57 protein-coding genes and 1 pseudogene (2 of these 58 cut by a window edge) are annotated in these 56,334 nt (G+C 60.2%); 28 read left to right on the top strand and 30 right to left on the bottom strand.

From position 1 onward, the window contains the following. Positions 1-1,007, bottom strand: partial view of a beta-galactosidase BglA gene (gene bglA / locus BN77_RS16615; RefSeq protein ID WP_007533961.1) — the 5' portion only. It extends 643 nt beyond the left edge of the window; 1,007 of the gene's 1,650 nt are visible here — the first part of the coding sequence; the start codon lies at positions 1,005-1,007; its stop codon lies off the left edge, out of view. A 66-nt stretch (positions 1,008-1,073) separates the two neighbouring features. Next, a complete protein-coding gene (locus tag BN77_RS16610; protein WP_007533959.1) occupies positions 1,074-1,307 on the bottom strand; it encodes a hypothetical protein in 234 nt (77 codons plus the stop codon). 158 nt (positions 1,308-1,465) lie between these two features. On the opposite strand from BN77_RS16610, the gene BN77_RS16605 reads away from it, so the two are divergent. Both BN77_RS16605 and BN77_RS16600 read left to right on the top strand, forming a co-directional pair. Beyond that, on the top strand, positions 1,466-2,386 hold the full coding sequence (locus BN77_RS16605; protein ID WP_040677856.1) for a sugar kinase: 921 nt from the start codon (positions 1,466-1,468) through the stop codon (positions 2,384-2,386). 155 nt (positions 2,387-2,541) lie between these two features. Beyond that, positions 2,542-3,708: a glycosyltransferase family 4 protein gene (locus BN77_RS16600; RefSeq protein WP_085989839.1), complete on the top strand. Its 1,167-nt coding sequence runs from the start codon at positions 2,542-2,544 to the stop codon at positions 3,706-3,708. Positions 3,709-3,827: 119 nt separating this feature from the next. On the opposite strand, the gene der is transcribed toward BN77_RS16600, so the two are convergent. The 3 genes from der to BN77_RS16585 all read right to left on the bottom strand — a co-directional run bounded on the left by der (position 3,828) and on the right by BN77_RS16585 (position 6,640). Beyond that, positions 3,828-5,252, bottom strand: a complete 1,425-nt coding sequence (gene der / locus BN77_RS16595; RefSeq protein ID WP_007533952.1) for a ribosome biogenesis GTPase Der — start codon at positions 5,250-5,252, stop codon at positions 3,828-3,830. Between the two features lie 15 nt (positions 5,253-5,267). Further along, entirely contained in the window at positions 5,268-5,951 is a 684-nt protein-coding gene (locus BN77_RS16590; RefSeq protein ID WP_007533949.1) for a tetratricopeptide repeat protein, read from the bottom strand. Positions 5,952-6,055: 104 nt separating this feature from the next. Continuing rightward, positions 6,056-6,640, bottom strand: coding sequence for an NnrU family protein (locus BN77_RS16585; RefSeq protein WP_007533947.1), 585 nt, complete (start codon positions 6,638-6,640; stop codon positions 6,056-6,058). A gap of 117 nt (positions 6,641-6,757) precedes the next feature. Between BN77_RS16585 and BN77_RS16580 the strand changes: the two genes are divergently transcribed. Together BN77_RS16580 and BN77_RS16575 are read left to right on the top strand one after the other, a co-directional pair. After that, positions 6,758-7,756, top strand: a complete 999-nt coding sequence (locus tag BN77_RS16580) for a polysaccharide deacetylase family protein (protein ID WP_007533946.1) — start codon at positions 6,758-6,760, stop codon at positions 7,754-7,756. Between the two features lie 354 nt (positions 7,757-8,110). Further along, entirely contained in the window at positions 8,111-8,677 is a 567-nt protein-coding gene (locus BN77_RS16575) for a DUF1062 domain-containing protein (RefSeq protein ID WP_007533944.1), read from the top strand. A gap of 222 nt (positions 8,678-8,899) precedes the next feature. On the opposite strand, the gene bacA is transcribed toward BN77_RS16575, so the two are convergent. Together bacA and BN77_RS16565 are read right to left on the bottom strand one after the other, a co-directional pair. Next, positions 8,900-10,165 carry a bacteroid development protein BacA gene (gene bacA, locus BN77_RS16570; RefSeq protein ID WP_007533942.1) on the bottom strand — a complete coding sequence of 422 codons (1,266 nt, stop codon included), beginning with the start codon at positions 10,163-10,165 and terminating at the stop codon, positions 8,900-8,902. A gap of 126 nt (positions 10,166-10,291) precedes the next feature. After that, positions 10,292-11,497 carry a YbfB/YjiJ family MFS transporter gene (locus BN77_RS16565; protein ID WP_007533941.1) on the bottom strand — a complete coding sequence of 402 codons (1,206 nt, stop codon included), beginning with the start codon at positions 11,495-11,497 and terminating at the stop codon, positions 10,292-10,294. A 128-nt stretch (positions 11,498-11,625) separates the two neighbouring features. Here BN77_RS16565 and BN77_RS16560 point away from each other — a divergent pair, with 128 nt between their 5' ends. After that, a complete protein-coding gene (locus BN77_RS16560; RefSeq protein WP_040677298.1) occupies positions 11,626-12,195 on the top strand; it encodes a PadR family transcriptional regulator in 570 nt (189 codons plus the stop codon). A gap of 4 nt (positions 12,196-12,199) precedes the next feature. Here the strand turns inward: BN77_RS16560 and map are convergent, their stop codons facing one another. From map to glpK, 8 genes are all read right to left on the bottom strand, one after another. Then, positions 12,200-12,958, bottom strand: coding sequence for a type I methionyl aminopeptidase (map, locus tag BN77_RS16555; RefSeq protein WP_007533937.1), 759 nt, complete (start codon positions 12,956-12,958; stop codon positions 12,200-12,202). Positions 12,959-13,043: 85 nt separating this feature from the next. Then, on the bottom strand, positions 13,044-14,126 hold the full coding sequence (locus BN77_RS16550) for an LLM class flavin-dependent oxidoreductase (RefSeq protein WP_007533935.1): 1,083 nt from the start codon (positions 14,124-14,126) through the stop codon (positions 13,044-13,046). A gap of 151 nt (positions 14,127-14,277) precedes the next feature. After that, entirely contained in the window at positions 14,278-14,694 is a 417-nt protein-coding gene (locus BN77_RS16545; RefSeq protein ID WP_007533933.1) for a DoxX family protein, read from the bottom strand. Positions 14,695-14,723: 29 nt separating this feature from the next. Then, positions 14,724-15,191 (bottom strand): SRPBCC family protein, encoded by a 468-nt coding sequence (locus BN77_RS16540; protein ID WP_007533931.1) that lies wholly within the window; start codon positions 15,189-15,191, stop codon positions 14,724-14,726. Between the two features lie 102 nt (positions 15,192-15,293). Then, positions 15,294-16,553, bottom strand: coding sequence for an RNA polymerase sigma factor (locus BN77_RS16535; protein WP_007533929.1), 1,260 nt, complete (start codon positions 16,551-16,553; stop codon positions 15,294-15,296). Continuing rightward, entirely contained in the window at positions 16,550-16,924 is a 375-nt protein-coding gene (locus BN77_RS16530) for a YciI family protein (protein ID WP_007533926.1), read from the bottom strand. The genes BN77_RS16535 and BN77_RS16530 overlap by 4 nt, the downstream gene beginning before the upstream one ends. A 181-nt stretch (positions 16,925-17,105) precedes the next feature. Further along, positions 17,106-18,047 carry an MYG1 family protein gene (locus BN77_RS16525; RefSeq protein ID WP_040677851.1) on the bottom strand — a complete coding sequence of 314 codons (942 nt, stop codon included), beginning with the start codon at positions 18,045-18,047 and terminating at the stop codon, positions 17,106-17,108. A gap of 164 nt (positions 18,048-18,211) precedes the next feature. After that, complete coding sequence (glpK, locus tag BN77_RS16520) at positions 18,212-19,705, bottom strand: glycerol kinase GlpK (protein ID WP_007533922.1); 1,494 nt, start codon at positions 19,703-19,705, stop codon at positions 18,212-18,214. A gap of 176 nt (positions 19,706-19,881) precedes the next feature. Here glpK and BN77_RS16515 point away from each other — a divergent pair, with 176 nt between their 5' ends. From BN77_RS16515 to xdhB, 3 genes are read left to right on the top strand one after another with little or no spacing between them, the layout of a single operon-like run. Then, positions 19,882-20,658: a 3-hydroxybutyrate dehydrogenase gene (locus tag BN77_RS16515; protein ID WP_007533920.1), complete on the top strand. Its 777-nt coding sequence runs from the start codon at positions 19,882-19,884 to the stop codon at positions 20,656-20,658. A 34-nt stretch (positions 20,659-20,692) separates the two neighbouring features. Further along, complete coding sequence (gene xdhA, locus BN77_RS16510) at positions 20,693-22,159, top strand: xanthine dehydrogenase small subunit (RefSeq protein WP_007533918.1); 1,467 nt, start codon at positions 20,693-20,695, stop codon at positions 22,157-22,159. Next, a complete protein-coding gene (gene xdhB, locus BN77_RS16505; protein ID WP_007533917.1) occupies positions 22,159-24,498 on the top strand; it encodes a xanthine dehydrogenase molybdopterin binding subunit in 2,340 nt (779 codons plus the stop codon). Before xdhA ends, xdhB begins: the two co-directional genes overlap by 1 nt. A gap of 45 nt (positions 24,499-24,543) precedes the next feature. Here xdhB and BN77_RS16500 read toward each other — a convergent pair whose 3' ends face one another. Further along, complete coding sequence (locus tag BN77_RS16500; protein WP_007533915.1) at positions 24,544-24,747, bottom strand: hypothetical protein; 204 nt, start codon at positions 24,745-24,747, stop codon at positions 24,544-24,546. A 101-nt stretch (positions 24,748-24,848) separates the two neighbouring features. Between BN77_RS16500 and BN77_RS16495 the strand changes: the two genes are divergently transcribed. Beyond that, a complete protein-coding gene (locus tag BN77_RS16495; RefSeq protein WP_007533913.1) occupies positions 24,849-25,754 on the top strand; it encodes a LysR substrate-binding domain-containing protein in 906 nt (301 codons plus the stop codon). Here BN77_RS16495 and BN77_RS16490 read toward each other — a convergent pair. Next, a complete protein-coding gene (locus BN77_RS16490; RefSeq protein ID WP_007533911.1) occupies positions 25,751-26,083 on the bottom strand; it encodes a hypothetical protein in 333 nt (110 codons plus the stop codon). The genes BN77_RS16495 and BN77_RS16490 overlap by 4 nt on opposite strands. 789 nt (positions 26,084-26,872) lie before the next feature. Between BN77_RS16490 and BN77_RS16475 the strand changes: the two genes are divergently transcribed. From BN77_RS16475 to BN77_RS35870, 4 genes and pseudogenes are all read left to right on the top strand, one after another. Continuing rightward, complete coding sequence (locus BN77_RS16475; RefSeq protein ID WP_007533907.1) at positions 26,873-28,111, top strand: urate hydroxylase PuuD; 1,239 nt, start codon at positions 26,873-26,875, stop codon at positions 28,109-28,111. Further along, positions 28,108-28,539: a COG3650 family protein gene (locus tag BN77_RS16470; protein ID WP_007533905.1), complete on the top strand. Its 432-nt coding sequence runs from the start codon at positions 28,108-28,110 to the stop codon at positions 28,537-28,539. The genes BN77_RS16475 and BN77_RS16470 overlap by 4 nt, the downstream gene beginning before the upstream one ends. Positions 28,540-28,575: 36 nt before the next feature. After that, entirely contained in the window at positions 28,576-29,883 is a 1,308-nt protein-coding gene (gene guaD, locus BN77_RS16465) for a guanine deaminase (protein ID WP_007533902.1), read from the top strand. A gap of 170 nt (positions 29,884-30,053) precedes the next feature. Beyond that, positions 30,054-30,122, top strand: a pseudogene (locus tag BN77_RS35870) (hypothetical protein); the annotation flags it as partial. A 104-nt stretch (positions 30,123-30,226) separates the two neighbouring features. Here BN77_RS35870 and BN77_RS16460 read toward each other — a convergent pair. Further along, complete coding sequence (locus BN77_RS16460) at positions 30,227-31,111, bottom strand: LysR family transcriptional regulator (protein WP_007533900.1); 885 nt, start codon at positions 31,109-31,111, stop codon at positions 30,227-30,229. 94 nt (positions 31,112-31,205) lie between these two features. On the opposite strand from BN77_RS16460, the gene BN77_RS16455 reads away from it, so the two are divergent. Both BN77_RS16455 and BN77_RS16450 read left to right on the top strand, forming a co-directional pair. Next, positions 31,206-32,174, top strand: coding sequence for a quinone oxidoreductase family protein (locus tag BN77_RS16455; RefSeq protein ID WP_007533898.1), 969 nt, complete (start codon positions 31,206-31,208; stop codon positions 32,172-32,174). 76 nt (positions 32,175-32,250) lie between these two features. Then, positions 32,251-33,393, top strand: coding sequence for an alpha-hydroxy acid oxidase (locus tag BN77_RS16450; protein ID WP_007533896.1), 1,143 nt, complete (start codon positions 32,251-32,253; stop codon positions 33,391-33,393). A 162-nt stretch (positions 33,394-33,555) separates the two neighbouring features. Here the strand turns inward: BN77_RS16450 and BN77_RS16445 are convergent, their stop codons facing one another. Next, positions 33,556-33,888, bottom strand: coding sequence for a hypothetical protein (locus BN77_RS16445; RefSeq protein ID WP_007533894.1), 333 nt, complete (start codon positions 33,886-33,888; stop codon positions 33,556-33,558). 58 nt (positions 33,889-33,946) lie between these two features. Next, positions 33,947-34,459, bottom strand: a complete 513-nt coding sequence (locus BN77_RS16440; RefSeq protein WP_007533892.1) for a DUF992 domain-containing protein — start codon at positions 34,457-34,459, stop codon at positions 33,947-33,949. Positions 34,460-34,940: 481 nt separating this feature from the next. Here BN77_RS16440 and BN77_RS16435 point away from each other — a divergent pair, with 481 nt between their 5' ends. Genes BN77_RS16435 through BN77_RS34840 form a run of 9 tightly spaced genes read left to right on the top strand, consistent with a single transcriptional unit; the run spans position 34,941 to position 43,369 of the window. After that, positions 34,941-35,237 carry a helix-turn-helix domain-containing protein gene (locus BN77_RS16435; RefSeq protein ID WP_007533888.1) on the top strand — a complete coding sequence of 99 codons (297 nt, stop codon included), beginning with the start codon at positions 34,941-34,943 and terminating at the stop codon, positions 35,235-35,237. Further along, the gene (gene hyfB, locus BN77_RS16430) at positions 35,234-37,249 is read left to right on the top strand and encodes a hydrogenase 4 subunit B (RefSeq protein WP_007533886.1); all 2,016 of its coding nucleotides are present in this window, start codon (positions 35,234-35,236) and stop codon (positions 37,247-37,249) included. The genes BN77_RS16435 and hyfB overlap by 4 nt, the downstream gene beginning before the upstream one ends. Continuing rightward, positions 37,240-38,196 (top strand): respiratory chain complex I subunit 1 family protein, encoded by a 957-nt coding sequence (locus BN77_RS16425; protein ID WP_040677297.1) that lies wholly within the window; start codon positions 37,240-37,242, stop codon positions 38,194-38,196. Before hyfB ends, BN77_RS16425 begins: the two co-directional genes overlap by 10 nt. Further along, positions 38,196-38,861, top strand: coding sequence for a hypothetical protein (locus BN77_RS16420; protein ID WP_007533882.1), 666 nt, complete (start codon positions 38,196-38,198; stop codon positions 38,859-38,861). The genes BN77_RS16425 and BN77_RS16420 overlap by 1 nt, the downstream gene beginning before the upstream one ends. Further along, complete coding sequence (locus BN77_RS16415) at positions 38,858-40,321, top strand: hydrogenase 4 subunit F (protein ID WP_007533880.1); 1,464 nt, start codon at positions 38,858-38,860, stop codon at positions 40,319-40,321. The genes BN77_RS16420 and BN77_RS16415 overlap by 4 nt, the downstream gene beginning before the upstream one ends. Positions 40,322-40,336: 15 nt before the next feature. Continuing rightward, positions 40,337-41,848: a hydrogenase large subunit gene (locus BN77_RS16410; RefSeq protein WP_040677296.1), complete on the top strand. Its 1,512-nt coding sequence runs from the start codon at positions 40,337-40,339 to the stop codon at positions 41,846-41,848. A gap of 12 nt (positions 41,849-41,860) precedes the next feature. Then, positions 41,861-42,394, top strand: a complete 534-nt coding sequence (locus BN77_RS16405; RefSeq protein ID WP_007533876.1) for an NADH-quinone oxidoreductase subunit B family protein — start codon at positions 41,861-41,863, stop codon at positions 42,392-42,394. 13 nt (positions 42,395-42,407) lie between these two features. Next, a complete protein-coding gene (locus tag BN77_RS16400; protein ID WP_007533874.1) occupies positions 42,408-43,181 on the top strand; it encodes a DUF4365 domain-containing protein in 774 nt (257 codons plus the stop codon). Further along, the gene (locus BN77_RS34840) at positions 43,178-43,369 is read left to right on the top strand and encodes a hypothetical protein (protein ID WP_007533872.1); all 192 of its coding nucleotides are present in this window, start codon (positions 43,178-43,180) and stop codon (positions 43,367-43,369) included. The genes BN77_RS16400 and BN77_RS34840 overlap by 4 nt, the downstream gene beginning before the upstream one ends. A 33-nt stretch (positions 43,370-43,402) precedes the next feature. Here BN77_RS34840 and uraH read toward each other — a convergent pair whose 3' ends face one another. From uraH to BN77_RS16360, 8 genes are all read right to left on the bottom strand, one after another. Beyond that, on the bottom strand, positions 43,403-43,759 hold the full coding sequence (gene uraH, locus BN77_RS16395) for a hydroxyisourate hydrolase (RefSeq protein WP_007533870.1): 357 nt from the start codon (positions 43,757-43,759) through the stop codon (positions 43,403-43,405). Then, complete coding sequence (locus BN77_RS16390) at positions 43,756-44,253, bottom strand: ureidoglycolate lyase (RefSeq protein WP_007533868.1); 498 nt, start codon at positions 44,251-44,253, stop codon at positions 43,756-43,758. Before BN77_RS16390 ends, uraH begins: the two co-directional genes overlap by 4 nt. A gap of 4 nt (positions 44,254-44,257) precedes the next feature. Beyond that, a complete protein-coding gene (locus BN77_RS16385) occupies positions 44,258-44,584 on the bottom strand; it encodes a HepT-like ribonuclease domain-containing protein (protein ID WP_244426186.1) in 327 nt (108 codons plus the stop codon). Between the two features lie 32 nt (positions 44,585-44,616). After that, positions 44,617-44,907: a nucleotidyltransferase family protein gene (locus BN77_RS16380; protein WP_040677295.1), complete on the bottom strand. Its 291-nt coding sequence runs from the start codon at positions 44,905-44,907 to the stop codon at positions 44,617-44,619. A 55-nt stretch (positions 44,908-44,962) separates the two neighbouring features. After that, positions 44,963-45,460: a 2-oxo-4-hydroxy-4-carboxy-5-ureidoimidazoline decarboxylase gene (gene uraD / locus BN77_RS16375; protein ID WP_040677294.1), complete on the bottom strand. Its 498-nt coding sequence runs from the start codon at positions 45,458-45,460 to the stop codon at positions 44,963-44,965. Continuing rightward, a complete protein-coding gene (gene puuE, locus BN77_RS16370; RefSeq protein WP_040677293.1) occupies positions 45,460-46,383 on the bottom strand; it encodes an allantoinase PuuE in 924 nt (307 codons plus the stop codon). Before puuE ends, uraD begins: the two co-directional genes overlap by 1 nt. A 99-nt stretch (positions 46,384-46,482) precedes the next feature. Beyond that, the gene (locus BN77_RS16365; RefSeq protein ID WP_007533862.1) at positions 46,483-47,205 is read right to left on the bottom strand and encodes a DUF1045 domain-containing protein; all 723 of its coding nucleotides are present in this window, start codon (positions 47,203-47,205) and stop codon (positions 46,483-46,485) included. 107 nt (positions 47,206-47,312) lie between these two features. Continuing rightward, positions 47,313-48,497: an NAD(P)/FAD-dependent oxidoreductase gene (locus BN77_RS16360; protein WP_040677292.1), complete on the bottom strand. Its 1,185-nt coding sequence runs from the start codon at positions 48,495-48,497 to the stop codon at positions 47,313-47,315. Between BN77_RS16360 and mnmC2 the strand changes: the two genes are divergently transcribed. Continuing rightward, a complete protein-coding gene (gene mnmC2, locus BN77_RS16355; protein ID WP_040677291.1) occupies positions 48,496-49,212 on the top strand; it encodes a tRNA (5-methylaminomethyl-2-thiouridine)(34)-methyltransferase MnmC2 in 717 nt (238 codons plus the stop codon). The genes BN77_RS16360 and mnmC2 overlap by 2 nt on opposite strands. Here the strand turns inward: mnmC2 and BN77_RS16350 are convergent. After that, positions 49,209-52,043, bottom strand: a complete 2,835-nt coding sequence (locus BN77_RS16350) for a PAS domain-containing hybrid sensor histidine kinase/response regulator (RefSeq protein WP_007533855.1) — start codon at positions 52,041-52,043, stop codon at positions 49,209-49,211. The genes mnmC2 and BN77_RS16350 overlap by 4 nt on opposite strands. 257 nt (positions 52,044-52,300) lie before the next feature. Here BN77_RS16350 and BN77_RS35865 point away from each other — a divergent pair, with 257 nt between their 5' ends. Further along, complete coding sequence (locus tag BN77_RS35865; protein WP_007533852.1) at positions 52,301-52,762, top strand: hypothetical protein; 462 nt, start codon at positions 52,301-52,303, stop codon at positions 52,760-52,762. Between the two features lie 331 nt (positions 52,763-53,093). Next, positions 53,094-54,734, top strand: coding sequence for a DEAD/DEAH box helicase (locus tag BN77_RS16345; protein WP_007533850.1), 1,641 nt, complete (start codon positions 53,094-53,096; stop codon positions 54,732-54,734). Positions 54,735-54,779: 45 nt separating this feature from the next. Here the strand turns inward: BN77_RS16345 and BN77_RS16340 are convergent, their stop codons facing one another. Next, entirely contained in the window at positions 54,780-55,682 is a 903-nt protein-coding gene (locus BN77_RS16340) for a DMT family transporter (protein WP_007533848.1), read from the bottom strand. A 348-nt stretch (positions 55,683-56,030) separates the two neighbouring features. On the opposite strand from BN77_RS16340, the gene BN77_RS16335 reads away from it, so the two are divergent. Beyond that, on the top strand, positions 56,031-56,334 hold the beginning of the coding sequence (locus BN77_RS16335) for a circularly permuted type 2 ATP-grasp protein (protein ID WP_007533846.1). 1,106 nt of this gene lie beyond the right edge of the window; the window shows 304 of its 1,410 coding nt (coding positions 1-304); it begins with the start codon at positions 56,031-56,033; the stop codon falls past the right edge of the window.

Below are 56,334 nucleotides of genomic sequence, written 5' to 3'. Positions count from 1 at the left end.
TTCGAAAAAGCCCAGCAGACCCATCCGTCCGCGACCGATTTCTGGAATGCATCGACGCAGCTGCGGATATGCGCGGCGGTAAATTCGGGTCCGAGTAGATCGAAAGTGTAGCACATGTGCAGCTTGTCGCCGCCGCTTGTGTAGGCGGCAACGGTCTTCAGCGATCGTGCACCATCACCGACCTCGCCGACCGTCGTACGTGCCTCGTAGCGGTTGAGCAACGCACGGAACCGCTTTAGGAAACCGATATTCTCCGGCTGCGTCTTGTCATAGAGGTGGTTCTGCATGCCGTAGGGGTTCGTGTCCGGCGCATCGAGGCCGGCGTCGGTTTCGTCCGGGGCATGCGGCGGGTTGTCGCGAAGCAGCTTGTCGCAGAAGTAATAGTTGACGGTGTCGAGGCGGAAGCCGTCTACGCCCCGGTCCAGCCAGAACTTCACGGTGGAAAGCACTGCTTCCTGGACCTCCGGATTGTGGAAATTGAGATCAGGCTGCGAGCTGAGGAAATTGTGCTGGTAATATTGCCGACGCACGCCGTCCCATTCCCATCCCGGCCCACCGAAGATCGAGAGCCAGTTGTTGGGCGCGGTGCCGTCCGGCTTCGGATCCGCCCACACGTACCAGTCCGCCTTCGGATTGGTGCGGCTCGAACGGCTTTCGATAAACCAGGGATGGAGGTCGGAGGTATGGGAAATCACCTGATCGATGATGACCTTGATGCCGAGCCCGTGCGCCGCCGTCATCATCGCGTCGAAATCAGCGAGCGTGCCGAAAATCGGATCGACGTCGCAGTAATCCAAGACGTCGTAGCCCATATCGGCCATCGGTGATTTGAAGAAGGGTGACAGCCAGATTGCGTCGACGCCGAGACTGGCGATATAGGGCAATCTCCGGGTAATGCCCTTCAGGTCTCCGAGGCCATCTGCGTTGGTGTCCTGAAAGGAGCGTGGATAGACCTGATATATGACAGCACCGCGCCACCAGTCCGCAGTCTTGTCCGCAAGCGCCATCAACCGTTCCTCTCCTGCATCGTCCGATAGTGCCCACACTAAAGCGGGAACGAGAAAAAACAACCTTCAGCCGCGATCTGCCACGCAGCCCTGCTTCTGCATCTTGCGCCTGATCTTTTCGCGTTTCTTCATGTCCTTGCTCGGCAGCTTGCCGCCCGTGGCATTGCGCTCCATAAGGGCAAGCGTAGCACAATCGATCTTGCGTCCCTTGCCGCCCCCGCCGTGTCCGTAAGCGGTGGTCGACAGGACGGACGATGCTCCAAGCAATGCGGCAATTAGAAAGCCTGCGATCTTCTGCATCGCCTTGCCCCTCCCATAGAGCGCGCAAGCACCAGTATGCGTCGCGACCCTGAGGCAAACAATCCGAACCTGTAGCCTGAGGCCCGATGTCGCTCGCCGCTTGTCAGGAAGGTGCTCTGCGCGTATCAGCGAAGCAGCAAAATTCAGGGAGGCTTTCTGTGAGCGGGCGTTTTCTATCGATTGGTGAATGCATGGTTGAGCTGTCGCAGGCAGGTGCTGGCTTGCTGCGCAAGGGCTTTGCCGGGGATACGCTGAACACTGCCTGGTACGCCCGTGCCTGCCTACCCGCGGATTGGTCTGTCGAGTATTTTACCGCGCTCGGCGACGAAGCGATGTCCGATGAGATGATCTCCTTCTTCAAGCAGGCGGGCATCGGCACCGAATTTGTCAGGCGCATCAAGGGCAAGGCGCCTGGTCTTTACATGATTAGTCTCAAGGACGGCGAACGCTCCTTCAGTTACTGGCGCGATAGCTCCGCTGCCCGCCAGCTTGCGGCCGACGCGGAGCTCTTGCGCGAGGCGATCGAAGCCTGCGACGTCATCTATTTCTCCGGCATCACGCTTGCGATCCTGTCGCGCAACGACGCTGATACCTTGCTCACCGAGGTCCGTCGCGCCAAGGCGGCCGGAAAGATCGTTGCCTTCGACCCCAACATCCGTCCGCGGCTCTGGTCGAGTTATGACGTGATGCATGCGACGATCAGCGAAGGCGCGCGCGCCTCTTCCCTGGTGCTGCCGAGTTTTGATGATGAGGCAACTCACTTCGGCGACATCTCGATAGAGGCAACCATCCAGCGGTATCGCACACTTGGTGCGGCCGACGTGGTGGTCAAGAACGGCGCAGAGGGGGCCACGCTGAGTTTCGACGGCGTCGAGAGCTTCGTTCCCGCCGAAAAGGTCAAGACGGTCGTCGATACAACCAGCGCCGGCGACAGCTTCAACGGCGCCTTCCTCGCACGCTATCTCGAGAACAAGGATGCCCCGGCTGCAGCGGCGTTTGCCGCCAAGGTCGCCGGACGCGTTGTCAGCGAACACGGCGCCCTCGTTGCATGGGAAAAGCTCGGCATCAAGAAGGCATAAGCAGCACTGACCCATCGCCGCAAAGCGACTGTAATATTTCCATCATCGACGACCGCCAGAATGCCAGACGCGGGAATCGAGTCTCCGGGTCCGCCCGGAGTTGGGCCGCCGCTTTCGCGGGCGCGGTATGATAAAATTGGGGCTTGCTGCAACAAATGACGGATGTTGGAGGCAACGAGAGCCGGGACGCATCGCGGCTTTGTGTGATGGAACGGCTGGTTATTATCAGCGATGCCTGGCATCCGCAGGTCAATGGCGTCGTCCGTTCGATCGAGAACACCAACCGTGAATTGGCGAAGATGGGCATTGAGGCGGCGATGGTGACGCCGCAGGGCTTCCACAGCATCCCTTGCCCCACCTACCCTGAAATTCGTCTCTCGATCGCCAACTATAGCCGCGTCGCGCGCGAGATTGAACGGCATATGCCTTCCTACGTTCACATCGCGACCGAAGGCCCTTTGGGGCTGACGGCGCGGCGCTGGTGCCTGAAGAACCGAATGCCCTTCTCCACCAGCTACCATACCCGCTTTCCGGAATACGTCTCGGCCCGCCTTCCCGTACCGAAGCGCTGGCTCTATGCCTTCGTTCGTTGGTTCCACAACTCAGGCGCCGGTTGCATGGTCGCGACCCCAAGCCTTGCACGCGAACTCTCCGACAAGGGCATTCGGAACCTGATGCCGTGGAGCCGCGGCATCGACGCCAATCATTTTCGTCCGATGCCTGTGGAAGATGCGCCATTCGGCCTCGCCCGTCCGATCTTCATGACGGTCGGCCGCGTGGCCCTGGAAAAGAACCTGCCCGCCTTCCTGGATCTGGACCTGCCTGGATCGAAAGTCGTGGTGGGTGATGGACCGGCGCGCGCCGAGCTCGAGAAGCGCTACAAAGATGTGCTCTTCACCGGTCTAAAAGTCGGCGAGGACCTCGCAAAGGCTTATGCGCAGGCGGATGTATTCGTCTTTCCGTCGCTGACAGATACATTCGGCAATACAATTTTGGAGGCGCTCGCCTCCGGTGTTCCGGTCGCCGCCTATCCGGTCACCGGCCCACTCGACATTATCGGTGAAGATAGCGAGGTCGGCGCCCTCGACGACGACCTCAAGGTCGCCTGCCTGGAAGCATTGTCTGCCTCGCGCGAGAAAGCCCGCGAACTCGCTCTGCAATACTCCTGGGAAGCGGCGACCACGCAGTTCATCAACAACATCCGCGCCGCCAACGGCGTGATTACGCCAAAATGGAAAAAGGCGTGGCAATTCGCCGCCAGGTCGCTACCAAGAACGAAAAAACCCGGCGAGCCCGCCGAGCCTATCTCATCAGGAACCTGATCCGCTATTTGTTGAACGCGTCAGGGTCCCGACTGGCAATGGTGACCGCGCTAGGCTCCTCTGGTGTCCCGGCAACGGCGTTCAGAGCCCGCAACCATGGATCGAGCCGCCTGGGCCGATCAGGTCCGCTTCTTCTTCGATTCGTACGGATTATCCGGCGAACGATAATGAATGCGGATCGGCACACTTGGCATATCGAAATCGTTGCGCAGGCCGTTGATCAGATAGCGGGTGTAGGACTCCGGCAGCGCGTCCGAACGCGTGCAGGATATCATGAAGGCCGGCGGGCGAGCCTTCACCTGCGTCATGTACTTGAGCTTGATGCGGCGGCCGGAGACTGCCGGTGGCGGATGCTGAACCTGCTGCTGTTCCAGCCAGCGATTGAGGCGCGCGGTCGAAATACGCTTGTTCCAGACCCTGTCCGTATCGATGATAGACTGCATCAGCTTGTCGAGCCCGCGGCCAGTCTGACCGGAGATCGGCACGGCGCGGATGCCGCGCGCCTGCGGCAGCAACCGGTCGGTCTTTTCGCGCAGATCGGCGAGAACAGCCTGTGGTTCTTCGATCATGTCCCATTTGTTGAACGCGAGCACGGCAGCCCGGCCCTCGCGAAGGACGAGATCGACGATGTGCAGGTCCTGCTTCTCGAACGGGATCGTCGCATCGAAGACGATGACCACAAGTTCGGCGAAGCGGATGGCGCGCAGCGTGTCGGCGACGGAGAGCTTTTCCAGCTTCTCGATCACCTTCGCCTTGCGGCGCATTCCCGCCGTATCGAACATCTTGATGGTGCGACCGCGCCAGTCCCATTCCACGGAGATCGAGTCACGCGTGATGCCGGCTTCCGGTCCGGTCAGCAACCGGTCTTCGCCGAGGAAGCGGTTGATCAGCGTCGACTTGCCGGCATTCGGGCGGCCGACGATCGCCACGCGCAGCGGCTTGGTGTCGTCATAGGCCAGCTCTTCCTCTTCCTCGCCTTCCTCACCGGTCGGCTGAGGGATATCGACGTCGGTGACGGCGACATCTTCCTTCGGCGGAAATGCGCGCTCTTCACCGAGGGCGGCAATAATTGCGTCTCGCAGGTCGAGCATCCCCTGCCCGTGCTCGGCCGAGATCGGCGTCGGCTCACCAAGGCCGAGCGAATAGGCATCATAGAAGCCGGCGTCCGATCCACGCGCTTCCGACTTGTTGGCCACGAGGACCACAGGCTTGCCGCGACGGCGCAGCATCTCGGCAAGCGCCGTATCAACAGGTGTCAGGCCGGTCTTCGCATCGACGACGAAGAGGGAAAGATCGGCTTCATCGATCGCCGCTTCGGTCTGCGCACGCATGCGGCCCTGCAGGCTCTCTTCGTGGGCCTCTTCAAGACCGGCGGTGTCGACGATGGTGAAACGCAGGTCGACCAGCCGGGCCTCGCCGGGGCGACGGTCGCGTGTGACGCCCGGCGTATCGTCAACAAGCGCCAGCTTCTTCCCAACCAGGCGATTGAAAAGTGTCGACTTGCCGACATTCGGGCGACCGACGATGGCGACCGTAAAGCTCATTGAAATTCCTTACATTCAGCCCTGTGCGGCGGGCGCCTTGCCGGATGCGGTGATGTTATCAAGCATCATCTGGGCACGATTGGCAACATTGCGCGGGCTCTGCGCATCGTCAGCGATCGCCTGAAACCACTGGCGCGCCTGCGTCATGTTGCCAGCCTTATAAGCGGCAAGGCCGAGTGCTTCGCGGGCGGAGTGGCGGAAGGCGTTGCCGGGAACTGCCATTTCCTCAACCTGAGCCGAAACCTGATCGTAGGTGCCCCCTTCAATCAGCAACCACCCAGCCCGCATCTTGGCGGCATCGCGCACGGCTGCCGGCGCGGCGCTGTCCTTGCCGATCACGTCGAAGGCGGCAACGGCCCCTGCCGTATCACCCTTCTGCGCCAGCACACTGGCCGCGCGCAACCGCGCCAGGATCGGATAGGATCCGTGACCTTCCTTTTCCAGCGTCTCGAGCGCTGCCAGCGCCTCGTCGTGCTTGTTCTCGTCGGCGAGCTTCATCGCTGCGATGAACTTGTCGCCCGTGCCGGAGGACTGGTTATCGTCCCAATATTCATAGACCTTGAAGCCGATGGTGCCGAGAACGATCAGGACGGCGAGCGCGATCAGGTAGCGGCCGAACCGGCGCCATGCGCCCTTCACCTGGTCGGAACGCAGTTCCTCATTGACTTCACGAATGAAGCTGTCGTCGTTGAATGCCATTCTCGTCTCCGGCCGCGGATATGCTTCGGCATGCGGGTTGCACGCACATTGTGGGGCCTTCTACCCCATTTTTCAGCAGTTGTAAGGGGGATTGGAAAGAATCGTCACATAACGATCGGAGCCACGCCAATCAACAACTCGTGCAGCTTGAACGTGATGAGCGCCCAGGCCATAGCCCCGATGACGACTGCATAGAGATCGTACCTGCCTGAGACGAATGGGCGAAGGGTAAGCCCACCTGCGCGCTCGCGGCGCTTCAGCGCAATGCGCAGAATCACGCCCCATGCAAGAAAGGCGCCGAACAGCAGCACCGAAGAGGTCTCGCCGTTGGCCAAGAGATGCGCGAAAGCCCATATCTTCACCGACAACACCATCGGATGCTTCGTCCTGACGGCGATGTGCCCCGCCGGCAATAGCGACGCGGCCAGACAGATCAGGGCGAGCAGCATCAAGGTCAGCGTGATATGCGCCATCCAGACCGGCGGCGAGTAGAGCACACCGGTCACCTGCCGGGCCTGGCCGAAGCCATAGATCAGCAGGATGAGGGACAGGATGCTGACGACGGAATAGACACCTTTCCAGCCGTTCTCGCCCAGACTGTCGATCATGGACTGGCGAAACCCGGGCGCAATCACACGGATAAGATGAAGCCCGAGGAAAATGATGATGCCGACGATGAGCAATGCCATGGCGATCTCCTGTGCGTTTTCCGAGACTTAGCCGGAGCAACATAAAAACGCCAGCCTCACCGCAGCTTCGCCGCATTTCTGTAACAGGAAAACCGCAAACAAATTGTCGCGGTGTCCATGTTTCGCTCATTTTTCAAAGCCTCGCTCGCCCTTTCTTTGTTTGTTCCCAGCGCAGCCAGCGCCAGCGACCAGCCGAGGCAGCTCGTCATCATCTCCTTCGACGGCGCCCACGACAACGCGCTCTGGCAGAAGAGCCGTGAAATTGCGGCCAAGAACGGCGCACATTTCACCTATTTCCTCTCCTGCACCTTCCTGATGAACCAGGCGGCCAAGAAAGCCTATCAGGCGCCGCACGAAAAGCCGGGCAAGTCCAACGTCGGCTTTGCCCAAAGCGACGACGAGATCCGCGAGAGGCTCGGCAATATCTGGCACGCCCACCTCGAGGGTCACGACATCTCCAGCCACGCATGTGGCCACTTCGACGGCCGCCAGTGGAGCGAAGCCGACTGGTCGAAGGAATTTGCGACATTCCATGCCACACTGAAAAATGCGTGGAAGAGCGTCGATCTCGAAGAGCCGAAGGGCTGGCAGGATCTGGTCGACCATGGCATCCACGGCTTCCGCGCCCCCTACCTCTCGGCGACGCCGGGCGCAGACATGATCGCCGCGGAGAAAAAGGCTGGCTTCACCTATGACGCGAGCCTGGTGACCAAAGGACCCGCCATGCCGGTCGAGGAAGCTTCCATCATCCGCTTCGGCCTGCCGCTCATTCCCGAGGGCCCGCGCGAGAAGCCGATCATAGGCATGGACTACAACCTCTTCGTCCGCCACTCCAACGGTGAGGAAGACAAGGCCGATTCCAAGGAATTCGAAGACCGCTCCTATGCCGCCTTCAAGGACGCCTTCGACAAGCAATATTCGGGCAGCCGCATCCCGCTGCAACTCGGCTTTCACTTCGTCGAGATGAATGGCGGCGCCTACTGGCGGGCGCTCGACCGGCTGGTCAGCGATGTCTGCCACCGTGCGGACGTCGCTTGCGTCAGCTATTCCGAGGCGATTCCGATGATCGAGGCGCGCGGCAAGCTACAGGAACAGACGCAAACGTCGGGGCTTTGATGTCGCAAGACGGCCTCTCGCAGTGGCTGTGGCGCTCACCAGAATACGCTTTCAAATTGTAGTGGCATTTGCTATGCCTTGACGCGAAGAGCTTGGGCAAACAGAGGTTCCGCTTTGCCGTCGTAAATACCGGTCTCGTCCAGTTTCACCCTCATGCAGCGTGAGAGCCATTGGCTTTCGGCAGCATGATTGTGTTCACCGGGTGGTGGTCTGAGACCGGTCTGGCCTTGTTGAATGTGCCACGCGCAGCGATCGCTGTCCCAGCTCTTCCATCGCTAAAGACATCGCCATGCCGTGCCCCGCGGGGCTTTCTCGCCACCTTGGTGGACTTCCTTACCGGGAGGCCAAGACGGCATGTATCCTATTCTTCAGGTCCGCTGGACCATTATACTTAGAATGGCACCCGAGCCGTGGATCGCCTGCAGCGGATGTGGCGGGCCCAAGCCATTCAGATCGAGCGGCAAGCTCAGGCTGAATGCCAACGGCAAGAAGCTCGACGCCTGGCTCATCTACAGATGCACGAGCTGCGGCAAGACGTGGAACAGGCCGCTCGTCGAGCGTCAAAACCTGCGCGATATCGACCCAGGCACGCTTGAGGCGTTGCAGACGAACGACCCCGGCTTTATCCGGTTTCATGCCTTCGATCTCCAAGGGCTTCGGCTCAAGGCGAGCCGCATCGACCAATCCACCGGGATCGCTGTCGTGAAAGAAACGATCGGCACCGTTCAGCGAGCTTTGATGCTGGAAATTGGACTTGTGGTGCCGGGCGTGGCAAGCCTTCGGCTGGATGCTTGCGAGCGAACTGCGGCTGTCTCGATCGCGGCTGTCAGCGCTGCACGAGAAAGGCAGACTTACCGCCAATCCGGCGAGAAAGGACGTGCTGCGAAGAGCGCCGCAGGACGGCACGCGGATCTGCCTTGATCTTACGGGAGAAACGGATGCCATCGCCATTCTGTCGGCGGCTGTGGGGACCGCCGGACGCGAACCGGTTCTGCCGTGAATTGGCAGCTGAAACATGATTGCCCCTGCTCAAGAGAGGGAACATGCCGAAGCGAACCCGGAGGGAAAGCGCCCGGCCTTCTCCCGTCGGCGGGAGAAGGCCAAAGCAGATGGATGAGCGAAAATGGCGGACTTACGCCTTCCTCAGCCGTCGGCGTGGATGATGCCCGCCTCCCGTTCCAGATACCGCTGATCAATATCGGGCAGCGGCTCGCCTTCGATCGCGGATTCGAAGGTGCGCAGGCGCTTGTAGATCGACAACAGCTCGACGATCGTCGTCCAAGAGTTGACGAGATACTGGAATGAGCCGCGCACCTGATCGAAGACATTGTTGATCTGCGTCAACAGACCGAGCGTCAGCTTGCCGGCGACGATCGACGGCACGAGGACGATCAGGCTGAAGAGATTGTCGGCCTGCAGATAGAAGATGCGCGCGACGTTGAAATACATGTAGTGGAAATAGAGCCGGAAGTAGTTACGGCGCACATTCGCGAAGAGTTCGGCAACGGTCGGCGGCGACGCGCGGTCGACATGGTCTTCGCCGTAGACGAGCTCCTTGCGGTAGGAGGCTTCGACGCGCTGGTTGCGGAACTCCAGGCCGGGCAGCTTGATGCCGACCAGCCCAAGGAAGACCGTACCGAAGATTGACCAGAAGAGTGCCGCCCAGACGAGCGCATGCGGCACCTCGCCGATCAGCGGCAGCTCGGTGATGCTGGCGCCGATCTTGAACAGCACCGGCAGAAAGGCGATCAGCGTCATGACCGAGCTGACGAGGCTGACGCCGAGGCTTTCCACGGTGGACGAGAAGCGCATCGTGTCTTCCTGAACACGCTGGGAGGCGCCTTCGATATGGCGAAGCTTCGGCCAGTACGACATATAGTACTCGTTCATCGCCGTGCGCCAGCGGAAGATCCAGTGGCTGACGAAGAAGAGATTGAGCACGCCGACGGTAATCGCCACGAAGGCGATGCCGGCAAAGCCCAACATGCCAAGATAGAGCTGCGCTGCGGTAACAGCCGCGGTTTTTGCCAGCGCCTGCTGGATCAAATCATAGAACGGTCCGTACCAGGCATTGATGGCGACACTGACCTGAACCGAGAAATAGGTATTGAAGATGATCAGTGCCGAGCCGAGTACCGACCACATCTGCCAGCGGTGCGGACTGTAGGTGAACCAGAAGCCGGCAAAGAGTGCGACCGCCACGATATAGTAGATATAGAACCAAAGGAACGGAGCCGACCAGAAGACTGAGACACCAATCGGGGCCTCCTCTCCGGCCGCCAACGGCGGCAGACCAACGACTGCACCGAGGTCGGAGCCCACGAAATACCAAAAGAGAACGGCCAGAAGCGCCCAAGCGACAGCTGAGATGAAGAAAATCCTAGGCTTGGGGAAATAGGATACGAACACGAGAGAGCTTGCTTTCCTGAACTGGAGTTTTCGGAGTCTCTAACAGACCAATTGCGGCGAAAACTACGGCAGTTCGTAATGGGCGGCAATGGGCTCATCCTATTGTTACGCACTTGTAAGGCACTATCATAGCCTCCTGGCGACCGGCATCACCAGCATGGCGCACACCAAAAGCGCTCCAGCAGCGGCGTAAGTCGGCGTCGTGAAGCTGCCGGTTCGTTCAGCCATCCAGCCGGCGACAATGGGGCCGATGATCTGTCCGGTGCCAAATGCTGCCGTCATCGTCGCAAGGATTCGCCGTGGGCTGACCGGAGAAAGTTTGCGGCCGATCTGCAGACCATAGGCGGTGATTGCAAGGAAAGTGGCTCCAAACAGCGCGCCACCGATAAGCGGCGCTACCGAGTGCGGCAAGAGAACGGTCGCCAGCACGCCGACGGCCTCGATGAGAAGCGCCGCCACGTAGACCCGCCCCAGTCCCAACGGGCGGACGAACGGCTTCCAGGCAAAGAGCGCCACCGAAGCCGTCAGGCCAGCGATGAACCAGCTTAGAAATTCAACGGTCGGTCCGGTGGCATCCATGCGCGCAATCGTCACCAAGAACGTGCCGGTGATCACGTAGCCGAAGCCGAAAAGCCCGTAAGATGCCGTCACGAGGACCATAGGCAGGCTCCAGGCAATCTTCGGTTCCTTACCGTGCTGTGCCGAGGCTACCGGACCTTCGGGCAGCAACCACCAGACCGCCAGCAGACTGGCGGCCGAATAGATTGCCCCACCGATCCAGGATGCCCGCCAGGCGCCTGCGCTTCCATCAAAGAGCAGCCCGACCAGCAAAACCATGACAGACGAGAGCGCGATGCCAGCGCCCGGGCCACCGAAATGCGCCGCTTGAACATGGTCATTGCCGGCCAAGGCTCCGTGGCTGAGCACGATCTGCGAGCTGAAGACGAGAGCAAAGGCGCTCGCAACACCTGCCAGGAAACGAATGACGGCAAAAGCTGGAACGGATGTCGTCATTGCCATGGCCGCAAGGAGCAACGCCGTCGCCGCCAGTGCAAGAAGCGCCACTTTGCGCTCCCATCCGGTTGCCCAGCCATAGGCGGCGAGAACCGCGCCAACGAGATAGCCAACGAAGTTCGCAGAGGCGATGAAGCCTGCATCGGCGGCCGAGAGAGGCACGCCGCTCATCATGCTCGGCAGGATTGGGGTGTAGGAAAAGCGGCCGAAGCCCATGGCAGCGGCCATCGCGATCGCGCCTGCAAGCCCGGTCTTGAACAGGTTTCCGGGGAGAGTTTCATTGCGTGCCAACATATTGTGTTTATCGCGCTGCAGCATCGCGGCGACAATCAAGATTTTCTGATCGATCGATCAATCGCACGAAATCATGCCGGTGCACCTTGAAAGTTATTATCTTACGATACATGTTTTACGACATAGTGAACGATACATCAAAGGAGTGACCTATGAGAGGTTTTAGAGGTGGAATGATGGGCGGCGGCGGTTTTCGCATGGGGCGGAAGTTTGCGTCGGGCGACCTGCAACTGGTGATCCTGGCCCTCTTGGTGGAGCAACCCCGCCATGGCTACGAGCTTATCAAGCTGCTGGAAGAGCGCTCCGGCGGCTTTTATGTTCCAAGCCCTGGCGTGATCTATCCGGCGCTGACCTATCTGGAAGAGACCGGCCTTGCCGACGTCGAGAGCGAAGGCACCAAGAAGCTCTACCGCATCACAGAAAGCGGTCGAAGGCTTGTCGAAGAGAACCGGTCGATGATCGACATGACGCTCGGAAAACTGGAGAAGATCGGCGCGAAGATGGCGCATGTGCGCAGGATTTTCGATCCCGAAAGTCGCTCCAGCGATCGGGACGAGGATGTCTTCCCGGAAGACAAGAGCGAGGTCGCAGCAGCCCGTATGCTGCTGAGATCCGCGCTTCGGCTGCGCTATCCCTGGTCGAAGGACGAGGCCAAGCGCATCGCCGGCATTCTGGAGCGCGCGGCAGGCGAAATCCTTGCCGGCGGACGTTCGGGCAATTGACCCCTCAGGCGCCGCCTTCCGGCAATGTCAGGATCAGCGGACCATTTCGCGTGGCGACGACCGTGTGCTCGTACTGCACGGTCGGAGCCTCCGGGTCCGAGTAGAGCGTCCAGGCGTCGTCACCTCCCTCGGCCCATGTTGCGCCAAGTGAAAGGAACGGCTCGACAGTGAAGACAAGGCCCTCCGTTATCATCCGCTTCTCGGATGGATCCGGCCAGGTCGAGAGTTCGGCCGGTTCCTCGTGCAGCGAGCGGCCGATCCCGTGGCTGGCCAGATTGGCGACTAGGGTATAGCGGTTCTTCAGAGCAAAGGCGCCGACGGCCTGGCCGATCTTGGCAAGCGGCTCTCCTGATTTCACCTGATTGAGGCCAACCCACAACGCCCTCTTGCCGTCTCGGCAGAGCTTTTCGATCTTCGACTTGTGGGGTGGAAGGCTGAACGACGCGCCGGTGTCGGAAAAGAAGCCGTCCTTCTCCGCGGATACGTCGATATTGACGAGATCTCCGGGATGAATGACCCGCGGCCCCGGAATGCCGTGGGCAATTTCCTCGTTGACGCTGATGCAGGTCGCACCCGGAAACTGGTAGCAAAGTTCGGGCGCGGAGCGCGCACCAGCATCTTCCAGCACCTTGCGGCCGATCTGATCGAGCTCCAGGGTCGTGATGCCCGGTTCGAGCGATGCGCTCATCACCTGCAGGGCATTGGCGCAAATTCGGCCGATTTCCTTCAGCTTGAGGAGTTCGTCTTCGCTTTCAATGATCATGAATTTCTACCCGGCCTTCTTCGGCCGGTCGGCCGGCTCTCGATGAGGATGAGAGCACGACCGCGTTCGGAATCCAATTCATCCTTTACGGCATCATGCTCCAGCTTCCGGCGGTGGCTTTCGCCTCTTCGCTCGTTTCAGTCAATGCCTTTCTAACGATCGGTGCGACTTTCGTGCCATACAACTCGATGCCGCGCATGACTTGATCATGAGGCATCAGGCCGATCGCCATCTGCAGCAGAAACCGGTCGTTCTTGAACAGCCGGTGATGCGCGATGATCTTCTCGGCCACCAGTTCCGGTTCCCCAACGAAGAGAGCGCCGTTCGGTCCGCGCGACATGTCGAAATGTGCCCGGTTGGTTGGCCCCCAACCTCGCTCGCGGCCAATCCGGTTCATCACCTCGGCCTGCGGCCCGTAGAACTGATCGGCCGCGGCATCCGTGGTATCTGCGATGAAACCGTGCACGTTGATGCTGGTCTTCAGCGTCGAAGCCTCCAGCCCCGCCCGGCCGGCAGCTTCGCGGTAGAGATCGAACAACGGCGCGAACCGGCGTGGCTCGCCGCCAATGATCGCCAGTGCCACCGGCAGTCCCATGGCACCGGCCCGGGCAACCGATTGCGGCGTACCGCCAACGGCGACCCACAAAGGCAATGGGTCCTGAAGCGGACGAGGATAGACACCACGCCCATTGATCGGCGCGCGCAGCTCGCCCGACCAGGTCACGGTTTCCTGATCGCGGAGCGCCATCAGCAAATCGAGCTTTTCCTCGAACAGCTGGTCGTAGTCCTCCAGATTGTAGCCGAAGAGAGGAAACGACTCGATGAACGAGCCTCGTCCCGCCATGATTTCTGCTCGTCCGCCAGAAAGCAGATCGAGGGTCGCAAACTGCTGGAAGACCCGAACCGGATCGTCCGAACTCAAGACCGTCACCGCGCTGGTCAGCCGGATGTTCTTGGTTTTGACGGCAGCGGCAGCCAGCGCGACGGCGGGAGCGGACGCCGCATAATCCGGCCGGTGATGCTCGCCCAATCCGAAGACATCCAGCCCGACCTGATCGGCGAGCTCGATTTCCTCGAGCAGATGCTTCAGGCGCTGTGCCCCCTCCTCACCCTTGCTTCGGCTCGGATTGGGGTTCACGTCGGCAAAGGTGTAGAGGCCTAGTTCCATGGCTCGCATCCCGTTGAATCTACACATGGAGATAAGGACGCAGCGACATCAGCGCAAATACAAATTCTGGAACCGATCGTTCGAGAATTTCGATAAGCAGTCCGCCGCGACTTGCGATCGCGGCGGAATTCTGCCTCTGATATCAACGACTTCAAGGCTTGAATGGAATCACTTTTCGAACGGCTTCATATCTCAGATAAAGACCGCCCCAGGCAATCAGCCCGAGATAGACGCCGAACAACAGATGCGAAAAGATCGGGCTGCCAACGCGCAGCTGCGTCGCGATCGCCCCGCCGAGCAGAGCTGTGAGCAGGATCGCCCCGAGGACTGACGTGCGCGGGATTGCATAGAGTAGCGCGCAGGCGAGTGTCACGATGCCGAGACCGCGGGCAAGCATCGGATCGCCCGAGTAGCCGAGCGCCGTCATCGTTTCTGTGACTGGCGCGATCGGCACCAGCTTGATCGCTCCGTCGAAAACCAGGAAAGCTGCGATCAACGAGCTCATGACAGTTCCGGTAAGGGTTTGCCAGCGCGGAAGCCGGGCAGTTGAATCAACAATTGCGGACATATCCCTATCCCCTTATTTCGTTTCCGATTTCAGATTCGCGCAAGCAGCTCGGCGAGCTGGTCGGCGCATTTGCCCCAGCCTTCGTGAAAGCCCATCTGCTCGTGCTGCTCCTTGTCGGCGGCCGTCCAATGCCGGGCCTTGGCGGTGTATTTCGTTCGGCCGTTGCCGAGGTCTTCGAGCAGGATGATGCCGACGAAGAACGGCTTTTCAGACGGCACCCAGGAGCTGGTGAAGGCGTCGGTGAAAACAATTTTTTCGTTCTCGACAATCTCCAGATAAACGCCGCGATTCGGAAACTCCTGGCCCTCGGGGCTGCGCATGACAATGAGGTTCGAGCCGCCCGGGCGTACGTCGAGCTTGGCCTCCGCGATGCTCCAGGGACGCGGAACGAACCACTCCTTCATCAGAACGGGATCGGTCCAGGCCTTAAAAATCTTCTCGCGCGGGGCGTCGAATTCGCGCACGAGAACCAGTTCGTGTTGAGCTTCCTCATTCATTTCAGCGTTCTCCTGTTGAACGAAACCTGTTTTTGATCAGGTTGTTACAAGGACGTCGGAAGTCTTCCGGTTCCGACAACCCGCAAAGGATATTTTTGCAGATTATTTCGCGACCGGCTGCGCAGGCCCATGGGCGAGGCTATCGATCTGCTGGCGGATATGCGCAGCTTCCGCTGCCGAGTGAGCAAGCGCAATGGCGCGATCGAAGGCTTCATGCGCCTCACGGGCGCGCCCGAGTTGCTTCAGCAGGCCGCCACGCAGACCGTGATAGTAGAAATAGCCGTCGAGCTTCTCGCCAAGCGTTTCGACGAGCGCCAGCGCCACCTCCGGCCCCTTGAGTTTGGAGATGGCGACGGCACGGTTGAGCGTAATGACCGGCGAAGGCTGCACACGCTCCAGCGCCCGATAAAGCAGCTCGATCTCTTCCCAATCGGTATCTTCGGCGCGCTTGGCGCGCGAATGCAGTGCCGCGATTGCCGCCTGCAGCTGGTAGGGTCCGGGCTGGCGATGACGGATTGCCTTGTCGAGCAGCGCCAGGGCCTCGTTTATCAGCTCGCGGTTCCACAGCGAACGATCCTGATCCTCGAGCAGCACGATATCGTTTTCACCATTGAAGCGGGCCTGGCGCCGCGAAATCTGCAGCAGCATCAGCGCAAGCAGCCCCATCAGCTCCGGCTCACCGGGAAAGATGCGCAGCAAAAGCCGCGCAAGCCGGATCGCCTCGTCGCTGAAGGCGCAGGCCTCGTGCTTCGGATCGGCCTGGCTGTAGCCCTCATTGAAGATCAGGTAGATCATCGTGCTGACGATCGAGAGCCGCTCGGCGCGTTCCTGCGCACCGGGTGTCTCGAATGGCACACCTGCCTTGGCAACCCGCGCCTTGGCCCGCGTTATTCTCTGCTCCATCGCGCTTTCGCCGACGAGGAAGGCACGAGCGATCTGCTGCACCGTAAGGCCCGAGACGATGCGCAGTGCCAGTGCGATCTGCTGCGTCGCCGGCAGATCCGGATGGCAGCAGATGAAGAGCAGCCGCAGGATATCGTCGCGATAGTGGGAATCGTCCAACCGTTCGGCAATGTCGCTTTCGGTGTCGCTGGTATCGGAAATCAGTTCCTCATCCGGAAGCGCCTGCGTCTTCGAGCGCTTGCGTACGGCGTCGATGCCGCTGTTGCGACCGACGAAGATCAGCCATGCCGTCGGATCGCGCGGCGGCCCCTTGTCCGGCCAGGTGCGGATGGCGCGCAGGCAGGCCTCCTGAAAGGCCTCTTCCGCGATATCAAGATCGCGGAAGTATCTTAGCAGCGCGCCAAGCGCCTTCGGTCGGGCCGAGGCAAGCGTCATGTCGATCCAGGCAATGTCTGTCATGTCGAAGGGTCTCCCGGCCGGAACACGTAGAACGGCCGAATTTCATATGAGGTGGAACCGGGATTAACGGCGGAAAGCTCCTTCGAGAAGGAAACGGCCTCCTCCAAATTATCGAAATCAACCACGTAGAAACCGAGAAGCGCTTCCTTCGTTTCCGCGAAGGGACCGTCGAGAACGAGCGGTTCCTCCTTGCCCTTGCGCACGGTGGTCGCCGCCGTCGTCGGCATCAGCCGTCCGACAGGGCCAAGCTTGCCACGCTCTGCCAGTGGCGCTTGGACCGCGTAGAGCTTCGCCATCACGGCGTCCTCTTCCTCCTTGGTCCAGGAGAACACGGTCTCTTCATTGGCATAACAAAGGATTGCATAAAGCATGTCTTACTCCTCTTCCTGAATGACGAAGGAGTAACGCGACATCCGACAGGACGCAGCAAAAAAATGTAGCGTGCAGAAGGAGATGCTGCGCTTTCGCCAAGAGCCAGGAATGGCGCGCTCGTTTGCGACCAAGCAGGCGGCGCGTACGCCGCGGCCCAAGCCTTGGAAGCGTTACGCTACCTCAGTTCCGATCCGTTTTGACCAAGCCGACGGCAACGGCCTCCTCTAGCGCCAACTCCGCCATCGCCAATGCGGCCTCGCGAGTCTTTGCGGCAGCGACGAAACGACCGTTGTGGCAGAACGTTGCGCCTTCGACGCCGCACACAGCCTCCAGATCGTGATTGGTAAGGCCGGCCCAGGCAGCCGGCAGATCCGCGCGAAGCTCAAACCCCTCGTCCCCACGGCGAATGCCGGTCACACACCAATCCCTTTCGCGCGGGTGAACGACAAAGAGCAGATGATCGGCGCCTGCCTTCACGATCGCGGGACGGAAAGGCATCCCCATCGGAAGCTCGAGGACCCGCGCCGGCCCGGTGCGCTCGATGGCCTGCAGGACAAGAGCTTCGGCCCGCAATTTTGCGGCGCCTTGGGCGATCTTCGCCTCGACGAAACTGCGGGCGATCGCCACTGCATCCTGAAACCTGCGATCGTCGGCATTTGGATCGGTATCGTCGAATACCGGTTTCAAGGTCTCCAGCAAGACCGGCAAGGTCAGCCCTGCCAGCGGCCCCGATGGGCTGAGGGCACCATTGTCCGTCAGATCGATCGCCAGCACGAAGGCGGCGTCGAACGAGGCGTGCAATGCCTCGACGTGGACTTCGGGAACGCCCGTGGCAACTAAGTAGTCGCGGCCGTAGTGCTTCCAGATCAGGCCGAACGAGCTGTAAGGCTGCCCATCCTCGCGCAGCGGCGCACCACGCTGATGATGGTCGAAGATGCGCCTGGAAGCATCATATTCGCCGCCGACGTCGTAGATGATGCGATCAGCGCCCGGTTTGATCCATTCCGGCGCCCGGCTGCGGGTCAGGCGAGCTGCCGGAAAGAGCCGCGTCAGGATGACGCTCGACAGGACTTCATCGGCATGGAAGCCACCGGAATGGGTGACGAGGAAATTAGGAGTCATGCCAGGGTGTGCCTTGTTGTTTGCGCGAGCCGCTTGCGGTGGGCAGCACATAACTGTTGCTGGCGACCATCTCAACCCGTCATCGGGCCAAATCCGCGGTGGAAAACCGCCAGCGCCCACATCGGCGCCACCAAATCTGCCACCTCTCGCAGGAATGCCGGGCGTCAAACATCGGCAAGCGTGCGCTTGACGGCGCTGCGCCACCCTTTGAGCTTTGCGGTGCGCGTCTTCTCGTCCATGCCTGGCTCGAACCGCCGGTTGCGCTTCCAACTCTTGGCAAACTCTGCACGGTCCGGCCAGGCGCCGGCCCGGCTGCCGGCAAGCCATGCAGCGCCAAGGGCTGTGGTTTCGAGGATAGCGGGCCGATCGACCGGCGCGTCGAGGAGGTCGGCAAGTCGCTGCATCGTCCAATCGGAGGCAACCATGCCACCATCAACGCGAAGAACGGTGCTCTCGACGCCGCCCTTCCAATCCTTGTGCATGGCATCGAGCAGATCGCGGGACTGGAAGCAGACCGCTTCAAGCGCGGCACGGGCGAACTCGTTGCGGCCGCTATTGCGCGTCAGGCCAAAGATCGCGCCGCGGGCATTCGCATCCCAATGCGGGGCGCCAAGGCCGGTGAAGGCGGGAACCAGATAAACGTCCTGCGTCGGGTCGGCGGCATCGGCGAGTTCCCCGGTGCGCGAGGCCGTATCGATGATGCCAAGCCCGTCGCGAAGCCATTGCACGGCAGCGCCCGCGATGAAGATCGAGCCCTCGAGCGCATAGGTGGTCTCGCCGTTCATCCGATAGGCGATCGTCGTCAAAAGGCGGTTCTTCGAGCGAACCATGTCGCTGCCGGTGTTGAGGAGCGCAAAGCAACCGGTGCCGTAGGTCGACTTCATCATGCCGGGTTCGAAGCAGGCCTGCCCGATGGTCGCGGCATGCTGATCGCCGGCAACGCCGAGGATCGGGATCTTTGCGTCAAGTATTGCGTTCTCGGTAACGCCGAAATCGTCGGCGCAGTCCTTCACCTCGGGCAGCATCGCGGCCGGAATACGCAGGATCTCAAGCAAATCCTCGTCCCACCTATTGTCCGCAATGTTGTACATCAGCGTGCGGGAAGCATTCGTCGCATCGGTCGCAAACACCTTGCCCCCGGTCAGCCGCCAGATTAGGAAGGTATCGACCGTCCCGAAGCACAATTCTCCCTTGGCGGCACGCGCCCGCGCGCCCTTGACGTTGGCGAGCAGCCACGAAAGCTTGGTGCCGGAGAAATATGGATCGAGAAGAAGGCCGGTTTTCCTGGTGAAGGTCCTTTCGAGATCCTGGCGCTTCAGCTTGTCGCAATAGCTTGCCGTACGGCGATCCTGCCAGACGATCGCGTTGTGGATTGGTTTGCCGCTCTCGCGTTCCCAGACGACGACAGTCTCACGTTGATTGGTAATCCCGAGCGCTGCAATGTCCTTCGCCTCGATCTTCGCCTCGCGGATCGCCATCTTGATCGTCGAGATGACGGAATCCCAGATTTCCTCCGGATCGTGCTCGACCCAACCGGATCGCGGATAGATCTGGCGGAACTCCTTCTGGCCTGCACCAGCGATCTGCATGTCGCCGTCGAAGACGATCGCCCGTGTCGAGGTCGTCCCCTGATCGATTGCCAGAACATATCCGCTCATGCCGTCCCCCGCTGATCATGATTGTCGGGAGAAATCAATAGGACAGGAGGGCGAGCGAGGAAAGAACCCAGCCCTCTTCGACACAGGAGATTTGGCGTCAGCGCAATTGCCAGCAGCGATGCTTTGCGCATAACCTCACCTCTATTGCGTCGCAAAAATGGCTTGAGGAGAAGAGTATGGCCAGAACAGTCGTCGTTACCGGATCTACCAGCGGCATCGGGCTTGCCATCGCGACAGCCTTTGCCGGCAAGGGCGACAACATCGTTATCAATGGCTTCGGGAAGCCCGAGGACATCAAGGCGATCATCGAGAATCTTGAATCGGTCTCTAAGGCGAAGGTGATCCATCATCCCGCTGACATGACGAAGCCGGCTGAAATCGCGGATCTGATCGAGACAGCCGCCAGAACCTTCGGCAGCGTGGATGTGCTGGTCAACAATGCCGGCATTCAGCATGTCGAGAAGATCGAGGATTTCCCGATCGAAAAGTGGGACCAGATCATAGCGATCAACCTCTCCAGTTCGTTTCACACGATGCGCGCGGCTATTCCGCTGATGAAGGCGAAGAAGCAGGGCCGCATCATCAACATAGCCTCCGCGCACGGTCTGGTCGCGTCGCCGTTCAAATCCGCCTATGTCGCGGCAAAGCATGGTATATTAGGACTGACGAAGACTGCGGCACTCGAACTTGCCGAATTTGGCGTGACTGTGAACGCGATCTGCCCAGGCTATGTGCTGACGCCGCTCGTCGAGAAACAGATACCGGATACGGCGAAGGCACGCGGCATGACCGAGGAGCAGGTCAAGACCGAGGTGATCCTCAAGGCCCAGCCGACGCGCGAATTCGTCAAGGCGGAAGAGATTGGGACGCTCGCCCTTTATCTCGCAGGCGAGGAAGCCCGGCAGGTGACAGGCGCCCATATCTCGATTGACGGTGGCTGGACTGCGGCATAACCATTCAAAACAACGATAAGACCCTGGGAACGATATGACCGACAGCATCCGCTTCATCCTGAATGGCGAGGACGTCACGCTTGGCGATGTCTGGCCGACCGAGACGCTTCTCGATTATCTCAGGTTGAAGCGCCGGCTGACCGGCACGAAGGAAGGATGCGCGGAAGGCGATTGTGGCGCCTGCACCGTCCTCGTCGGACGGCTGATCGACGGCAAGCTGCACTACGAGCCTGTCAATGCCTGCATCCGTTTCATGGGATCGCTGAACGCTACCCATGTCGTCACCATCGAACATCTGGCGGCCAAAGACGGCACGTTGCATCCGGTGCAGCAAGCAATGGTCGATTGCCACGGTTCGCAGTGTGGGTTCTGCACGCCGGGTTTCGTTATGTCGATGTACGGTCTTTGGCTTTCTAACGACAGGCCGAGCCGCGCCGATATCGAAAAGGCGCTGCAAGGCAATCTCTGTCGTTGCACCGGCTATGAGCCGATCGTCAAAGCCGCCGAGCAGGTCAGTCACACTCGTCCGAGCGCGCTCTTCGACCCGCTCGAGAAGACCCGCTCCGAAATCATCTCGCGCCTCTGGGCGATGCGCAACAGTGAGACCATTTCGATCACCACGACGCAGGGCCGTCTGGTCCTGCCGGGATCGCTGGACGCTCTGGCGCGTGTGCTTGCCGAAGAGCCGGACGCCACGATCATCGCGGGATCGACCGATGTCGGGCTATGGGTAACCAAGCAGATGCGCAGTTTGACCCCGGTCGTCTTCATAAACCATCTGACCGATCTGCAATCAATTACCGCTGGCGAAGGCGGCTTCACGATCGGCGCAGGCGTTACCTACAGCCGCGCCTTCGAAACCATCGCCAACAAGGTGCCGACGCTTGGCCGTCTCATCAACCGTATCGGCGGGGATCAGGTGCGCAACATGGGCACGATCGGCGGCAATATCGCCAATGGCTCGCCGATCGGCGACATGCCACCCCCCTTGATCGCCCTTGGCGCCACCGTGACCCTGCGGTCTCTGGAAGGAGCCCGCATGCTGCGGCTCGAGGACTTCTTCATTGCCTACGGCAGGCAGGATCGCCGCCCCGGTGAATTCGTAGAGAGCATCTTCGTGCCCTATCCCGCAAAGGACACGCAATTTGCCGTCTACAAAGTCACCAAGCGCCGTGATGAGGACATCACCGCGGTTCTCGGAGCATTCTATCTCACGCTGGACGACGAAGGCGACGTCAACGACATCCGGATCGCCTTCGGCGGCATGGCAGCAACACCGAAGCGCGCGCGCCACGTCGAGAACGCGCTGATGGGCAAACCCTGGACCGAACAGACCATCGAGGCGGTGCGGGCAGAATTCGACGCCGACTTTCAACCGCTGACAGACTGGCGCGCAACGGCCGAATATCGCCAGCTGACGGCCAAAAATCTGCTGACGCGCTTCTTCCTGGAAACATCCGGCGCGCCGGCCGAACTCCACCGCTTCGAAGAGGTGGCATAATGGACAAGTCGAGTTTCGCCGATCCGAAATTCATCATCAATGGCGCCATGCACGACGCGCAGCGCCACGATTCCGCGCACAAGCACGTGACCGGCTCTGCCGACTACATCGACGACCTGCCGGAGCCTGTCGGCCTTCTGCACGGCGCACTCGGGTTGTCCGATCGCGCCCACGCCGAGATCGTCAGCATGGACCTTTCCGAGGTCAAGGCGACGCCGGGCGTTGTATGGGTGTTCACCGGCAAGGACGTGCCTGGGATAAACGATGTCAGTTCGAATGGCAGCCATGACGAACCGCTGCTCGCCGAAAAGAAGGTCGAATTTCACAATCAGCCGATCTTCGCCGTCATTGCCGAAACGCGCGAAATCGCCCGGCGGGCGGCCCGCAAGGCGAGGATCGAATATCGCGATCTGCCGCACTGGAGCGACATCGATGGCGCGCTCGCCAACGGCAGCCCACTTGTCATTGCGCCTATGACCCTGCAACGCGGCGATCCGAAGGCGGAAATGGAAAACGCGCCGCGGCGTCTGAAGAGCCAGATGCGCATCGGCGGACAGGAGCATTTCTATCTCGAAGGCCATATCGCCATGGCGATCCCCGGCGAAGACGATGAGGTTACCCTCTGGTCATCGACCCAGCATCCGAGCGAAATTCAGCACATCGTCGGCCACGTCCTCGATATTCCGTCGAACGCGGTGACGGTGAATGTCCGCCGCATGGGCGGCGGCTTCGGCGGCAAGGAAACGCAGGGCAATCAGTTTGCAGCCCTTGCTGCAATCGCAGCCAAGAAGCTGAAGCGTGCGATCAAGTTCCGACCGGACCGCGACGAGGACATGGCAGCAACCGGCAAGCGCCACGATTTTCTTGTCGATTACGAACTGGGCTTCGACGAAGATGGGCGCATCCAAGCGGTCGATGCCACATACGCTGCACGCTGCGGCTTCTCGTCCGATCTATCGGGGCCTGTCACAGATCGCGCACTCTTCCATGCAGATTCCAGCTACTTCTACCCACATGTTCACCTCGCATCGAAGCCGCTGAAGACGCACACCGTCTCGAACACCGCGTTCCGCGGCTTTGGCGGCCCGCAAGGCATGCTCGGTGCGGAACGTTTCATCGAAGAAATTGCCTATGCCGTCGACAAGGATCCACTCGAGATCCGCAAGCTGAATTTCTACGGACAGCCAGGCTCCGGTCGCACGCTCACCCCCTATCATCAGGAGGTCGAGGGCAACATCATTGCCCGCATCGTCGACGAACTTGAGGAAAGCGCTGACTATCAGGCGCGCCGCAACGCAATCGTCGAGTTCAATCGCAACAACCGTTACATCCGCAAGGGCATCGCACTAACACCGGTGAAGTTCGGCATCTCCTTCACCATGACCGCCTTCAACCAGGCAGGCGCCCTCGTTCATGTTTATCAGGACGGCTCGATCCACCTCAATCATGGCGGCACGGAGATGGGCCAGGGTCTTTACACCAAGGTGGCGCAGGTGCTGGCCGACAGCTTCCAGGTCGACATCGAGCGCGTGAAGATCACGGCCACGACGACCGGCAAGGTCCCCAACACCTCGGCCACCGCGGCATCATCAGGATCGGATCTGAACGGCATGGCGGCTTACGATGCTGCCCGGCAGATCAAGGAACGGCTGGTTGCTTTTGCCGCCGAAAAGTGGGGCGTGCCGCCGACGGATGTTGTCTTCTTGCCGAACCGCGTGCGAGTTGGCGATAAGGAGTTTGCCTTCCCCGATTTCATCAAGCAGGCCTATTTCGCCCGCGTCCAGCTTTCCGCCGCGGGCTTCTACAAGACGCCCAAGATTCATTGGGATCGCGCCGCCGGCCGCGGGACACCGTTCTACTACTACTCGTACGGGGCCGCCTGTTCGGAAGTATCGATCGATACGCTAACCGGCGAATACATGATCGAACGCACCGATATTCTGCACGATGTCGGTCGCTCGCTGAACCCGGCAATCGATCTCGGTCAGGTCGAAGGGGCATTCGTACAGGGCATCGGATGGCTGACGACAGAAGAGCTCTGGTGGGATGACAAAGGCCGGTTGCGCACTCACGCACCTTCAACCTACAAGATCCCCCTCGCCTCCGATCGCCCGAAGATCTTCAACGTTCAGCTGGCTGAGTGGTCGGAGAATGCCGAACACACGATCGGACGGTCCAAGGCCGTCGGCGAACCGCCGTTCATGCTGGCGATCTCGGTGCTGGAAGCGATTTCGATGGCTATCGCCAGCGTTGCGAACTACAAGGCCTGCCCCCGGCTCGACGCGCCGGCAACCCCCGAGCGCGTGTTGATGGCTGTGGAACGGATGAAGAAGGTATGATGTGAAGACAGCACCCGCAGGTGCTGCCCCGCCCGATTTCCGGGACTACTGCCAGAACTCTCTGTCGTAACGGGGCTCTTGCCCGTCCAGAAAGCCGAGGTCGCGCTTGATGCGATCTGGCATGCCCTCGAGCTCCAGCCTGTCCCATTGCGAAAGCCGCCGCAGCAGTCTGCGGCCAAGGCCTGAGAACCAATGGAAAGTCCCGACGGCCCTTACCTGGCTCTCCTGTTCGATAACGGCGCAATCCATCACGTCACCTCGATAATCTGATCTATGAGGTTGCAGGTTGCGCCGATAAATGCTGGAATTCCAATCGAACGATTATCGGTAGCCATAAGGAGAAATTATCCATGAAACTGTCGAAGCAGTTTCCGTTGAATGCATTGCGAACCTTTGAGGCGGTGGCGCGGCACGGCAGCTTCACGCGTGCAGGTGAAGAGCTCGGCATGACTCAGACGGCCGTGAGCTACCAGATAAAGCTGTTGGAGGAGAATGTAGGCGAGCCGCTGTTCCTGCGTCGCCCGCGCCACATCCGACTGACCGAAACCGGAGAACGACTGGCGCCGCAGGTCAGCGAAGCCTTCGAAATGCTGCAAGTCGCCATGGCCGAGGCGCGTGGCGAAACAGAGGTGACACTCCAGATCACCTGCCTGGCGACATTCGCGTCGCAATGGCTTGCGCGCAGGCTCGGCAATTTTCAGCTCGCCAATCCGAATATCGCCGTACGGCTCAGCACCTCGGACTCGCTGGTCGATTTCGGCCGCGAAGCAGTCGATGTCGGCATACGTTCAGGCATGGGTGAGTGGCCCGGCCTGCGTGCGGACAAACTGATGAACGTCTATTTCACGCCTATGCTGAGCCCGGCACTTGCAGAAAGCATCGGCGGCGTTCATGAGCCCGCCGATCTCCTTAAGCTTCGGATTTTCGATCCGACCGATCCTTGGTGGCACCAATGGCTCGAAGCGGCTGGCGTATCAGTCCCGAACCAGGAGAAGAGAAGCACGAGTTCTTATGGTGCCCAGGCCTATGAGGCGGCAGCTGCCGTCGCCGGACAGGGCGTCGCAATCCTCACTCCTGACTTCTATCCGGAAGAGCTTGCGAGCGGAAAGTTGATCCGCCCGTTCGACCTTCAATGCACCGATGGCCGCGGCTACTGGCTTGCCTATCCGGAGAGCCGTCGCAACGTCCCTAAGATAAAAGCATTCCGAAACTGGATTCTCGAGGAAATGAACGTCGCCGCGACGAGCGGCAGCTAATAATCCATCTGCGGAGCGTAAAAACAACGCGGCGTATCCTCGTTCGGGAAGAGGCAAAGATGGTAGTCACCGTCACCGGAACGCATAGCCTTACCGATCGGAAGCAGGAAGACATGCGCGTGCGTGACAAGGCGGTGATCGCCCGGCAGCAGCGTCACCCGATAACCGTGGGGAGTAATCGCCACGCTTTTCGGCGGGATCATTTGGCAGTCCCCGGTTTCGCTATCGCCGTTGCAACAGAAGGGCTCATAGCTCCAACCCGCGGGCGCATCATGGGCCTGCACACAGGACGCGAAAGCAATCATCACACACATAAGAATGCTGCGCATTGGCATCTTCTCCGTTGATGAATGCTCGCCAGAATGAAGCGGTTTCCACCTCATCCGGGCGGCCTCAAAAATCAAATTGTAATCGAACCGTTACATTTCAAGCCACTTTCCGTGCTCCCGGCGGCGTCGACGGACTGCACGGTCGAAGGCGCCTTACCATCCTGCCTGCCTGCCGAGCGACAGCCTGCAAGGCCGGCTCGACGATCGCGAACCATCGCCGATAACGGAGCATCCAATGCAAAAGCGTCGATATGTTGGCTTCGCCTGTATTCTCCTGATGCCGCTCTCGCCTGTTGCGCAGTAACGCACGCTTCAGACAGACGATCTGAGCGCGATTGAGGCCGGCGAAGTCCGAAGGCTCGACAGCCTCGAAGAGGGCGTTGATATGGTTTGCATATTGCAGCCCTACCAAGAAAAGGTTTCGTTCACATTTGAAGGGCGAGACAGGATAAGCGCGACGCTAGAGCGCAATTGGATGCCAGGGGACGAAGGCTGCTCGGCGGTATTGTCGATCAGCGGCGGTAGCGTGAACGTGTTGAGCATACCGCGCTTCAGCAAGCGCGACCGACTTGCCGACGGTGAAATCAAGGCATAGTCGACGTTTGAGCTCCTGTCGGCTCTCAGCCAAGCGAGTGTGCGGGACAATGCCTGCGGCGCGTTTTCAAAAATTCGTTACCGCTGTTGCCTCAATCTTGTTCAAGGCAACTGCGCCGGGCGACGGCCTTATCCCTTTCCTCCGGCCCAAACATTTTGCATGGTGTTGAATCGGAGGAAGAACAGGGGAACTCAATGTATGAATATGCCATCGCGTGGGAATGGTTGGCCTTTGCGGCCCGCTGGTTCCACGTCATTACCGCCATTGCCTGGATCGGCTCGTCTTTTTATTTCATTGCGCTCGACCTCGGCCTGGTGAAGCGGCCGCATCTTCCACCCGGCGCTTATGGCGAGGAGTGGCAGGTTCACGGCGGCGGCTTCTATCATATCCAGAAGTATCTGGTGGCCCCGGCGCAGATGCCGGAGCACCTGACCTGGTTCAAATACGAGAGCTATTTTACCTGGCTCTCGGGTTTTCTGATGCTCTGTATCGTATACTATGGCGGCGCCGACCTGTTCCTCATCGACAGTCATGTGCTCGACATCAGCGCGCCGGCGGCGATCCTGATCTCGCTTGCCTCGCTCGCTGTCGGCTGGATCGTCTACGACCTCCTGTGCAAATCGCCGCTCGGCAAGAACACCTGGGGCTTGATGGTGGTGCTCTACGCCGTGATCGTCTTCATGGGCTGGGGCTATACGCAGCTCTTCACCGGCCGCGCCGCCTTCCTGCATCTCGGTGCTTTTACGGCAACGATCATGTCGGCGAACGTTTTCATGATCATCATCCCGAACCAGAAGATCGTGGTCGCCGACCTGATTGCCGGGCGCACCCCCGATGCGAAATACGGCGCGATCGCCAAGCAGCGTTCGCTCCACAACAACTATCTCACGCTGCCCGTCATCTTCTTCATGCTGTCGAACCACTATCCGCTGGCTTTCGGCACCGCCTATAACTGGGTGATCGCCGCCTTAGTTTTTCTGATGGGCGTCACAATCCGCCATTGGTTTAACACGACGCATGCCCGCAAGGGCCGCCCGACCTGGACCTGGATCGTCACAGTCATCCTGTTCATCCTGATCATGTGGCTGTCCACCGTGCCCAAAGTGCTGACGGGCGAGAAGGATACACAGGCAGTTGCTCCGGCCTTCCAGCAATTCGCCGCCGACGCGCATTTCCACGCGGTCAAGCAGCTTGTCGGTACGCGCTGTTCAATGTGCCATGCCGCCGAGCCTGTCTATGAGGGGCTGGCGCGACCGCCGAAGAACGTCCTTCTTGAAACCGACGCGGAAATTGCCGCTCATGCGCGCGAGATCTATATACAGGCGGGCCGCAGCCACGCCATGCCGCCCGGCAACGTGACTGATATCACCCCAGATGAGCGCAAGCTACTCGTCGCCTGGTTCCAAAGCGCAATCGCAGGCAAACAGGAATGATGTCAGCCGCCATTCGCCTCATGCTCCTTGCGTCCACTCTGATCGTATGCGGCCAGAGTGCCGCGGACGCAACGACAGCGAAGGGCAGCCCGACAGCACCCGCAGTCGATTTTGCGGGCGATCTCAACGCGCTCGGCACGGAGCCCTTCTGGGCGATCAAGATACGAACCGACGGCCTCACCTTCAGCCGCCCGGGAGCAGAGGATGTCAAGATCGCTAACCCCGGCCCGGTCATCGCGCAGGATCGCGCCACCTGGACGATCGTTGACGGACCAACGCCCCTCAAGCTTACGCTAACGAAAGGCAATTGCTCAGACGGCATGTCCGATCGCCACTACACGCTGAACGCGGTTCTGGTATTCGCCGACAAGACCATGTACGGCTGCGCCGACACTCCGGCGGCCATCGCCGCCCAGCCAGCGCCCTGACTCGAACGGCGCAAGACAATCGAGAGGCTGAAAGCCATGACACACACCCTTCTCCGCGGCCGCCTCCTCTCCTTCCTGCGTGCGCCGCAAGATCTTGGCGATACCAGAAGCTATCTTTATGAAAGCGACGGCGGCTTGTTGATCAAGGACGGCCTGATCATCGCCTGCGGTGCCTACGACAAAGTCAGTGCGCAAGCCCCTGCCGATGCCCGGAGCGTCGATCATCGTCCGCATCTGATCATGCCGGGTTTCATCGATATGCACCTGCACTTCCCGCAGATGCAGGTCATCGCCTCCTATGCGGCAAACCTGCTGGAATGGCTGAACACCTACACTTTCCCCGAGGAGTGCCGCTTCGTCGAAAGCGATCACGCACAGCGGATCGCCGGGCATTTCTATGACGAGCTCGTGCGCCACGGCACGACAACGGCAGTTGCCTATTGCTCCGTCCACAAGACCTCAGCCGATGCCTTCTTCGCCGAAGCGCTGAAACGCAACATGCGCATGGTCGGCGGCAAGGTGATGATGGATCGCAATGCCCCGCAGGGCCTGCTCGATACGCCGCAGATGGGCTATGACGAAACCCGCCAGATCATTTCCGAGTGGCATGGCAAGGGCCGCAACCACGTCGCCATCACCCCGCGTTTCGCGATTACCTCGACGCCGGCGCAGATGGAGGCCACGCAGGCGCTTGCCCGCGAGTTTCCCGACCTGCACATCCAGACACATCTATCCGAGAACCACGACGAGATCACGTTCACCTGCGAGCTCTATCCCGAGGCTATCGACTATACCGATATCTATGCCCGCTACGGACTGCTCGGCGACAAGACGCTCTTCGGCCACTGCATCCATCTTTCGGACCGCGAAGCCGATGCGATGAGCGAGGCAGGCTCTGTCGCCGTCCACTGCCCGACCTCTAATCTTTTCCTTGGCTCCGGAATCTTCCCGCTGAAGTCGCTCGCCCGCCGCCAAAAGCCGGTGCGTATCGGCGTCGCCACCGATATCGGCGGCGGCTCCAGCTATTCGATGCTGCGCACCATGGACGAGGCCTACAAGATCCAGCAACTGCTCGGCGAACGGCTGAACCCGCTTGAGAGCTACTATTGCATGACACTGGGCAATGCCCGGTCGCTGTCGCTTGCCGACCGCATCGGTACGCTCGATGTCGGTTCCGACGCAGATATCGTCGTCCTCAACGCCGCCGCGACACCCGCCATGGCGCTGAAGATGGAGGTCGTGAAGACGCTGCCGGAAGAGCTGTTCCTGCTGCAGACCATGGGCGACGACCGCGCGATCGTGGAGACTTACGTGGCAGGCGTTGCGGCCAAAAGCGCGATCTGAGATCCGCCACACGTCGGCCCGCACCAATCCTCAAGCACGCGAACGAGCCGTCCATAGGACAGAGGCTGCCCCACCGGCGCTTCCGGTCAGACCGAGCCCCGAAAAAGGCTGTTGCTCCGGCTCTGGAACGCCTCCGTGCAGACTTCGGCATTGAGCGGTTTTGCTCGAAGGTGGGCGGCTCTATAAACGGCAGCCTCCTCTCTTCGGGGCTCATCGACGAGATCAGCCTGCTTATCCTGCCCCTTGCCGAAGGCAGCAAGACCATGCCGATGTTCTTCGACCGCGCTCGCGCCGGCAAGGAGCCTGTCGCTCGTTTCAGGAGCTCGAGGGCGACGTCGTCCATCTACGCTATCGTCTGCGGTAAAGTCGGCAACGGCTTGCCCGCCCAGGAGACCGATTTCAGCGCGTCCATGACAACCCGGATGATCGGTACGGTGCGAATGTCGGAATGCACGACCAGCCAGAGCTCCCGTGTCAGAGGCTGCCGCTGCGGGATCGCCTCGACGAGATCATCAACGCCAGCCAGCATGAAATTCGGCAGCATGGCGATGCCGCCACTTGCACGCGCCGCGGCCAGCTGGAATTCCAGCGTCGTTGCCCTCAGCGTCACCTTTCTGCCCTCAGTCGCCTCGGCAAGCCGGATCGACTGCGGCGCGCTCGCCATCGTTTCATCATAGGCAATGAAGGTTCTCTGCGCCTCCGGCGTCGCCGCCAGATAGGCAGCCGTGGCATAAAAGCCGAAGGCGACTTCTCCAAGCTTGCTGATGACGAAATTGCCCTGTTCCGGCTTCGTCATGCGGACAGCAACATCCGCCTCTCGCCTGTCGAGCGAGGCGTAGCGCGTCTCGCCGACGATAGTGATGCAGATATCCGGGTGCCGTGCTCGCAAAGCGACGAGGGCCGCCGGCAGTATCGCGGCCGCAAGTGTCGGTGGCGCGCTGATCCGCACCTCTCCGGCAACCGTTGCGCCGGCGGCAAGCCCCAGTCGTTCGACCGCTTGCGCCTCCTGCTCCATCCGCTCCGCCATTTTGGCCACCCGCTCGCCCTCCGGCGTCAGCACGATGCGGCGACCGCGCCGGTCAACCAGCTTCACGGCCATCTGCTCCTCGAGCCCGGCAACCCGGCGGGCAACCGTCGCATGCTCCACGCCAAGGGCGCGAGCGGCCCCGAGCAATGTTCCGGAGCGTGCGAGCGCCGCGAAATAGCGAAGGCTTTCCCAATCGATCATTGTTCATATTTTCCCATTCAATGCGACGTAATAGGGAATTTTCGAACAAAAGGCCATGCGCGATTATGTCCGCAACAGCAATCGGAGAGCACAGATGGATAAGATCGTTACGCTTCTCGCACCCGGCGGCATCGACAACTTGGAGGTTTCGGGACGGGTCCCGCAGGAACCCGGCGCAAGCGAGATCCGCATACGCCACGACGCGATCGGCATGAATTTCCTCGATATCTACCACCGGCGCGGGCTCTACGCCCTGCCGGCCTATCCCGCCGTGCTCGGCGTGGAAGGCGCCGGTATTATCGAAGCTATCGGAAGCGCAGTCACGGACCTGAAACCCGGCGATCGCGTCGTCTATGCCGGCGCGCCGGTCGGCGCCTATGCCGCGACGCGGCTCCTACCAGCGGCCCGCGCCGTGCGCCTGCCCGATGGCGTATCTTCAAAGGTCGCGGCCGCGTCCATGCTGAAAGGGCTGACGGCCTACATGCTGCTGACGAAGACCTATTGCGTCGAGCCCGGAACCACCGTTCTCATCCACGCTGCCGGTGGGGGGCTTGGAAGCATTCTCGTGCGATGGGCAAAGCACCTCGGCGCCACGGTGATCGGAACCGTGAGTTCGGAGGAGAAGGCCGATCTCGCGCGCAGACACGGTGCCGACCATCTGATCGTCGGCCGCAACGCGGATGTCGTAGCCGCGGTCAAGGCGCGGACAGGCAACAGCGGCGTCGATGTCGCCTACGACGGCATAGGCTCCGGCATGCTGGCAAAGTCCATCCAGTCGGTCCGTCCGTTCGGTGTCGTCGCGACGATCGGACAGGCCGGCGGACCGATCCCGCCTGTCTCGGTCGATGATCTTCGCCCCGGCAAATGGCTGACGCATCCAAGCATCATGGCCTATATTGCGGACGCCCCGGCGTACCTGACGGCGGCGGAAGCCGTGGTCAAGATGCTGGCTTGCGGCATCACCGCAACCATTGCCAGTGAGTACCCTCTTGAGGAGGCTGCAGAAGCGCAGCGATATCTCGAAGAAGGGCGCGCCGCTGGCAGCCTGATTCTCGTTCCATAGGTGACGAAAGAGATACACAAAGCCTCGAAAATCATGTTAAGGGCCATGGCGTTATTCAGATCTGAAAGTCCTATCCATGGCCAATCCTCTCACGATCGCCGACCTGAAAAGCCTCGCCCAGCGCCGCGTCCCCAAGATGTTTTTTGACTATGCGGATTCCGGCGCCTGGACCGAGTCGACCTACCAGGCCAACGAGAGCGATTTTGCTAAGATCAAGCTGCGCCAGCGCGTGCTCGTCGACATGACGAACCGCACGCTGGAGACGACGATGATCGGCCAGAAGGTTTCGATGCCGGTGGCCCTCGCCCCGACCGGGATGACCGGCATGCAGCACGCGGACGGCGAAATGCTGGCGGCCCGCGCCGCCGAAGAATTTGGCGTTCCATTCACGCTATCGACGATGAGCATCTGCTCGATCGAAGATGTCGCGTCCGTCACCACGAAGCCCTTCTGGTTCCAGCTCTACGTGATGCGCGACAAGGACTTCGTGCTGAACCTGATCAACCGCGCGAAGGCGGCGAAGTGCTCGGCCCTGGTCCTGACCGCCGATCTGCAGATCCTCGGCCAGCGCCATAAGGACCTGCGCAACGGCCTTTCCGCACCACCGAAGTTCACTCCGAAGCATATCTGGCAGATGGCGACACGTCCTTTCTGGTGCCTGGACATGCTGCAGACGAAGCGCCGTACCTTCGGCAACATCGTCGGCCACGCAAAGAACGTTTCCGATCTTTCCTCGCTCTCTTCCTGGACCGCCGAGCAGTTCGACCCGCAGCTCTCTTGGGCCGATGTCGCCTGGATCAAGGAACAATGGGGTGGCCCGCTGATCATCAAGGGAATCTGCGACGTCGAGGACGCCAAATCCGCCGCCGAAACCGGCGCCGACGCCATCATCGTCTCCAACCATGGCGGCCGCCAGCTCGACGGCGCCCCCTCGTCGATCAGCATGCTCGAGCCAATCGTCGATGCCGTCGGTCACAAGATTGAAGTGCATCTGGACGGCGGCATCCGCTCCGGCCAGGACGTGCTGAAGGCGATCGCTCTCGGCGCCAAGGGCACCTATATCGGCCGCCCCTTCCTCTATGGCTTAGGTGCCATGGGCAAGGAAGGCGTCACGCTCGCGCTCAACATCCTGCGCAAGGAAATGGATGTCACCATGGCGCTCTGCGGCAAGCGCGACATCAAGGACGTCAATGCGTCGATCCTGCTCGGCCGTCAGTAAGAAAAAGTCAGCAGTCTGTCTGCTCAAAAGAGTCACGAATCCCGGGATCGCTGTCATGATGGCCGGGTCATTGATGGCACGGTTTTGAATCTCAGGTGTTTCAAAAGGTTGGATGTCGCAACAATAGCCTGAGCCCACTTAGGCAGTCGCGGCGTATATAACCTACTGGGAAGCGTCCAGCTGGACAAACACGTGGCCATTGCCGAGGTCGATCCTTTTCAAAAGGTCCGCTCGGACCTCTTCTCGCGCCACAGCTTTGAAGGGCCGCCATTTCTGGCTCTTCGCAGTTGAGGGCAAGGGCGCCCCTTCCCGCAGTAACAGCGTGATATGAGGCACTTCATCCGATTTATAGATGCAAATCCTCAAGGCCGTATACCTTTCAACGAAGAGAGGATTGTGCACCGCAACAGAGAAAATGGCAAACATATTTTGCCGGTTGAAATATTTGGATGCGGTAGGATCGTAGCGGGCCTCGAACACAAACACCGTGAGCAAGAGCTAGCGCCGAGCGACGAAATTGGCGGCGAAGCTACGTCCGCCGCCAATTTCCTGCTTATCGCACAGCTCTGAGGTTCAGACGGGACACGCCCGCAGCTACATTGAGACCCGTTCCTGTTTCTCCGCTGAGCGGTTGCAAAGCATAGTTCTTAGCATTGCCCCCAACCAAAGCATTCGCCCCTAAACCCAAACCCACGGATGCCCCGGCCGATGCGCCCACATACGTTCCAGCAAGCGCTCCCTCTCCCACCCGCGTTGGTGCAGTATTTACAACGACCCAGCTTAGATAAGACTTACCAGTAACGCCGACATCCACACCCAACTTTCCAATCGTGCCGGTGTATCGCTCGACCTTGCCGGTACGTTGCTTGAAGTTACAGGTTACGGCTTTGCTTGATCCAATAATCATTCCCATCCCGCCAGAAACTTCGCAGGAAAGCGTACCAAGACGCTCCTTTGGTTCGGTTGCGGCGACTTGTTGATGCTTGCCTTCTTTGTGAGAGGCCGCATTTGCCACGGGTAACAAGCCAAGGCTGGCTGCTGCTGCAATGATCAGAACACTCTTCATCGGGTTTCTCCTCTGTTCGTCCCAGCAAGAAACGCGCTTGACCACTGTTCGTTCAAACCGACGGCAGGCGAACAATCCGTTAGCGTTATGTGAAAGCAAAGCGCTCGGCGACAGCATTCACCTTCGCACGAGGTCTAAGACTCTCCCAAAACGATCTGAGCCTCGACCTCATCAGGCCAATGCCGGTGAAACTCACGACCGGACTCCCAGTTGTGAGAAACTCCAATGTACTCTCCATGGGGAAACTCCCGTTGCTCGTCCGTAGAAAGCCGATCACAGATCAAGGCAGGAAGGATGGCGTGGGAGCGGAACACCGCTTGGACACAGGCTTCGGGGCCGCCGGGCCGATTCTACGCTCCGTAAGGACTGCATCAGATACATCAAGATTCGAATTTGAGACATCACTAAATATATTGTATGCTGCAAATTTCAGGGCTCATGGAAGATAGGCGATCGTTCAATCGTGATCACTGCAGCTCAGATGCGGGCTGCAAGGGCCCTCCTCGGCATCGACCAGCGCCAACTGGCCGAGCTGGCGGGAATTTCGGTTCCAACGGTCCAGCGTATGGAAGCAAGCGTCGACGTCGTTCGCGGCAACGTGGAGTCGCTGATGCGGTTGCTAGCCGCTCTGGAGAGTGCCGGGATCGAACTCATCAACGAGGGGGCCGCCAGTATCGATGGCGGACGTGGGGTCCGGCTAAAAACGAGAGCCAAACCACCCGAAGACAGGACAGGAACGTCATCTGGCCCCGAAAGTAAGGCGAGGTCGCTTCCATGACATCCCTCTCCGTCATCCTGTCATGCGTTGTCATGTTCTTGCTGACGGGGGCGCTCGGGGTTTTGATGGGGCGGTCGCACCGGGCGACCCCAGCAATCTACGGTCTGTGCCTCCTGCCCTCGGCCATTGCTTTCGCAACCAGCCTGATGCATCTCGCGACATCTATCGTCGACGCGCCGACCCTCGTCCTTCCTATCGGCCTACCGTGGCTCGGCGCTCATTTCCGGCTCGACGCGCTCTCGTCCTTCTTTCTCCTCGTGGCTAATCTCGGCAGTCTGCTTTCCAGCCTCTACGGTCTCGGTTACGGCCGGCACGAACACGCACCGCACCGGGTGCTGCCGTTTTTTCCAGCCTTCATCGCAGGCATGATTCTGGTACTGCTGGCCGACGATGCGTTCACGTTCCTGATCTCGTGGGAATTCATGTCGCTCGCCTCCTGGGCCCTGGTGATGGCGCACCACCGCAATGCCGACAATCGCAGAGCGGGTTATCTCTATATCGTGATGGCAAGCTTCGGGACGCTGACTCTGCTGCTTGCCTTCGGCCTGCTTGCCGGACCTAAGGGCGCCTACGGTTTTGCCACCATGCGCGCGGCTGAACATGCACCGCTCACGGCAGGCCTGGTCCTGATCCTCCTGCTGCTTGGCGCCGGCTCCAAGGCGGGGCTCGTGCCCTTGCATGTCTGGCTGCCTCTGGCCCATCCCGCCGGACCGAGCCACGTCTCGGCCCTGATGAGCGGCATCATGACGAAAATCGCGATATATGGCTTCATCCGCATTACCTTCGATCTCCTCGGTACGTCGATGTGGTGGTCGGGGCTCATTGTCCTCATGCTGGGCGCAGGGACTGCGGCGTTCGGCATTCTACATGCCTTGATGGAACGCGACCTCAAACGCCTACTCGCCTACAGCACAATCGAGAATATCGGTGTGATTTTCGTTAGCCTTGGGCTGGCGCTGGCATTCAAGGCAGACGGCATGGGCCTGGCCGCCGCACTGGCGCTGACTGCGGCGCTGTTCCATGTCCTTAACCATTCGTTCTTCAAGAGCCTTCTGTTTTTCGGCGCCGGCGCCGTTTTGACGGCAACTGGCGCGCGGGACATGGAGAAGCTCGGCGGTCTCATCCACCACATGCCCATCACCTCTTTCACCTTCCTTGTCGGCTGCGTTTCGATTTCTGCCCTTCCGCCGTTCAACGGATTCGCTTCGGAATGGTTGGTCTTCCAGGCCATTCTGCAAAGCCCCGATCTACCGCAATGGGCGCTGAAGATCGCCGTACCGGCAGTGGGCGGTCTGCTGGCTCTGTCGGCGGCGCTCGCCGCAGCCTGTTTCATCAAGGCTTTCGGTATCACCTTTCTCGGCCGCCCACGCACAGCTTCCGCGGACGAGGTTGCGGAAGTGGATCATTTCTCGCTTGCCGCCATGTGCGTGCTTGCGGGACTGTGCCTATTAACCGGCATCCTGCCGGGGGCCATCATCGACGGTGTCTCGCCCGTCGTGTTTTCCTTGGTCGGTGAGCGGATGCCGCGGCAGATGGACATCCCGTGGCTGTCGATCGTACCGATCGCTGAGAGCCGCAGTTCCTATAATGGCCTGCTGGTCTTCCTGTTCATCGCCGTCTCGGCCTCCGCGACGATCTTTATCGTCCATCGCTACGCCTCGCGGACGCTTCGTCGTAGTGCCGCCTGGGACTGCGGTTTTCCCGAAAGCAGCCCCTCGACACAATATACCGCGGGAAGTTTTGCCCAGCCTGTCAGGCGCGTCTTCGGCACACTCGCCTTGCGTGCCCGCGAGCGGGTCGATATGCCCGCCCCCGGCGATCTCAGACCAGCCACCTTTTCTGTCGAGCAACAAGACCTCATCTGGGAAGGGCTCTACGTGCCGATCACAGGCGCCGTCGGGTTTGCCGCCGAAAAGCTCAACCGCCTGCAATTCCTCTCGATCCGGCGTTATCTGAGCCTCGTCTTCCTCGCGCTTGTTTTCCTGCTTCTGGTGCTGGCGCTATGGTCATGATCTCCGCTCTTCTCGTTCAGGCTTGCCAAATGGCGCTTGTCGTCCTGCTCGCGCCGCTGCTGACGGGTCTCATCCGCAAGGTCAAGGCGCGGCTATTGCGCCGGCAGGGTCCTTCGCTGATCCAGCCTTATCGGGATCTCCTACGGCTCTTTCGCAAGGAGGCCGTGGTTGCAGAGAACGCCTCCTGGCTTTTCAGGGTAGCGCCTTACCTGATCTTCGCCTCGACATGGGTGGCGGCCGCCGTTATCCCGACATTCGCGACCGGCCTGATCTTCAGTTGGACGGCCGACCTGATCGCGATCATCGCCCTTCTGGGCAGCGCGCGCTTCTTCTTGGCGCTCGCCGGCATGGATGTCGGCACCAGCTTCGGGGGCATCGGTTCAAGCCGCGAAGTGATGATCGCGACACTTGCCGAACCTTCGATGCTGCTTATCATCTTCGCGCTGGCGCTCGTTGCCGGCTCGACGCAGCTTTCGACCATGGCCGCATTCATGAGCTCACCCGCGGTGGGCTTGCGGGTTTCCCTTGCGATTGCACTCGTGGCCCTTGTTATGGTGGCGGTGGCCGAAAATGCCCGGATCCCGGTCGACAATCCGGCGACCCATCTGGAACTTACCATGGTGCATGAGGCCATGGTGCTCGAGTATTCCGGGCGACATCTCGCGATGATCGAATTGGCAGCATCGCTCAAGCTGCTCCTCTACATTTCGCTGATCGCTTGCATATTCGTGCCGTGGAAACTTGCGACCGGCGAAGCGGGACCGGCCGCCTATTCGGTGGGGTTCATCGCCTATCTTGCCAAGCTCGCGATCGCAGGCTCGCTTCTTGCCCTGTTCGAAACCTCAGTTGCCAAGATGCGGGTCTTCCGTGTCCCGGAGTTCCTAGGCGCTGCACTCATGTTTGCCTTGCTTGCCACCCTCCTGCGGTTCGTGTCGAGGAGCCTTTGATGAATGGTCCGGTCTTCGACATTGCCCACATGCTCGCCGGCGGGCTGGTGCTGGTGAGCATGATGATGCTCTACCAGGATCGTCTCTACGCCCTGCTCAACATGTTTGCGCTGCACTCGCTGGTGCTGACGCTGTCGGTCGCCTGGCAGGCTTTCGTGCAAGATGCGCCGCATCTCTACGTGACCGCGGCCATCGCCCTCATCTTCAAGGCCACCCTCATTCCGGTGGTGCTCCACCGCATGATCCGCCAACTCGGCATACATCGCGAGATCGAGACGGTCGTCGGGATCGGACCCACCATGCTAGCCGGGATCGGGCTCGTCGCGCTTTCGATCGTGGTGATGCTGCGCGTCACGCCGCAGGCCGATCCGCTTGCCCGTGAAGATCTCGCCTTCGCCCTTTCTGTTCTGCTACTCGGATTGCTGATCATGGTCACGCGCCGCAATGCAGTCAGCCAGGTCGTCGGCTTCATGTCGCTCGAAAATGGGCTGGTGCTTGCCGCAACCGGCGCCAAGGGCATGCCGCTCGTCGTCGAGATCAGCGTCGCCTTCTCGATCCTGATCGCCTTCATCGTCATCGGCGTCTTCCTGTTCCGCATCCGCGAACGGTTCGATACCGTCGATGTCAGAGCGCTCGACGATTTCAGGGGGAGGAGGCGGAAGTGAACGCGCCATCCCTTTCGTTCGCCTTCGATGCGGTGGCGGCTGTCCTCGTGATCCCGGTCGTCGCGGCAGCGCTTCTGGCTCTTTTGCCCGGCTACAGGATCACCGCACGGCTCAATGTGCTTGCAACCCTTTTGACACTGCTCGCCGCTATTTCGCTGTTCGTCACTGAACGGCGCGAGCCGGGACAATACCTGCTCGTCGACGATCTCAACGTCGTCTTTATAGTCCTCAACGCCTTCGTCGGGTTCACCACCAGCATATTCAGCGCGAGCTATATCGCACACGAACTCGATACGGGGCGGCTGACGCCGGCGAACCTGCGTTTCTATCATGCCATGTACCAAATCATGATGTTCGGCATGAACCTCGCCTTCGTCTCGAACAATATCGGGTTGATGTGGGTGGCGGTCGAGCTTGCAACGCTGACGACGGTGCTGATGGTCGGCATCTATCGCACGCACGAGGCGCTTGAAGCTGCCTGGAAATATTTCATCCTCGGAAGTGTCGGTATCGCCTTTGCGCTCTTCGGCACCATTCTTGTCTATCTCGCCGCACAGCCCGTCGTCGGCGAAGGTTATGACGCCATGGTCTGGACCATCCTGGTCAAGCATGCCGCAGCCTTCGATCCGGCGCTCCTCAACGTCGCTTTCGTTTTCCTGTTGCTCGGCTATGGCACCAAGGTCGGCCTTGCACCGCTGCATGCCTGGCTGCCGGATGCGCATGCCGAGGGGCCGACGCCGATCTCGGCAGTGCTTTCCGGCCTTTTGCTGAACGTCGCGCTCTATGCCGTCCTCCGCTTCAAGATCCTGCTTTCCGTCAGTCCCGAAGCGATCGCCGCCGGGCCGTTGATGATGACAATGGGGCTCACGTCGCTGATCTTTGCAGCCTTCATGCTCTACCGTCGCCGCGACATCAAACGCCTGTTTGCCTATTCCTCGATCGAGCACATGGGCATCATCGTCTTCGCCTTTGGACTTGGTGGGCCGCTCGCCAATTTTGCAGGGCTGTTGCACATGGTCATGCACTCGCTTACCAAATCTGCGATCTTTTTCGCCGTCGGCCATGTTGCTCAGATCAAGGGAACCCAAAGACTTTCCGCCATCCGGGGCCTGACTGAGACGCATCCGGGTCTGGGCTGGGGATTGCTCGCCGGGGTCGTCGCCATTACCGGCCTACCGCCAATGGGCATCTTCATGAGCGAGTTCCTGATCGTCAGCTCCACCTTCGCCACGCATCCGCTGCTTGCAATCCCTCTCGTTTTCGGGCTGCTTGTGGCATTCGGGGCCCTGCTTCTGCGGCTGACCGGGGTGGCCTTCGGTCAGCCGCGAGGCAGTTTCGCTCCGGGGGAGGCATCCTATGTCCCGATGTATGCGCATCTAGCTCTGGTTCTCGGCGCCGGCATCTTCCTGCCGCCTCCGCTGGTTTCCTGGTTCCAGCATATCGCCAACCTGCTGCGGTGATCGGAGGAGCCGGATATGCCGATGCTGAGCGATCTCATTCAGACAAGCCAACCGGTTCACCATCATCGTCCGTGGCAGCGCGCCATTGTCGATCCCCGGACGTGGAATTCTGCGGCGACCGCACTCGCGGAGGGACGCCTGACCCTGCTTGGCCTCTGGGGCGAGCGCAATACCGTCCATATTGCGTTGCTCGAAGAGGCGGATAATGCAGTCGCCGTCATTAGCCTGGAGGGGCTGGAAGGCGGCTATCCTTCCGTCGCCCGGCATCACCCGCCAGCACTTCGCCTGGAGCGAGCGGTGCGGGATCTGACCGGCCTCGAACCACAGGATCTGCCGGACAGCCGTCCCTGGCTCGACCACGGCCGGTGGGATCTCCGCTTCCCACTCGGCGAAAGTGCGGCTTCCCTCCCCGACGCGCCTGCCTACGAGTTCCTGCGCGCGGACGGCGAGAGCCTGCACCAGATCCCTGTTGGTCCGGTGCATGCCGGTATCATCGAGCCGGGACATTTCCGGTTCACGGCAAACGGCGAAACGGTCGTTCGTCTCGAAGAGCGCCTCGGATATGTCCACAAGGGGATCGAGGGATTGATGGCCGGCGCTGATATTAGCAGGGCAGCGCAGCTTGCCGGACGGACATCCGGCGACAGCACGGTTGCCTATGCCTATGCCTTCTCGAGGGCGGTAGAGGCTGCGCTGGGCATTAACGTTCCGCCGCGCGCCCTCTGGCTCCGGGCGCTCATGGCCGAGATGGAACGGCTCGCCAATCACCTCGGCGATATCGGCGCCATCTGCAACGATGCCGCGTTTCCGCTAATGCAGGCCCATTGCGCCGTGCTGCGCGAACGCGTCCTACGCGCCGCGGATGCTGCCTTCGGCCACCGGCTGATGCGCGACCGCATTACGCCCGGCGGCGTTACCCAGGACCTGAATCCGGAGATGGTGGCGGCGCTCCGGGCACTGCTTGCTGAGATCGGCCAGCGCTTCCCGGCATTGGTCGAGCTCTACGAAAATACCGCCTCGCTTCAGGATCGGACCGTTGCCACCGGCAGGCTCCGACCGAACCTTGCCGGCCAGTACGGCGTCGGCGGCTATGTCGGTCGCGCGTCCGGGCGCGGCTTCGATGCCCGGAACGCCCTGCGCTATGCGCCCTACGATGTACTTAGCTTCAAGGTTCCGCTGCTCGTCGAAGGCGACGTGAATGCGCGGGTCTGGATCCGCATTCGCGAGGTCGAGCAGAGCCTGTCGCTGATCGGCCAGATACTGGATCAACTTCCGCACGGCCCGCTCCGCAGCGAGATCCCTGAGTTCGACGAGTTACGCGAGGGGATGGCGCTAGTCGAGGGATTCCGGGGCGATGTCTTGGTCTGGCTTCGGCTTGCCGGGACAAGGATAGATCGCTGCCATCTGCGCGATCCGTCCTGGTTCCAGTGGCCGCTTCTGGAAGCCGCGATCGAAGGCAACATCGTCGCCGACTTCCCCCTGTGCAACAAATCGTTCAACTGCTCCTATTCCGGCCATGATCTTTGAAGGCTGCCCGTCATGCGAAAACTCCTCTTTCAAAGCCTGATCCGACAGCCGCTGACCGAGCAGGCACCACCGCGTTCCGACGCTGCGATGGAAGAACTCGCCGCTTCCATCGACTCGGCAGCGCGTCGCCGGCTTGGCCGCAGCCTGTCGGTCCGCGCCGTCGACGCCGGTTCCTGCAACGGCTGCGAGCTTGAACTGCATGCCCTCAGCAACGCCTTCTACGATATCGAGCGTTTCGGCATTCGTTTCGTCGCCTCGCCGCGGCATGCCGATGTCCTCATCGTGACCGGACCGGTGACGAAGAACATGCGGGAAGCGCTAGAGCGGACATACAACGCCACACCAGATCCCAAATGGGTGGTCGCCGTGGGCGGCTGCGCCCGCGATGGCGGCTGCTTTGCCGGCAGCTATGCGGTCCTCGGCGGAGCTACGACGGTTGTGCCGGTGGACCTCCATATTCCGGGCTGTCCGCCTTCTCCGACGGATATCCTCAAAGGTCTGCTCGCGCTGCTTGAGCAGATGAACCAAGGAGGCCGTGTTTCGTAACGGCAATCTTGCAATGCTTCGACTTCTCGGCGCAGGGCTGATCGAGATTGGAACCTGGCTCCAAGCAGCCTTGAGTTTCTTTTCGGCCGTTCGACATTGGATCCTGCCGCCAATACCACCTCGGCGGCTGCGCCATGGGAAAAGAGAGCACGACCAGCCGGATCTGGTAACGCACGCCGCAATCGAGGCGATCGAGAAAGTATTCGTCCGGGACTTCAAATGGTCCTTCCGCCGTTTGCAGGATAGAAGTATCGGCATCGATGCACGAGCCGAAATCCTCGACAGCGGTTGGCCCACGGACAGATTTCTGCCGCTGCAGATCAGGCTGATGCCGTCCCAAACGGACAAGGGCGGCTACCGCCATCACGGAGAGAAGGGCCACTTGGACTACTGGAGGAAGCACGCATTGACGGTCTTTGTGATCCTAGTCGACCCAGAATCCGGACTAATGCTGTGGCAACTTGTTGAGACGAAGCTATGCACTGAAACCGATGGCAAATGGGCGATCACCGTTCCGGCAGCCAACATGCTGAATGCATCTGCCAGGCTCTGTTTTGAAGAGGCTGTGCCTTCCGATCCAGAGTCCCTGATGCGCTTCGCCTTTGCGCTTGATCGGCAATTGATGGAGGAAGTCCGGGACGAGATAACTTTTTTGTATGGGACGAGTGGATCGATGCAACTGCGATCTTCAGCAATCTGCGCATCTATTTTGGCGAAGGCCCGGAGGAAGAACCGGATGAGCAGATCAACTATTACCTGCGCGCCCACAGTCTCCATGAGGTCATGATCAAGCTCTTCCCCTGGGCAAGCTATTCATATGCCGAACCAGTAAGAGAATCTTTCGGGGGCTGTGCAGTGCATATCCTGGAGGTCGATCTCAGGCTCGAAGCCTACGCCTATCTCCAGGCCGAAGAGTTTCTGGAGGCAGGTTATCCCGATGAGGAGGAGCCAAATGCACCGGAGCCCGAAGATTAATCAGCGAGCGAATGGAAGGAAGCTGGTAACCACCTAGCTGCCCCGATAGGTCGAGTAGCCGTAGGGCGAGATCAACAGCGGTACGTGGTAATGCGCAGTCACGTCGGCAATGCCGAAGCGGATGGGCACGAGATCCAGAAAGGCCGGCTGCGGCAAGGCAATGCCGGCCGCGCGAAGATAGTCGCCTGCGTGAAAGAGCAGTTCGTAAGTCCCCGCCTTGAAGCTATTGCCGATCAGGATCGGCCCGCCATCGACACGGCCGTCGGAGTTGGTCCTGACGGTCTTCAGGTGACGACGGACGTCTCCTTCAACATAAAAGAGATCGATCCTCAGCCCCTCAGCCGGCTTGCCGGACGCGGTGTCGAGTACATGGGTGGTCAGTCCGGTCATAGGCTGGGCTCGCTGATGATGTAGGGCGTTTCGAAGAAGTATTCTTCAAGATTGATGCCGGGTCCGTCGCGATCGACAACAAGGAAATCACTGACGGCACTGAGCGCCATCAGCGGATGGTGCCAGACGTTCCGGCGATAATTCACGCCCTGATCGCAGCGCGCTAAAAACACCCGAGGGCGACCGGGCAGACCGCCCTCGTCCTGCGCGACGACAACGAGGTAAGGGCGACCGGAGATCGGCGAAAAGCTCTGGCTGCCAAACGGATGCCGCTCCATCATGCCGATCTTATAGGGAAAGACCCGGGGCTGGCCGCGAAAAACGTTGATAATGACGCGCGCGCCCTCACCCACCGCTTCAGCGGCGGCGAGCGCATGGAAACGTTCGGTCGTGCCGTTGTTGATATAGCGCATCGTTGCCGGATCGGCTTCGATGACATCGCCGAAAGGCGCGAAGGCAGATTTGGTCAGGGGAAGAATATCGAGTTGAGACATGTTGCTATTCGCCTTGGATGCGCCAATGGCGTATCGACTGAAGCTGCGAAATAAGGTTCGCCAGATCGTATCTGACGGTACCCCACATGGCCGAAAGATCCGCACGGTGGTCGTCGTTCACAATGAGATTCCGCATTTCGCTTATCTTTGACCAAGGAAGTTCGGGATGATCGCGAAGGAAATCTGGATTGCTCATGCCAATACGAGCCGCCGCCTCACCCAAAAGGACCAGCGACATCGTCACAGCCAGTTGGGTTTTAAGGTCCGCCAGAAAGGCGCTTTCGGTCATACCGTCGGTTAGCGCACGGGCCTGCTCGGCCGCCTGCTGCATGCGATCAACGTAATCCACCAGCCGTTCGACGCTCATACCACGATCGCTTCCGAAAGAACGCGCTCGCAGAGCCTGTCCGACAACCCGCCGGGTGTTACCAGGTCGACCTTTACACCGAGCGTCTCCCTCAGTTCCTCCAGCAACCCGCCGAGATCGAATTGAATCGTGCCCGGCAGCGTACCTACCAGAATATCCGGATCGCTGTCTGGCCGATCTCCACCGCACGCCACAGAACCGAAGACACGCGGGTTCGCCGCATTGAGGCGCTTCGTCGCTTCGCGGACCATATACCAATTTTTCTCCAGCACGTCTGAAGGCTTCATCGCGCAACTATAAGTCACGGGCGCAGAAGAAAAAAGTACCACATGAACGCTTGTTTCAACGCCCAGGCAACATCGTCTCGAGCCGCAGGAACGCGATGCGCTCGACTTGAGCCGCGGCCGTTTCGAATTCCTCCTCGCGCGTGTTGTCGATGCGCTTTTCGAAGGCCGCCAGGATGTCGTCCTTGTTCAAGCCCTTGACCGCAATGATGAAAGGAAAGCCAAATTTCTCAACATAGGCACCGTTGAGTTCGGTAAAACGCGCGTGCTCCTGCGCACTCAGGCGGTCGAGCCCGGCGCCTGCCTGCTCCTTCTTGCTGTCTTCGGTGAGTTCGCCTTTCATTGCGAGACGTCCAGCAAGGTCGGGATGGGCGCGCAATACGCCGAGCCGCTCCTCCGGGCTCGCGGCCCGGAAGATTGCGACGAGCGCAGTGTGCACACGGTCCACGTTCAGTTCGTCGCCGACGAAGCCATCGTCATAGGCACGCTCGGCAATGAACGGCGAATGTTCGAAAACATCGCCGTAGCGCGATACGAACTCGTCACGCGAAAGCATCAGATTGTCTCCGGCTTGTGGTGCGTATGCCAATGCTGGGCGATCTCGAGACGCCTTGGGATCCACACCTTGTCGTGCTTCAGCACATATTCCATGAAGCGTCTCAGCGCCGCCGCGCGACCAGGACGGCCGACGAGGCGGCAATGAAGGCCGACAGACATCATCTTCGGGCTGCCCGCCTCGCCTTCCTCGTAGAGCGTGTCAAAGGCATCCTTGAGGTAGGTGAAGAACTGATCGCCCGAGTTGAAGCCCTGCGGGGTGGCAAAACGCATATCGTTGGTCTCGAGCGTATAGGGGATGATCAGGAAGGGCTTGTCGTCGATGCCCTTCACCCAGAACGGCAGGTCGTCGGCGTAAGAGTCCGAGGAGTAAAGAAAACCGCCTTCTTCCATGACGAGGCGCAGCGTGTTGTCGGAGGGTTTGCCCTGATACAGGCCGTAGGGCCGCTCTCCGGTCAGTTCCGTGTGCAGGCGCACGGCTTCCTGGATGTGCTTGCGCTCGACGTCCTCCTGGAAATCCTTGTATTCCAGCCAGCGGTAGCCGTGGCTGGCAATCTCCCATCCAGCCTCCTTCATGGCCGCCACCGCCTCCGGGTTGCGGGCCATGGCAAGTGTCACGCCATAGACAGTCGCCTGAACCTTAAGCTCCGTGAACATCCGCCAAAGGCGCCAGAAACCGGCCCGCGAGCCATACTCATAGATCGATTCCATGTTGAGATTGCGCTGGCCTGGCCAAGGCGCGGCACCAACGATTTCCGATAGCAGGTTCTCGGAGGCCAGATCGCCATCGAGGATACAGCTTTCGCCGCCTTCCTCGTAATTGATGACAAACTGAACTGCCACGCGGGCATCGCCCGGCCACTTCGGATCTGGCGTATTGCGTCCATAACCGATCAGATTGCGCGGATAAGTCTCAGATACCATGAAATCACCTTCCTGAAAGTCGGCGAAACGGTAGCATCCAGAGAGGGAATGTCGAGACGGAAAGTACGCAACAGAGTTCCGCCTTTACGGCAAAAAGCCTCAGGCGAATACAGGAACACGATCGCGCCTGGCACTGACCTTGCCGATCGGATGCAACGAATGCACGCGAAATGGCCCGCCGTTCCCCTCTTCGATCATCAGCGCAACGTTCGCGACCTTGATGGGATCAGCAAGCACTGGCTCAAAGACATTGCGAAGCGCCTGCTCCACCCTGGGCATGTCGCACTGATTGACAGGGCCGGTCAGCGGCATGTGGAAACGAAATTCGTCCATCACATAGGGGTTTCCCCAGCGGTGTAGGTTGGTGAACTGCGTGGCCGACAGAGCGCCGGGATCTGTACGCTCGATTTCTGCCTCGCTCAGCGGCGCACGAAATCGATCGAACTCTTGGACCACCGAAGAGGCGAGATGGTGAAGATGCTCGCAGGGCAAAGACGGAGCGAGGCTATAGAAGCCGCCGAGCCTCGCGACCTCCAGTTTCCGGATCTGGAACGGCGAAAGCGTGCCGCAGAAGCGCATGAGATCACGCAAAAGTTGCGCTTCCGACATGTCTGCGGCGAGGCGGAAGGGCGCCTTCAGAACACCGTGAAAGCCGTAGCGGCGCGGCATGGCCGTGTGGAAGGCAATTTCGTGGATGCTCAGTCCACGAATGGCGGTCGGCTCGACCATCTCCCCGGAAAACACGTTCCGGCCTAACCAATTTGCGGCCACATGCGAGAGCGGGTCGCTCGCAGCGGGGGTAAAGCAAATGGCATAGCGCATGCGATTTCCTCCGTCGAACAAACCGCGCTGCCATCCGTCGGCGCCGCGGTTGCGCTAGCTGATAGGTGATTTGCATGACAGATTGACGAAAGGCAGGAAATGCTAATTCACGTTAAGCGTGAAGCCACACGAATGTGATTGGCTAAGAGGAAGCTGTCGGGCAGAGCAAAGCGCGGCTTTCGACCGGCCGCCAGGTCGACCGCTGCGGCGGCAAGACGGTGGGCCACACCAAAACTGACCTTGAAGCCACCGGTCAGTGCGATCAATCCGTCATGGTCGGGGTGGATGCCAATCATCGGGTCACGGTCGATTGCCTTCGGCCGTAGACCGGCCCATCGTTCAAGCACGGGTGCGCCCCCCAATTGAGGCACCAGTTGTGCGGCCGTCTCAAGGAGCGCGTCGAGTTGTCCGTCGGTCGAAAACGGCTCGTCGAAGCGATTCTCGCTGGTACTACCGACGGCGACGTGGCCACCCTCATGGGCAACAATATAGAACCCATCGCGAAAGATCGTCGGCATGGACGGGTCTATATCGACTTTCAACAACGCTGCCTGCCCTTTGACGGGCTGGCCGAGCGACCTCACGAGACCAGCGGTGTAGCGCCCCAGCAATGGAAAGGATTGGTACCCGGCTGCAATGACACACCGGCCGAACGCAATGTCACCTGCTGTCGTTTTTGCAACCTTGCGCTCAAGATCGAGATGGTCGACCGAAACATGTTCGCCAAGCCGCACATGCCGGGCATTGCGCAGCGATGCGGCCAGTACAGCAGTCAACGACCGGGGGGCAACCCTTGCGGCAAGCGTATCGTGCACGAAGCCACTTTCGCCAGCTGCGGCATCAAGCCAATTTTCCTGAGGCGGCTTATCAATGACATGCCAGTGGAACCGCCGCTCGCCCGCGATCCAGCGTTCCTCGGCATCGCGGTTGTGACCAAGCGCAATCTCGCGCAAGTGCGGCTTCGGCAGTGGAATGAGACGCCCCGAGCGGCGATAGCCTGCGGAAAGGCCTGTCTGCTGCTCCAAAGCTGCAATTTCGGCCTCCAGGGATACCAGCGCATCGAACTGGAATTGCTTCTTGGCGTTCCACTTGTAGGGCATATGCGGCATGAGTGCGCCGAGGACCCCCCCGCTCGCGCCATGCCCAAGCCGATTGGCGTCGACGAGTAATGCGTCGATGCCAAGACGCTCCGCGTGAACCGCCGCCCACAGTCCCATGATGCCGCCCCCGGCGATCAGAAGGGAAGTCGATGATTGACCGGACGACAAGGCCGGACTATCGGCTTTGATCATGACAGATACGGACCCTGAAAAAACTCCTGGCGCGCACCAGCCGCTTGAATGGCGCGACGGCGATATGCCCTATTCACCGGCCTTTGGCGACCATTTTTATTGCCAGACGGACGGTAGGCTTGAATGCGGGCATGTCTTCCTTGCCGGCAACGATCTGCCGCAACGCTGGCTCGATCAGGGCGACTTCCTGATCGGCGAACTCGGCTTCGGTACCGGCCTGAACTTTGCCGAAACCTGGCGACAGTGGAAGCTCAATCGGCGCGCGGGGCAGAAATTGCACTTCATGTCGTTCGAGCTCTATCCGATGCAACGCGAGGAAATCGACCGAGCGCTGTCTCATTGGACCGAAATCGATGTGGAACGGCAGGCACTTGCTAAAGCATGGCCGGAAACACCCAAGGGAACCGTGTCCTTGAGCCTTGATGGCCAGACAACCCTCAGCGTCGTCTGTGGTCGCGCGCTGGACGGGGTTGCAGCCGCTGAAGCGGGCTTCGATGCCTGGTTTCTCGACGGCTTCGCGCCGTCGCGCAACGCCGATATGTGGTCCGAGGATTTGATGCGCCTTGTCTGCGAAAAGACGAAATCGAACGGGACCTTTGCGACTTACGCCGCGGCCGGTTTCGTCCGGCGCAATCTGCTCGCGGCGGGCTTTGTCGTCGAGCGTCGCAGCGGCTTTGCCGGCAAGCGCGAGATGCTCTGCGGCATCAAGTCCTAGCTTGCCGAGCGACTTGTCTGTTGCCCCCTGCCCAACCACAGCTCCAGCTTCTCTTCGAGCAACTCCGGGCTGATCGGCTTTGACATGTAATCATCCATGCCCGCCTCCAGGCAAAGGTCGCGGTCGGCCTCCAGAGCATGCGCGGTCACTCCGATGATTGGCACGCGATGGCCTTGCCCGCGTTCCCGATCACGTATCGCGCGCGTTGCGTCATGCCCGTTCATCACGGGCATCGAGACATCCATCATTATGATGCGCGGGGTATGGCGGTGCCATGCGTCCACCGCCTCCTGGCCGTTGCCGACAACGAGAAAGCTATGACCGCTTCCGCGCAAGATCTGGGTGAAGACGATCTGGTTGACGTCGTTGTCTTCCGCGACCAGCACGTCAACAAGCTCTGTCGGCGCAGTCGCTGAAGGCTCGGCTTTGGGCAGCGGCGATGGCATCGCTTCCGCGCTGGACTGCATGATTGCAGCAGCGCAGACCTGCTTCGTCCGGCTTGCACGCACGACGTCTGCGATGGTTTTCCTCAGCACGTTGGCACGCGCCGGCTTCATCAGATAGGCTTGGCCGTTTAGGGCTGCGAACTCTTTTTCGGTTCCGGACATGTCCATCGACGTCAGAAAGATGATCGCGAGGCGCTCGAAGCGGCTGTCGGCACGCAGTTTCCGTGCGATTTCGGCGCCATTCATGCCGGGTATCTGGTAGTCCAGCACGACTGCATCGACCGCTAAGCCAAATTCGTGCGCAGCCTCGAGAACTGCAAACGCCGCAGGTCCGTCTTCGGCAGCGGCGCCATCGAAGCCCCAAAGAGCCAACTGCTCGGTCAGAATCTGTCGGTTGACCGCATTGTCGTCCACGACGAGAACATGGGCACCCTTAACGTTGACCGGCAGCGGCTTTGGCGCCAGCTGCGCCGCTGCCACGACGAAAGGCAGATTCACGCTAAAGACCGAGCCCTCACCCGGCCGGCTGTCCACCTCGAGATAGCCGCCAAACAGGTCCACCAGCCCTGCCGTGATGGCGAGGCCGAGGCCCGTTCCCTCGTGGCGGCGGGTCGAGGATGAATCGATCTGCGAGAACTTGTCGAAAATGGACTCCAGCTTGTCATCCGGAATGCCGATGCCAGTATCCTCGACCCGGATGCTCGCCATGATCTCGTCTTGTGCGCCCGGCGCGAAGCCAACGTCCAAGAGGACGTGACCGCGCTCCGTGAACTTTACGGCATTGCCGACGAGATTGGTGATGATCTGTCGGAAGCGCCCCGCGTCGCCGATCACAGCCGACGGCAAATCGGGCGCCGTGCGCACCAAAAGCTCGATGTTCTTTTCGGACGCGGTTGAAGACAGGAGGGTCGCAACATCCTCGATCGCTTCGAGCAGATTAAACGTCGTGGGCCGGAGCCTCATCTTTCCGGCATCGATCTTTGAGAAATCGAGAATGTCGTTGATGATCGTCACCAGCGCATTGCCTGACTTGACGATGATGTCGATGAACGTCTTCTGACGGGTATCGAGATCGGTCTTCGCGAGCAACTCAGCCATGCCGAGGACACCGTTCATTGGTGTCCGGATCTCATGGCTCATGTTCGCCAGGAACTCCGATTTGACGCGATCGGCCGCCTCCGCCCGCGACAGGAGCCGCTCGAGCGCGGTCTCTCGCTCCTTTGCTTCGGTGACATCGGTAAACAACGCAATCCAATGTTGCCGCTCACTGATGGTAGCGTCGAGGTTGACCCAACGTTCTCCGCCGACATGAAATGGAGCCGAGATCGGCTTCTTGGCCGCGATGTTGCCTCGCCAAGTCGTGAGGATTTCGTCCTCCTGCCCGTGAAAATCCCCCCGTTCGGCGCAGAACCGGAAGAGGTCGATCCATCCCCGACCGACAGCCAGGTACTCGGGCGGTATCGCCAGGATATCGCTGAGCGGATCGCTCGCGAGCAGGATGATCCCGTCCTGCACGATCAAAAGACCCTGGGACATGGCGCGTGTCGCATCATGCATCAGATCGCCCATATGCTCGAGCGCCGCCCGCGTTTCGTGGACTTCCTTTTCGCGCTCGCGAACTGCGGTCACATCCGCATAGGAAAGTAGAACCCGGCCATTGGAGAGGCTTCTGCCATCGAACAGCACGCGCTTGCCGCCAACCCAACCGAGCTCCACCGGCCGCGGCCCCGTGTCCGCCGCCTGGAAATGTGCCTCCCGCCGAGCAAGAATCTGCTCGGGGGACACTTTGGCGCCGTAGCGTCCAAGCTTGTGATTGTGGCGGATTACGTCGATGAAGGCCCAGCCGTCGAAGCGATTGTCGCGCGGGAGATCCCAGAGATCGTAAAACGCGTCGTTGGCGTAGAGAACGTTGCGCTTGTCGTCGAGGATCATGACGCCGACGGGAAGTGCGCGAAGGATGATATGAAGATCCTCGGTCAGGGCCTGGCTGCGGGCCAAATCCGGCGCCGGCGGCCTATCGTCATCCCGGCGAGGTGGTCGCCTCTCGAAAATGCCGAGTACGTAGACACGGTCTTCCGATGGCGCGAAGCTTTCGATGCGAACCCTGGCGTGCTCGGCACCACGAGAATCGAAGAAAATGGCGTTTTCCTCACTTGCAAAAACGAGCGCACGCCGCTCCTTGTCTTCGCGGGTTTCCTCTTCCGGCGCGTCGATCAGGTCACGGCTCAGGTGGCCGATGAAATCAGAGATTTCCTTTCCAAAGAAGGAGGCATAGGCCTCGTTGACTGCGATGTAACGAAGCTCGCTGTTCTTGACATAGGCAGGGCGATCCAGATCTGCGATCCGGCGGCAGGCCAGTTCGAGAAGGTCCCCGTGCGATGTCAAAATCAGTCCTCAGTCAGAAGAAGGGCGCGTCGAACAACTATAGTCGCGCCGCTTTAACAAGGCTTTAACCATAATTTTGGGCGCAATGCGCAATTTGCGCAGTTGCCGGCGCGGTATGATCACAAGCAGCAAACATCAGGGAACTGTGGTATAGTTTCAGTCGTTTCTAGAATGAACTCGTTCAGCTGGCCCCGTAGACCCGAACGGCTTCTCCTGACGGCTTCAAGAACAAGCTTCGTCGACGAAAGGAGACGACCATGTCCGTACTTCATAAAAGCATGGTGTCGGGCTTAATGGCATTGACCGTGACCGGGACAACGTTCCTCCCGGCAACGCCCGCGAATGCCCACCATGATGACTTCTGGGGCGGCGTTGCGGCTGGGGCCGTCGGTGGCATTCTATTGTCGCAGTTCGCACGCCCCTACCCCTACTACGGCGGCTACTATCCAGGGTCATATTACAGTACGTATTCCAGCCCTTATTACAGCCCCTATTACAGACCCTATTACAGACCCTATTACCGGCCTTACTACGGATCGTTATATCGGCCCTACTATGGCTCCTATTACCGGCCCTATTACGGGTCGTACTATCATCCATATCCGGCCTATCGAAGCTACTACAGACCGTACTACCGCCACTACTACGCTCCCAGTTGTCATGTTCAATGGCACCGCAATGGATGGGGCGAGGCTCACCGCACAAGGGTTTGCTATTGAAAAGTGAGCTGGTTTGACGTCTCGCACGGCCTTCGGGTCGGCGCTTGATCCACCGGCCGCTATTGACTTTTGGCGCGAACTAGACCAAATGCACGCCAGCTTTCACCTTCCGGCCGCCGCGTGAGCGTGCTCCTGCCAGCAAAAAGAATGCAGGAAGAAGGGCAAAAGCGCATTTCATAGAGGCCGCCCCCAAGATGCGGCAGAAGCGCTGGAAAGCTTTTTCCAACAAGACAAGTTCCCACTTCACGCGGGGTGCTTGACGCCAGAATGACACCGGGCCGCCTCTGCGATCCGGCGGATTTGTTTTGGCGCGCCCTAAAAAGGTAATGACTTGACCAATTTTGAATCGCTTGGTGTCTCCAAGCCGATCGTCGCCACACTTTTCCAACTCGGCATCGAAAAGCCGACTCCCATTCAGGAAAAGGCGATCCCGCTTCTTCTCGAAGGCCGCGACCTTATCGGCCTCGCCCAGACCGGCACCGGCAAGACGGCAGCCTTCGGCCTGCCGCTCATCGAAAAGCTCATCCCTGAAGAACGCCGCCCGGACAACCGTACCACCCGTACGCTGATCCTTGCGCCGACCCGCGAACTGGTGAACCAGATCGCCCAGAACCTGAAGAACTTCCTGCGCAAGTCGCACCTGCGCATCAACGTCGTCGTCGGCGGCGTTTCGATCAACAAACAGCAGTTGCAGCTTGAAAAGGGCACTGACATTCTCGTCGCCACGCCCGGTCGCCTGCTCGACCTCGTCGCCCGCCGCGCCATTGGCCTGACTGCCGTGCGCTACCTCGTTCTCGACGAGGCGGACCAGATGCTCGACCTCGGCTTCGTGCACGACCTGCGCAAGATCGCCAAGATGGTGCCCAAGAAGCGGCAGACAATGCTCTTCTCCGCCACCATGCCGAAGTCGATCGCCGACCTCGCCGGCGAATACCTGACGAACCCGGTCACCGTCGAAGTAACGCCGCCGGGCAAGGCTGCCGACAAGGTCGAGCAGTATGTCCACTTCGTAAACGGCAAAAACGACAAGACCGACCTTCTGAAGAAGTCGCTCACCGAGAACCCGGATGGCCGCGCCATCGTCTTCCTGCGCACCAAGCATGGTGCGGAGAAGCTGATGAAGCATCTCGACCACGTCGGCTATTCCGTCGCCTCTATCCACGGCAACAAGAGCCAGGGCCAACGCGAGCGCGCCCTCAAGGCCTTCCGTGACGGCGACATCAAGACGCTGATCGCAACCGACGTCGCAGCCCGCGGCATCGACATCCCGGCCGTCAGCCATGTCTACAACTATGACCTGCCTGAGGTTCCCGACGCCTACGTCCACCGCATCGGCCGTACCGCCCGCGCCGGCCGCGATGGAATCGCGATCGCCTTCTGCGCACCCGATGAAACCCGTCTTTTGCGCGACATCGAGCGCCTGATGAACATCAGCATCTCAGTCGCAAGCGGTGAAGCTCCGGCCAACATGAATGCGACCCCACGCCGCGGCAACGGCAATGGCGGCAATCGCGGTGAGCGTCGTGGTGGCGAAGGCCATCGTGCAGGCAGCCGCCCGGAGCGTCGTCCGCGCCCTGAAGCTGGTGACGAAGTCCGCGCCAACAACGAGGAGCGCCGCGAGCGTCGTGCCCGTCCCGAGCGCCAGACCCAGCGCAACGAGGATTTCCGCGGCCAGCGTCGCGGCGAGCCGACGCCGATGACATCGGGGCCTGACAACGATCTGGCCACGACCTCGGACTTCCGTCCGGCCCGCAAGCCGCAGCGCCCGCAGCATGGCAACCATGCGAACGGCGAGAACCGCCATCATCCTGGCGGCGGCGCCCGTAACGCACATGGCCGTCCGGCCCGCAAGCACGGCGAAGATCGCGCTGCACAGGCCCACGCTGGCGGTGAACGTCGCGAAGGCAATGGCGGCAACCGTCGTGGTGGTTCCTCACGTGGCGGTAACGGCCAGCGTCGCGAACGCGCATAGTTTTTGACCGAACGATGATTAGCGGCGGGAAAACCCCGCCGTTTGTCATTGCAGTTGTTCGCGAAGCGGCGCAACACGCGCCTGCTTATTGGTCAGATAGACGCCGGTCACCACAACGATGGTGCCGAGGATCAGTGGCAGTGTCAGCGGCTCGCCGAACGCGATATAAGCCTCGAGCGCTACTGTCGGCGGCATCAGATAGATGAGCGAAGCCGCCCGCGAGACCTGGCCACGGCGGATGAGATAGAGCAGCAGCCCGACCCCGCCCATCGACAGCCCGAATACCGACCAGATGAGTGCCGCTAGCGCCTGTGCCGACCCGTCGAAGTGCATGCCCTCGAAGGCGAGCATCAGCGGCACAGTGACTATCAGGGCACCGATATATTGCAGCGAAGCGATCGGAACAAGGTTGCCGGTCTGCAGATGCTTCTTCTGGTAGAGCGTTCCGAAAGTGACGGAACACATGGCGATAAGGTTGATCGAAAGCGGCACGGCGGCATTCCCCAGATCGGCTGTTGACGGATCGAGGAGCTTTGGCGATACCGCGATGGCGATGCCGAGGAAGCCAAGCATTAGGCCCAATCTCTGAACGCCCTGCAAACGCTCGCCGACGAGGAGCGGCGTAGCCATCGCCGTCAAGAGCGGCTGCATGGCAGCAATGATGCCCGACACTCCAGCCGGCACGCCATTCGAGATCGCCCACCACAAGCCGCCAAGATAGAAGCCGTGCAGGAACATACCGGAATAGACTGCCTTGAAAGCAACAGCCCGGCCCGGCCACACCGCGCGCATGGCAAGACACAGGCTGAGAAACGCCAGCGCCGAAAGCACATAACGCACCGCAAGGAAGGTGAAGGGCTCTGAATGTATCGCGGCGTATTTCGCCACGACCCAGCCTGTCGACCAGAGAAGAACGAAGATGGCGGGTGCAATGCGATCGAGGGACATGAATTTTTCCTGGGGGCAACGGATTGTCGCGCTGATAGCCGACCGGCTGCACCGCCGTCAAAGGCGAAGCGTTGATGCTTACCTGCAGTTTCATTGATGGTGACGCGATCGATCGGCTGAGCCCGAAAATGGTTCGAATGCCGATCTGAAAACAATCAGGCGCCTATATTTTGAGCGGACGCCTGGAATTGACGGCCGCCGCAGCCACTCAGATTCTGATAAATGCCCAGTTTTTTGGCTCTTTTTGCCACTTGGGAGGATTTTACAAATCTCACGTCCGAACTGTGCATGGTTCTTGCATTGCTTATTGCGTTGTATTCAAATGAACAAAAAAGGGGAGCCACACCTTTGGCATTTGATGAAATGATCACCGGGGACGAAAGTCCTCGTCAGCCATATGAAAAATACTTTGAGTGGTACAATAACCAAGATCGAGCGCATCTGATTGGCAAAAGCCGGGACGCCGAAAACATCTTTCGCAAGACAGGTATCACCTTCGCGGTCTACGGACACGCCGACTCATCCGAAAAGCTCATCCCCTTCGACATCATCCCCCGCATCATCTCCGGCCGCGAATGGCGCAAGCTCGCACAAGGCATCGAACAGCGGGTGATCGCGCTTAACGCGTTTCTCGACGACATCTATCACAAGC

This window comes from Rhizobium mesoamericanum STM3625, assembly GCF_000312665.1.
GTDB lineage: Bacteria > Pseudomonadota > Alphaproteobacteria > Rhizobiales > Rhizobiaceae > Rhizobium > Rhizobium mesoamericanum.
Note: the sequence above shows the minus strand (reverse complement) of the source record. Positions and strands in the feature narration are given on the sequence as shown.

Coding starts and splice junctions, on each gene's coding strand:
- BN77_RS16610 (WP_007533959.1), bottom strand. CDS start 1,307: ATGCAGAAGATCGCAGGCTTTCTAATTGCCGCATTGCTTGGAGCATCG.
- BN77_RS16390 (WP_007533868.1), bottom strand. CDS start 44,253: ATGTCTCAACTCGATATTCTTCCCCTGACCAAATCTGCCTTCGCGCCT.
- BN77_RS16550 (WP_007533935.1), bottom strand. CDS start 14,126: ATGGAACTAGGCCTCTACACCTTTGCCGACGTGAACCCCAATCCGAGC.
- glpK (WP_007533922.1), bottom strand. CDS start 19,705: ATGAGCGGATATGTTCTGGCAATCGATCAGGGGACGACCTCGACACGG.
- BN77_RS35865 (WP_007533852.1), top strand. CDS start 52,301: ATGTCCGTACTTCATAAAAGCATGGTGTCGGGCTTAATGGCATTGACC.
- BN77_RS16580 (WP_007533946.1), top strand. CDS start 6,758: ATGTTTCGCTCATTTTTCAAAGCCTCGCTCGCCCTTTCTTTGTTTGTT.
- BN77_RS16535 (WP_007533929.1), bottom strand. CDS start 16,553: ATGACAGACATTGCCTGGATCGACATGACGCTTGCCTCGGCCCGACCG.
- uraH (WP_007533870.1), bottom strand. CDS start 43,759: ATGACCGGACTGACCACCCATGTACTCGACACCGCGTCCGGCAAGCCG.
- BN77_RS16455 (WP_007533898.1), top strand. CDS start 31,206: ATGGATAAGATCGTTACGCTTCTCGCACCCGGCGGCATCGACAACTTG.
- BN77_RS16500 (WP_007533915.1), bottom strand. CDS start 24,747: ATGGATTGCGCCGTTATCGAACAGGAGAGCCAGGTAAGGGCCGTCGGG.
- BN77_RS16600 (WP_085989839.1), top strand. CDS start 2,542: ATGACGGATGTTGGAGGCAACGAGAGCCGGGACGCATCGCGGCTTTGT.
- BN77_RS16565 (WP_007533941.1), bottom strand. CDS start 11,497: ATGCTGCAGCGCGATAAACACAATATGTTGGCACGCAATGAAACTCTC.
- BN77_RS16450 (WP_007533896.1), top strand. CDS start 32,251: ATGGCCAATCCTCTCACGATCGCCGACCTGAAAAGCCTCGCCCAGCGC.
- BN77_RS16405 (WP_007533876.1), top strand. CDS start 41,861: ATGCGAAAACTCCTCTTTCAAAGCCTGATCCGACAGCCGCTGACCGAG.
- BN77_RS16360 (WP_040677292.1), bottom strand. CDS start 48,497: ATGATCAAAGCCGATAGTCCGGCCTTGTCGTCCGGTCAATCATCGACT.
- BN77_RS16425 (WP_040677297.1), top strand. CDS start 37,240: ATGGTCATGATCTCCGCTCTTCTCGTTCAGGCTTGCCAAATGGCGCTT.
- BN77_RS16400 (WP_007533874.1), top strand. CDS start 42,408: ATGCTTCGACTTCTCGGCGCAGGGCTGATCGAGATTGGAACCTGGCTC.
- BN77_RS16440 (WP_007533892.1), bottom strand. CDS start 34,459: ATGAAGAGTGTTCTGATCATTGCAGCAGCAGCCAGCCTTGGCTTGTTA.
- BN77_RS16525 (WP_040677851.1), bottom strand. CDS start 18,047: ATGACTCCTAATTTCCTCGTCACCCATTCCGGTGGCTTCCATGCCGAT.
- uraD (WP_040677294.1), bottom strand. CDS start 45,460: ATGCTTTCGCGTGACGAGTTCGTATCGCGCTACGGCGATGTTTTCGAA.
- xdhA (WP_007533918.1), top strand. CDS start 20,693: ATGACCGACAGCATCCGCTTCATCCTGAATGGCGAGGACGTCACGCTT.
- guaD (WP_007533902.1), top strand. CDS start 28,576: ATGACACACACCCTTCTCCGCGGCCGCCTCCTCTCCTTCCTGCGTGCG.
- xdhB (WP_007533917.1), top strand. CDS start 22,159: ATGGACAAGTCGAGTTTCGCCGATCCGAAATTCATCATCAATGGCGCC.
- BN77_RS16575 (WP_007533944.1), top strand. CDS start 8,111: ATGTATCCTATTCTTCAGGTCCGCTGGACCATTATACTTAGAATGGCA.
- der (WP_007533952.1), bottom strand. CDS start 5,252: ATGAGCTTTACGGTCGCCATCGTCGGTCGCCCGAATGTCGGCAAGTCG.
- BN77_RS16585 (WP_007533947.1), bottom strand. CDS start 6,640: ATGGCATTGCTCATCGTCGGCATCATCATTTTCCTCGGGCTTCATCTT.
- BN77_RS16560 (WP_040677298.1), top strand. CDS start 11,626: ATGAGAGGTTTTAGAGGTGGAATGATGGGCGGCGGCGGTTTTCGCATG.
- BN77_RS16340 (WP_007533848.1), bottom strand. CDS start 55,682: ATGTCCCTCGATCGCATTGCACCCGCCATCTTCGTTCTTCTCTGGTCG.
- hyfB (WP_007533886.1), top strand. CDS start 35,234: ATGACATCCCTCTCCGTCATCCTGTCATGCGTTGTCATGTTCTTGCTG.
- BN77_RS16495 (WP_007533913.1), top strand. CDS start 24,849: ATGAAACTGTCGAAGCAGTTTCCGTTGAATGCATTGCGAACCTTTGAG.
- puuE (WP_040677293.1), bottom strand. CDS start 46,383: ATGGTATCTGAGACTTATCCGCGCAATCTGATCGGTTATGGACGCAAT.
- BN77_RS16420 (WP_007533882.1), top strand. CDS start 38,196: ATGAATGGTCCGGTCTTCGACATTGCCCACATGCTCGCCGGCGGGCTG.
- BN77_RS16515 (WP_007533920.1), top strand. CDS start 19,882: ATGGCCAGAACAGTCGTCGTTACCGGATCTACCAGCGGCATCGGGCTT.
- BN77_RS16385 (WP_244426186.1), bottom strand. CDS start 44,584: ATGCAGCAGGCGGCCGAGCAGGCCCGTGCGCTAACCGACGGTATGACC.
- BN77_RS16540 (WP_007533931.1), bottom strand. CDS start 15,191: ATGAATGAGGAAGCTCAACACGAACTGGTTCTCGTGCGCGAATTCGAC.
- BN77_RS16470 (WP_007533905.1), top strand. CDS start 28,108: ATGATGTCAGCCGCCATTCGCCTCATGCTCCTTGCGTCCACTCTGATC.
- BN77_RS16490 (WP_007533911.1), bottom strand. CDS start 26,083: ATGCGCAGCATTCTTATGTGTGTGATGATTGCTTTCGCGTCCTGTGTG.
- BN77_RS16590 (WP_007533949.1), bottom strand. CDS start 5,951: ATGGCATTCAACGACGACAGCTTCATTCGTGAAGTCAATGAGGAACTG.
- BN77_RS16545 (WP_007533933.1), bottom strand. CDS start 14,694: ATGTCCGCAATTGTTGATTCAACTGCCCGGCTTCCGCGCTGGCAAACC.
- BN77_RS34840 (WP_007533872.1), top strand. CDS start 43,178: ATGATCAAGCTCTTCCCCTGGGCAAGCTATTCATATGCCGAACCAGTA.
- map (WP_007533937.1), bottom strand. CDS start 12,958: ATGATCATTGAAAGCGAAGACGAACTCCTCAAGCTGAAGGAAATCGGC.
- mnmC2 (WP_040677291.1), top strand. CDS start 48,496: ATGACAGATACGGACCCTGAAAAAACTCCTGGCGCGCACCAGCCGCTT.
- BN77_RS16530 (WP_007533926.1), bottom strand. CDS start 16,924: ATGCTTTATGCAATCCTTTGTTATGCCAATGAAGAGACCGTGTTCTCC.
- BN77_RS16460 (WP_007533900.1), bottom strand. CDS start 31,111: ATGATCGATTGGGAAAGCCTTCGCTATTTCGCGGCGCTCGCACGCTCC.
- BN77_RS16435 (WP_007533888.1), top strand. CDS start 34,941: ATGCGGGCTGCAAGGGCCCTCCTCGGCATCGACCAGCGCCAACTGGCC.
- BN77_RS16475 (WP_007533907.1), top strand. CDS start 26,873: ATGTATGAATATGCCATCGCGTGGGAATGGTTGGCCTTTGCGGCCCGC.
- BN77_RS16365 (WP_007533862.1), bottom strand. CDS start 47,205: ATGCGCTATGCCATTTGCTTTACCCCCGCTGCGAGCGACCCGCTCTCG.
- BN77_RS16380 (WP_040677295.1), bottom strand. CDS start 44,907: ATGAAGCCTTCAGACGTGCTGGAGAAAAATTGGTATATGGTCCGCGAA.
- BN77_RS16410 (WP_040677296.1), top strand. CDS start 40,337: ATGCCGATGCTGAGCGATCTCATTCAGACAAGCCAACCGGTTCACCAT.